This window comes from Leptolyngbya sp. ST-U4, assembly GCF_039962215.1.
In the GTDB taxonomy this organism is placed as follows: Bacteria; Cyanobacteriota; Cyanobacteriia; order Elainellales; family Elainellaceae; genus Leptolyngbya_A.
The window spans coordinates 692,060-749,730 of sequence record NZ_JAMPKZ010000001.1 but is presented as its reverse complement, the minus strand read 5'-3'; the positions used below and the strand labels follow the sequence as shown (position 1 = coordinate 749,730).

52 protein-coding genes and 1 pseudogene (2 of these 53 running past the window's edge) are annotated in these 57,671 nt (G+C 50.6%); 26 read left to right on the top strand and 27 right to left on the bottom strand.

The window, feature by feature from the left end; all coding sequences use genetic code 11:
- Nucleotides 1-595, bottom strand: partial view of an ABC transporter ATP-binding protein gene (locus tag NDA02_RS03305; protein ID WP_190793398.1) — the beginning only. 1,325 nt of this gene lie to the left of the window's left edge; 595 of the gene's 1,920 nt are visible here — the first part of the coding sequence; the start codon lies at nt 593-595; its stop codon lies off the left edge, out of view.
- Between the two features lie 114 nt (nt 596-709).
- Nucleotides 710-1,624, bottom strand: a complete 915-nt coding sequence (locus tag NDA02_RS03300; RefSeq protein WP_190793397.1) for a histone deacetylase — start codon at nt 1,622-1,624, stop codon at nt 710-712.
- A 444-nt stretch (nt 1,625-2,068) separates the two neighbouring features.
- Between NDA02_RS03300 and NDA02_RS03295 the strand changes: the two genes are divergently transcribed.
- The 5 genes from NDA02_RS03295 to NDA02_RS03275 all read left to right on the top strand — a co-directional run bounded on the left by NDA02_RS03295 (nt 2,069) and on the right by NDA02_RS03275 (nt 8,425).
- The gene (locus NDA02_RS03295; RefSeq protein ID WP_190793396.1) at nt 2,069-2,776 is read left to right on the top strand and encodes a response regulator transcription factor; all 708 of its coding nucleotides are present in this window, start codon (nt 2,069-2,071) and stop codon (nt 2,774-2,776) included.
- A 14-nt stretch (nt 2,777-2,790) separates the two neighbouring features.
- On the top strand, nt 2,791-3,432 hold the full coding sequence (locus NDA02_RS03290; protein WP_190793395.1) for an ABC transporter permease: 642 nt from the start codon (nt 2,791-2,793) through the stop codon (nt 3,430-3,432).
- A gap of 111 nt (nt 3,433-3,543) precedes the next feature.
- On the top strand, nt 3,544-5,988 hold the full coding sequence (locus NDA02_RS03285; RefSeq protein ID WP_348254399.1) for a GAF domain-containing protein: 2,445 nt from the start codon (nt 3,544-3,546) through the stop codon (nt 5,986-5,988).
- Between the two features lie 138 nt (nt 5,989-6,126).
- Nucleotides 6,127-6,885, top strand: a complete 759-nt coding sequence (locus NDA02_RS03280; protein ID WP_190793393.1) for a pentapeptide repeat-containing protein — start codon at nt 6,127-6,129, stop codon at nt 6,883-6,885.
- Nucleotides 6,886-7,624: 739 nt separating this feature from the next.
- Nucleotides 7,625-8,425, top strand: coding sequence for a circadian clock KaiB family protein (locus NDA02_RS03275; protein ID WP_190793420.1), 801 nt, complete (start codon nt 7,625-7,627; stop codon nt 8,423-8,425).
- 44 nt (nt 8,426-8,469) lie between these two features.
- On the opposite strand, the gene NDA02_RS03270 is transcribed toward NDA02_RS03275, so the two are convergent.
- A complete protein-coding gene (locus NDA02_RS03270) occupies nt 8,470-8,919 on the bottom strand; it encodes a transcriptional repressor (RefSeq protein ID WP_190793392.1) in 450 nt (149 codons plus the stop codon).
- Nucleotides 8,920-9,301: 382 nt separating this feature from the next.
- Here NDA02_RS03270 and NDA02_RS03265 point away from each other — a divergent pair, with 382 nt between their 5' ends.
- Entirely contained in the window at nt 9,302-10,027 is a 726-nt protein-coding gene (locus NDA02_RS03265) for a riboflavin synthase (RefSeq protein ID WP_190793419.1), read from the top strand.
- A 253-nt stretch (nt 10,028-10,280) separates the two neighbouring features.
- On the opposite strand, the gene NDA02_RS03260 is transcribed toward NDA02_RS03265, so the two are convergent.
- A complete protein-coding gene (locus tag NDA02_RS03260; protein ID WP_190793391.1) occupies nt 10,281-11,444 on the bottom strand; it encodes an NDP-sugar synthase in 1,164 nt (387 codons plus the stop codon).
- A 221-nt stretch (nt 11,445-11,665) separates the two neighbouring features.
- Between NDA02_RS03260 and NDA02_RS03255 the strand changes: the two genes are divergently transcribed.
- A complete protein-coding gene (locus NDA02_RS03255) occupies nt 11,666-11,812 on the top strand; it encodes a hypothetical protein (RefSeq protein ID WP_190793390.1) in 147 nt (48 codons plus the stop codon).
- Between the two features lie 15 nt (nt 11,813-11,827).
- Here the strand turns inward: NDA02_RS03255 and NDA02_RS03250 are convergent, their stop codons facing one another.
- The 4 genes from NDA02_RS03250 to NDA02_RS03235 form a co-directional block, all read right to left on the bottom strand.
- Nucleotides 11,828-12,709 carry a segregation/condensation protein A gene (locus NDA02_RS03250; RefSeq protein WP_190793389.1) on the bottom strand — a complete coding sequence of 294 codons (882 nt, stop codon included), beginning with the start codon at nt 12,707-12,709 and terminating at the stop codon, nt 11,828-11,830.
- A gap of 23 nt (nt 12,710-12,732) precedes the next feature.
- Nucleotides 12,733-12,885: a hypothetical protein gene (locus NDA02_RS03245; RefSeq protein WP_190793388.1), complete on the bottom strand. Its 153-nt coding sequence runs from the start codon at nt 12,883-12,885 to the stop codon at nt 12,733-12,735.
- 69 nt (nt 12,886-12,954) lie between these two features.
- Nucleotides 12,955-13,143, bottom strand: a complete 189-nt coding sequence (locus NDA02_RS03240) for a hypothetical protein (protein WP_190793387.1) — start codon at nt 13,141-13,143, stop codon at nt 12,955-12,957.
- A gap of 342 nt (nt 13,144-13,485) precedes the next feature.
- Nucleotides 13,486-14,358: a carbohydrate ABC transporter permease gene (locus NDA02_RS03235; RefSeq protein ID WP_190793386.1), complete on the bottom strand. Its 873-nt coding sequence runs from the start codon at nt 14,356-14,358 to the stop codon at nt 13,486-13,488.
- A gap of 168 nt (nt 14,359-14,526) precedes the next feature.
- On the opposite strand from NDA02_RS03235, the gene NDA02_RS03230 reads away from it, so the two are divergent.
- The 3 genes from NDA02_RS03230 to NDA02_RS03220 all read left to right on the top strand — a co-directional run bounded on the left by NDA02_RS03230 (nt 14,527) and on the right by NDA02_RS03220 (nt 18,437).
- Nucleotides 14,527-15,222, top strand: coding sequence for an aldehyde oxygenase (deformylating) (locus NDA02_RS03230; protein WP_348247199.1), 696 nt, complete (start codon nt 14,527-14,529; stop codon nt 15,220-15,222).
- 846 nt (nt 15,223-16,068) lie between these two features.
- A complete protein-coding gene (locus NDA02_RS03225) occupies nt 16,069-16,500 on the top strand; it encodes a hypothetical protein (protein WP_348254397.1) in 432 nt (143 codons plus the stop codon).
- A gap of 179 nt (nt 16,501-16,679) precedes the next feature.
- Entirely contained in the window at nt 16,680-18,437 is a 1,758-nt protein-coding gene (locus NDA02_RS03220; RefSeq protein WP_348254395.1) for an ABC transporter ATP-binding protein/permease, read from the top strand.
- Nucleotides 18,438-18,461: 24 nt separating this feature from the next.
- On the opposite strand, the gene NDA02_RS03215 is transcribed toward NDA02_RS03220, so the two are convergent.
- The 3 genes and pseudogenes from NDA02_RS03215 to NDA02_RS03205 form a co-directional block, all read right to left on the bottom strand.
- Complete coding sequence (locus NDA02_RS03215; RefSeq protein WP_190793951.1) at nt 18,462-19,001, bottom strand: hypothetical protein; 540 nt, start codon at nt 18,999-19,001, stop codon at nt 18,462-18,464.
- 233 nt (nt 19,002-19,234) lie between these two features.
- Entirely contained in the window at nt 19,235-20,614 is a 1,380-nt protein-coding gene (trxB, locus tag NDA02_RS03210; RefSeq protein ID WP_348254392.1) for a thioredoxin-disulfide reductase, read from the bottom strand.
- Between the two features lie 678 nt (nt 20,615-21,292).
- A pseudogene (locus NDA02_RS03205) lies at nt 21,293-21,580 on the bottom strand (hypothetical protein); the annotation flags it as partial.
- 75 nt (nt 21,581-21,655) lie between these two features.
- Here NDA02_RS03205 and NDA02_RS03200 point away from each other — a divergent pair.
- The 4 genes from NDA02_RS03200 to NDA02_RS03185 all read left to right on the top strand — a co-directional run bounded on the left by NDA02_RS03200 (nt 21,656) and on the right by NDA02_RS03185 (nt 25,056).
- Nucleotides 21,656-23,413: a glycosyltransferase family 39 protein gene (locus NDA02_RS03200; protein ID WP_348254390.1), complete on the top strand. Its 1,758-nt coding sequence runs from the start codon at nt 21,656-21,658 to the stop codon at nt 23,411-23,413.
- A 186-nt stretch (nt 23,414-23,599) separates the two neighbouring features.
- Nucleotides 23,600-23,992, top strand: a complete 393-nt coding sequence (locus NDA02_RS03195) for a DUF4346 domain-containing protein (protein WP_190793949.1) — start codon at nt 23,600-23,602, stop codon at nt 23,990-23,992.
- Between the two features lie 251 nt (nt 23,993-24,243).
- Nucleotides 24,244-24,714: a 2TM domain-containing protein gene (locus NDA02_RS03190; protein WP_348254388.1), complete on the top strand. Its 471-nt coding sequence runs from the start codon at nt 24,244-24,246 to the stop codon at nt 24,712-24,714.
- 30 nt (nt 24,715-24,744) lie between these two features.
- On the top strand, nt 24,745-25,056 hold the full coding sequence (locus NDA02_RS03185; RefSeq protein WP_348254387.1) for a (2Fe-2S) ferredoxin domain-containing protein: 312 nt from the start codon (nt 24,745-24,747) through the stop codon (nt 25,054-25,056).
- Between the two features lie 2 nt (nt 25,057-25,058).
- On the opposite strand, the gene NDA02_RS03180 is transcribed toward NDA02_RS03185, so the two are convergent.
- On the bottom strand, nt 25,059-26,384 hold the full coding sequence (locus tag NDA02_RS03180; protein WP_348254385.1) for a HetZ-related protein: 1,326 nt from the start codon (nt 26,382-26,384) through the stop codon (nt 25,059-25,061).
- A 522-nt stretch (nt 26,385-26,906) separates the two neighbouring features.
- The gene (locus NDA02_RS03175) at nt 26,907-27,566 is read right to left on the bottom strand and encodes an L-threonylcarbamoyladenylate synthase (protein ID WP_190793945.1); all 660 of its coding nucleotides are present in this window, start codon (nt 27,564-27,566) and stop codon (nt 26,907-26,909) included.
- Nucleotides 27,567-27,610: 44 nt separating this feature from the next.
- Here NDA02_RS03175 and larC point away from each other — a divergent pair, with 44 nt between their 5' ends.
- Nucleotides 27,611-29,146, top strand: a complete 1,536-nt coding sequence (gene larC, locus NDA02_RS03170; RefSeq protein ID WP_190793944.1) for a nickel pincer cofactor biosynthesis protein LarC — start codon at nt 27,611-27,613, stop codon at nt 29,144-29,146.
- 9 nt (nt 29,147-29,155) lie between these two features.
- Here larC and NDA02_RS03165 read toward each other — a convergent pair whose 3' ends face one another.
- Nucleotides 29,156-29,614 carry an ATP-binding protein gene (locus tag NDA02_RS03165; RefSeq protein ID WP_190793943.1) on the bottom strand — a complete coding sequence of 153 codons (459 nt, stop codon included), beginning with the start codon at nt 29,612-29,614 and terminating at the stop codon, nt 29,156-29,158.
- Between the two features lie 756 nt (nt 29,615-30,370).
- Between NDA02_RS03165 and NDA02_RS03160 the strand changes: the two genes are divergently transcribed.
- Both NDA02_RS03160 and NDA02_RS03155 read left to right on the top strand, forming a co-directional pair.
- On the top strand, nt 30,371-31,162 hold the full coding sequence (locus NDA02_RS03160) for a WecB/TagA/CpsF family glycosyltransferase (RefSeq protein WP_190793942.1): 792 nt from the start codon (nt 30,371-30,373) through the stop codon (nt 31,160-31,162).
- A 265-nt stretch (nt 31,163-31,427) separates the two neighbouring features.
- Complete coding sequence (locus NDA02_RS03155; RefSeq protein WP_190793941.1) at nt 31,428-32,018, top strand: TIGR04376 family protein; 591 nt, start codon at nt 31,428-31,430, stop codon at nt 32,016-32,018.
- A gap of 118 nt (nt 32,019-32,136) precedes the next feature.
- Here the strand turns inward: NDA02_RS03155 and guaA are convergent, their stop codons facing one another.
- Together guaA and cbiD are read right to left on the bottom strand one after the other, a co-directional pair.
- Entirely contained in the window at nt 32,137-33,744 is a 1,608-nt protein-coding gene (guaA, locus tag NDA02_RS03150; RefSeq protein WP_190793940.1) for a glutamine-hydrolyzing GMP synthase, read from the bottom strand.
- Between the two features lie 110 nt (nt 33,745-33,854).
- Nucleotides 33,855-34,991: a cobalt-precorrin-5B (C(1))-methyltransferase CbiD gene (gene cbiD, locus NDA02_RS03145; RefSeq protein WP_190793939.1), complete on the bottom strand. Its 1,137-nt coding sequence runs from the start codon at nt 34,989-34,991 to the stop codon at nt 33,855-33,857.
- A gap of 156 nt (nt 34,992-35,147) precedes the next feature.
- On the opposite strand from cbiD, the gene moaA reads away from it, so the two are divergent.
- Complete coding sequence (moaA, locus tag NDA02_RS03140; protein ID WP_190793938.1) at nt 35,148-36,137, top strand: GTP 3',8-cyclase MoaA; 990 nt, start codon at nt 35,148-35,150, stop codon at nt 36,135-36,137.
- Nucleotides 36,138-36,274: 137 nt separating this feature from the next.
- Here moaA and rpsD read toward each other — a convergent pair whose 3' ends face one another.
- Nucleotides 36,275-36,883: a 30S ribosomal protein S4 gene (rpsD, locus tag NDA02_RS03135; RefSeq protein ID WP_190793937.1), complete on the bottom strand. Its 609-nt coding sequence runs from the start codon at nt 36,881-36,883 to the stop codon at nt 36,275-36,277.
- Nucleotides 36,884-37,405: 522 nt separating this feature from the next.
- Here rpsD and NDA02_RS03130 point away from each other — a divergent pair.
- The gene (locus NDA02_RS03130; protein WP_190793957.1) at nt 37,406-37,627 is read left to right on the top strand and encodes a DUF4327 family protein; all 222 of its coding nucleotides are present in this window, start codon (nt 37,406-37,408) and stop codon (nt 37,625-37,627) included.
- A gap of 66 nt (nt 37,628-37,693) precedes the next feature.
- On the opposite strand, the gene NDA02_RS03125 is transcribed toward NDA02_RS03130, so the two are convergent.
- Entirely contained in the window at nt 37,694-39,685 is a 1,992-nt protein-coding gene (locus NDA02_RS03125) for a serine/threonine phosphatase (protein WP_199296779.1), read from the bottom strand.
- A 398-nt stretch (nt 39,686-40,083) separates the two neighbouring features.
- Here NDA02_RS03125 and folP point away from each other — a divergent pair, with 398 nt between their 5' ends.
- Nucleotides 40,084-40,965 (top strand): dihydropteroate synthase, encoded by an 882-nt coding sequence (gene folP / locus NDA02_RS03120; protein ID WP_190793935.1) that lies wholly within the window; start codon nt 40,084-40,086, stop codon nt 40,963-40,965.
- Between the two features lie 10 nt (nt 40,966-40,975).
- On the opposite strand, the gene NDA02_RS03115 is transcribed toward folP, so the two are convergent.
- The 4 genes from NDA02_RS03115 to NDA02_RS03100 all read right to left on the bottom strand — a co-directional run bounded on the left by NDA02_RS03115 (nt 40,976) and on the right by NDA02_RS03100 (nt 46,150).
- Nucleotides 40,976-41,827, bottom strand: coding sequence for a stomatin-like protein (locus NDA02_RS03115; protein ID WP_190793934.1), 852 nt, complete (start codon nt 41,825-41,827; stop codon nt 40,976-40,978).
- Between the two features lie 115 nt (nt 41,828-41,942).
- The gene (locus NDA02_RS03110; protein WP_190793933.1) at nt 41,943-42,404 is read right to left on the bottom strand and encodes an NfeD family protein; all 462 of its coding nucleotides are present in this window, start codon (nt 42,402-42,404) and stop codon (nt 41,943-41,945) included.
- 454 nt (nt 42,405-42,858) lie between these two features.
- Nucleotides 42,859-44,769 carry an alpha/beta hydrolase gene (locus tag NDA02_RS03105; RefSeq protein ID WP_199296778.1) on the bottom strand — a complete coding sequence of 637 codons (1,911 nt, stop codon included), beginning with the start codon at nt 44,767-44,769 and terminating at the stop codon, nt 42,859-42,861.
- Between the two features lie 250 nt (nt 44,770-45,019).
- Nucleotides 45,020-46,150 carry a glycosyltransferase gene (locus tag NDA02_RS03100; protein ID WP_190790585.1) on the bottom strand — a complete coding sequence of 377 codons (1,131 nt, stop codon included), beginning with the start codon at nt 46,148-46,150 and terminating at the stop codon, nt 45,020-45,022.
- A gap of 99 nt (nt 46,151-46,249) precedes the next feature.
- Between NDA02_RS03100 and NDA02_RS03095 the strand changes: the two genes are divergently transcribed.
- From NDA02_RS03095 to NDA02_RS03080, 4 genes are all read left to right on the top strand, one after another.
- Nucleotides 46,250-46,705 carry a TIGR00725 family protein gene (locus tag NDA02_RS03095; RefSeq protein ID WP_348254383.1) on the top strand — a complete coding sequence of 152 codons (456 nt, stop codon included), beginning with the start codon at nt 46,250-46,252 and terminating at the stop codon, nt 46,703-46,705.
- Between the two features lie 213 nt (nt 46,706-46,918).
- Nucleotides 46,919-47,230: a hypothetical protein gene (locus tag NDA02_RS03090; protein WP_190790587.1), complete on the top strand. Its 312-nt coding sequence runs from the start codon at nt 46,919-46,921 to the stop codon at nt 47,228-47,230.
- Nucleotides 47,231-47,437: 207 nt separating this feature from the next.
- On the top strand, nt 47,438-47,659 hold the full coding sequence (locus NDA02_RS03085; RefSeq protein ID WP_190790588.1) for a hypothetical protein: 222 nt from the start codon (nt 47,438-47,440) through the stop codon (nt 47,657-47,659).
- Nucleotides 47,640-47,948 (top strand): HNH endonuclease, encoded by a 309-nt coding sequence (locus tag NDA02_RS03080; RefSeq protein WP_242067180.1) that lies wholly within the window; start codon nt 47,640-47,642, stop codon nt 47,946-47,948. Before NDA02_RS03085 ends, NDA02_RS03080 begins: the two co-directional genes overlap by 20 nt.
- 90 nt (nt 47,949-48,038) lie before the next feature.
- Here the strand turns inward: NDA02_RS03080 and NDA02_RS03075 are convergent, their stop codons facing one another.
- From NDA02_RS03075 to NDA02_RS03055, 5 genes are all read right to left on the bottom strand, one after another.
- Nucleotides 48,039-50,237 carry an ATP-binding protein gene (locus tag NDA02_RS03075; protein WP_190790589.1) on the bottom strand — a complete coding sequence of 733 codons (2,199 nt, stop codon included), beginning with the start codon at nt 50,235-50,237 and terminating at the stop codon, nt 48,039-48,041.
- Between the two features lie 231 nt (nt 50,238-50,468).
- Nucleotides 50,469-52,172, bottom strand: coding sequence for a beta-carotene ketolase CrtO (gene crtO / locus NDA02_RS03070; RefSeq protein ID WP_190790598.1), 1,704 nt, complete (start codon nt 52,170-52,172; stop codon nt 50,469-50,471).
- Nucleotides 52,173-52,407: 235 nt separating this feature from the next.
- Entirely contained in the window at nt 52,408-52,596 is a 189-nt protein-coding gene (locus tag NDA02_RS03065; protein ID WP_190790590.1) for a hypothetical protein, read from the bottom strand.
- A 691-nt stretch (nt 52,597-53,287) separates the two neighbouring features.
- A complete protein-coding gene (locus NDA02_RS03060; RefSeq protein ID WP_190790591.1) occupies nt 53,288-53,776 on the bottom strand; it encodes a DUF4383 domain-containing protein in 489 nt (162 codons plus the stop codon).
- An 81-nt stretch (nt 53,777-53,857) separates the two neighbouring features.
- Nucleotides 53,858-54,205: a hypothetical protein gene (locus tag NDA02_RS03055; RefSeq protein WP_190790592.1), complete on the bottom strand. Its 348-nt coding sequence runs from the start codon at nt 54,203-54,205 to the stop codon at nt 53,858-53,860.
- A gap of 1,191 nt (nt 54,206-55,396) precedes the next feature.
- Here NDA02_RS03055 and NDA02_RS03050 point away from each other — a divergent pair.
- Together NDA02_RS03050 and NDA02_RS03045 are read left to right on the top strand one after the other, a co-directional pair.
- Nucleotides 55,397-56,773: a PAS domain-containing sensor histidine kinase gene (locus tag NDA02_RS03050; RefSeq protein WP_190790593.1), complete on the top strand. Its 1,377-nt coding sequence runs from the start codon at nt 55,397-55,399 to the stop codon at nt 56,771-56,773.
- Nucleotides 56,774-56,832: 59 nt separating this feature from the next.
- Nucleotides 56,833-57,671: the 5' portion of a metallophosphoesterase gene (locus NDA02_RS03045; protein ID WP_190790594.1), read on the top strand. Its footprint extends 736 nt past the window's final position; 839 of the gene's 1,575 nt are visible here — the first part of the coding sequence; the start codon lies at nt 56,833-56,835; its stop codon lies off the right edge, out of view.

Here is a 57,671-nt window from a genome sequence, read left to right as displayed (position 1 = left end):
GTCCCGTGACCGGAACCAAAAACACCATCAGCAACGACGCCAACTGCCACTGAAGCTGAAACGCGACCACAATCAGCACCAGAATCGAAATAAAGTCGCTGATAATCCCGATCGCCCCGGTTGAAAACACATCGCCCAGCGCGTCCACATCGCTTGTTAAGCGCGTAATCAGCCTGCCTACTGGAGTGCGATCGAAAAAGCGAGTTGCCAGCGACGTGACGTGAAAAAACAAATCGTTGCGAAGATTCGCCGTAATCCGCTGCCCTACTTTTTGAATCAAATAGCCCTGAATGCCGCTGAGGGACAACTGCACCACCAACGTCAGCACGAGCAGCCCGATCAAAATTTGTGCCCCGTCTGCCAACGATCGCCCTTGCAAAAAACCCATCACGGATTCCCGATTTGCCAACGCCACTGCCTGACCAATAATGATCGGCTGCGCCGCGTTCGCCAGTGCAAGAGGAACCATCAGCAGCAGCGCAAAGCTTAAAAGCCGCCAGTCCCGCCGTACGTAGGGAAACAAAATCTTGAATAACCCTAGATCGGTCGGTCTGGAACCGCGACGAGGATTGGCGATCGAATCAGCAGAAGTCATGCAGTCAGCAGAGAAAAACGATCTTCACTGTAGCTTAAGGCACGAATAGGCAACATGAACTAGAAGAGAGATTACTCTCCACCTCCCCATCTCCTCACTCACTCTGCCACTCCTCTACCCGTACTGCCGATACACATCCCCCGCCGCCCGATGTAGCAGCGAATGCCGATACACCAATGCATTCATGTCTTCCGCATAGCCGCCGCCGATCACACAAGCGACCGGATAGCCCAGCGATAGACAGGTGCTTAAAACCTGCATCTCGCGACAAAACACCCCTCGATCGCTCAGTGCCAGCTTCCCCAGCCGATCGCCCAGATGCACATCTACGCCCGCGTCGTAAAACACCAGATCGGGCTGCACCTGCGAGAGCAGATCGGGCAAATAGGCTGCCAGGGTTTGCAGATACTCATCGTCCTCCATGCCTTCAGGTAGGGGCACATCCAGATCACTCTGCTGCTTTGTGCCGGGGAAGTTAACACCGCAGTGCATTGAGAAAGTGAACACCCGCGGATCGTCTTGGAAGATAAAAGCCGTGCCGTCGCCCTGATGCACATCCAGATCGACAATCAGAATTTTCTGCACTAGATTTTCCCGAAGCAAGACTCGTGCGGCGATCGCCAAATCGTTAAAAATGCAAAATCCAGAGCCATAGTTGGGGAAAGCGTGATGGGTTCCGCCTGCGGTCTGGCAGGCTAATCCATGCTGCAAGGCCAGCCGCGCTGTGAGAATTGTGCCGCTGACTGCAATACAGGTGCGATTCACCAGTTCTGGACTCCAGGGCAGACCGATCCGACGCTGCGTTTTAGGGTCAAGGGTTCCCTCCCGGTAGGCCTGCACGTATTGGGGCGTGTGTACGGTTTCAATCCAGTCGATCGGCGGCAGGTTGGGCGCGTGAAATTGGGAAGGATGGGCAACGTTATCGGCTAACAGCGTCTCGTAGAGCAGCCGAAATTTTTGCATTGGGAAGCGGTGTCCGGGGGGAAGGGGGGCGACGTAGTGGGGATGGTAGACGATGGGGAGATCCATTGGGGTAAAGAAAGGGGCGGATGAGGGGCGGATGAGGGGGATAGGGGGGCTAAGTTTTGCTGGAGATCGGGGAAATGGGGGAGGAGGGATGGTTGAGAAGGTTGTTTTACATTCCAGAGCTGATAGAGCGATGATGAGCTGAACTTGCCCGAAGCGGGGGTGTCGCTGTTTATGCAGCCAGCGATTAGGATAGAAATGATTCTGGCAAGGCAAGGTCTAAAAGGCTGTTTGAGAAGTCTTAAATGCGACCCGAACCGTTTGTTTCCTTATTAAGGGGAACCTCGCTCTCTGGGGATTTTCTAAGTTCCTATGGGATGGGAAGTTTAGGGGGCGATGTCGGATTGCTGCGACTGCTCAATTGCCCTTATTAGTTAAAACGGTATTAATTAAAACGATCGCGAAACATCAGATTCACCATTTCAAACACGGGGTCGATCGGTTCCTATGGAAATCCTAATTATTGAGGATGAAGCAGAAATTGCTCAGCTGATTCAGCTCTATCTGGAAAAGGAAGGCTTTACCTGCCGGATTTGCCGGGATGGGTTGACCGCGCTTCAGGTTTTCCAGGAACAGCAGCCTGATTTGATTGTGCTGGATTTGATGCTGCCTGGGTTGGATGGGCTGGAGGTTTGCGCTCGCATTCGGCAGAAGCCTGGAAACAAAGACCCCTATATTCTGATGCTGACGGCAAAAGGGGAAGAAATCGATCGCATCATCGGACTCTCTACGGGCGCAGATGACTATCTGGTCAAGCCGTTTAGCCCCAGAGAACTGGTGGCACGAGTGCGAGCACTGCTGCGGCGTACCTTGCGGCAGGGTGGACAAACCCGCGCTTATCAAACACCTCACTTTTCTGCCGATGTGGATCAGCGGGTGGCTCACCGTCAGCTAGACGATCACAGCAGCGAAACCCTAGACCTGACAACGCTGGAGTTTGACTTGCTCACCACCTTTATGAGCCATCCCGGTCGCGTTTGGAATCGAACTCAGCTCATTGAGAAACTCTGGGGCAGTGATTTCTTTGGCGATGAGCGCGTGGTGGATACGCACGTTGCCCGTTTACGAAAGAAGATTGAGCCTGATCCGGCGAATCCCACGTTTCTGAAAACGGTAATCGGTGTGGGCTACAAGTTTGAAGATGTAACCAGCTAGCGGAATTCGGGCACATGGAGGTTTTAGGGCAGGCATGGGCCTATGCGATCGAACACGGGCAGGAATTGGTTGAGGCATTTGGGCAACATTTGCTGCTGGTGCTGGTGCCGATGGCGATCGGCTTAGGGCTGGGTTTGCCGCTGGGCTGGTGGAGTTCTCGCTCGCGTTTAGCCGCCACTGCCTTTATCAACGGTTTTAATGCCCTGCGCGTGATTCCCAGCATTGCAGTTCTGTTTCTGGCAATTCCCTATTTTGGGCTGAGTTTTCGCTCTGCAACGATCGCCCTGACGCTGCTGGCAATGCCGCCCATTTTGATTAATACAGACGTGGCGTTTCGGACGATCGATCCTCTAGTGCGGGAAGCGGCAGCAGGCATGGGCATGAGCGGTTCGCAGGTGTTGCGTCGGGTTGAAGTGCCCTTGGCGTTGCCCGGAATTGTGGCGGGAATCAAAACTGCGCTAGTTGAAGTGATTGCCAGTGCTACGCTTGCGGCATTTATTGGGGCAGGCGGACTGGGAACCTTTATTGTGCGAGGATTTTCCCTCTACGACAGTGGAATTTTGCTGGTCGGAGCCATTCCCGTTGCGCTGCTGGCTCTGCTGGCAGAAATTGGCTTTAGTGGACTTCAGCAGTGGTTACAGCCGCCCAAACCCTAGCATCATGCTCCCGTTTATTCTCTACTCTCTATCCATAGTGGGATTGCTTTTATGCGGCTTGCTGCTATAAGGAGGACCTTTAAGGTAAAGTAAGCTAAATCTGGGATCTTAATGTCTGCGGGCTGGATGACGATCGAACAATTTACTGCTCTAGAAGGCTTACTGCATCAATTTGCTAAAACTCAGAGCCAGCTTCAGTCCTTCTTCGGGCTGGGTACTTTGCTGCTGTGTGTTTTACAGCCCGATCACCCTGCAAAAGATAACTCTGCAAAAGATAACTCTGCAAAAGAAACGGCTTCCCCACACCCGATCGCCCTGCCTGATGGTCTGCGGCAGAGTGACTTGCTCAAGATTGTCCTGCTCTGTCCTGACTGGCAAGCGGTAATGGGATGGAGTGTGCAGGGGTTAAAGCAGCAGAACTGGTTCGATCTGGTTCATCCTGAGGATGTTTTTGCAACTCAGTCCCAGTTTCGATCGCTCCTGCATTCGCTGCCGCCTCAGCCCCACTGCCAGTTTGAAACTCGGATGCGCCATGCCGACGGAAGCGAGCGACGTTTTTCCTGGCGGTTTGTGCTGGGGAAAGATGGTTTGCTTTATGGCAGTGCAACCCAATTACAGCTCGAACCGCTACAGCCCCAGCCCTCGGCAAAATTGGTACAGCAGAGGCTCGAACGAGAGCGGCTCTTAACGACAATCAGCCAGCGAATTCGGCAGACGCTCGACTTGAGTAAAGTCCTGGAAACTACAGTGGAAGAGGTACGGGACTTTTTGCAAAGCGATCGGGTGGTGATTTTTCAGTTCGCTCCCGATTGGAACGGGCAGGTGGTTGTTGAGTCGGTGCGTCCGGGCTGCTCCTCAATTCTGTATCGCAAAATCTACGACCCCTGCTTTAAGCATTTATGGCATGAGCCGTATTTAGAAGGACGGATTCACCAGATTGAAGACATTGATCGGGCAGATTTGCACCCGTGCTATCGAGAATTGCTCGTTCAGCTTAACGTCCGGGCAAATCTAGTTGTCCCCATTCTGCAAAATAACCTACAACCTGATTTGCAAAATCATGCCCAGCTTCTTCCCCAGCAGAACCGTTTGTGGGGGCTTTTAATCGCCCACCAGTGTGATGCCTCGCGTCAGTGGCAGCAGGAGGATGTTTCCTTGCTCATCCAGCTTGCGTGTCAGGTTGCCGTCGCGATTCAGCAATCGGAGCTGTATCAGCAGGTTAGCCAGCTTAATACAACCCTGGAGTTCCAGGTGCAGCAGCGCACTGCTCAGCTTCAACAGGCATTTGAGTTTGAGGCAACGCTTAAGCGAATTACAGACAAAGTGCGCGATAGCCTTGATGAAGCGCAAATTTTGCAGACTGCTGTACGAGAACTGACCCTGGCAATGGGAATCTCAAGCTGCGATACGGGAATCTATAGCCATCAGCACCAGCTCTCGACGATCGCCTACGAATACATTCAAGGCACGGTTCCCGTCGCCCAGGGCAGAATTGTGTCGGTCGAAGGATTTCCAGAATACTATCAGCCGCTTTTACGCGGAGAATATCTCCAATTTTGCTGGCACAACGCCATTTATGTAATAGGTTCTCCGGTTCGGGCACTCGCTAATCAGTTTGTGGTACTGGCTTGCCCAATTATTGATGACCAGGGCGTTTTGGGAGATCTGTGGCTGTACAAAGAGAGCGATGGAGTTTACGAAGAACAGGAAATTCGACTGGTGCAGCAGGTCGCTAATCAGTGTGCGATCGCCATTCGTCAAGCCCGTCTCTACCAGGCTGCCCAAGCTCAGGTGATAGAGCTAGAACGCCTTAACTACCTGAAAGATGATTTTCTCAGCACTATTTCCCACGAGCTGCGAACGCCTGTTGCCAATATCAAAATGGCAGCCGAACTGCTAGAAATCCATTTGCACCAATTGCAGCTTTTGGGCGAAGGCACAGCGATCGATCGCCATTTTGAAATCTTGAAGCAAGAAACCCATCGAGAGATTAATCTAATTGACGATTTGCTCGACCTGTCGCGGCTAGATGCCAATACTGAACCCCTGCTGCTGACTACGATCGATCCGGGAAGCTGGATTCGCTATGTTGCTGAGCCCTTTATCGAGCGTGCCCAGAGACATCAGCAAACCCTGGAGCTACACATTCCCGACCACCCTGAGGGAAGTGCTTCGCATCGCCTGCCCCCGCTCACAACCGACCTGACTGATCTAGAACGCATCGTCACCGAACTGCTCGATAATGCCTGCAAATACACTCCCCCCCATGAGACGATCGCCCTCTCAGTGAGTCAACTGCTTGACGGACCGGCCCTTCAGATCAGCGTCTGCAATTCAGGCGTTGAAATTCCCCCCGACGAGCAAACGCGAATTTTTGACAAGTTCTACCGCATCCCCAACCATGATCCCTGGAAATATAGCGGCGTGGGGCTAGGACTGGCACTCGTCAAAAGACTGGTGCAGCGATTAGACGCAACAATTCAAATCAAAAGCGGCAATCGTCACACCACATTCCTGCTCACCGTCCCACTCGATCTACAAGTAACAAACGCTTGAATCCCCCCTTAAATTCCCCAGAAGTGCCTACCCCAACAACGCAGTGATCGATAATCTACCCTTCGCCCCTTGAGCAATGAAAATAATCACTGAAAACTAATAAAGACAAACCTTCTCTCAATAGCCCCCCATCCACGAATGACCCCCGAAGCTATCCTTCAGCAATACACCACCGGCACAAGGGACTTCCGGCGATTCACTTTGCGCGAAATAGATCTGCTGAATCTAGACCTGGCAAAGATCGACTTCAGTGAGGCGGATTTGCGACAAGCGCGTCTAGGAAAAACCAATCTGCACAATGCCAGTCTGCGGCGGGCAAACCTCAGCGAAGCCCTGCTTTGGGGAACAATTCTGACAGAAGCAAACCTGGATGAGGCGATTTTGCGAGAAGCAGATTTGAGCGGTGCAAAGCTAGAGCGGGCAAGCCTTCGATCGGCAATTTTGTGTAAAGCCAGCTTTGGGGGAGCAAGTCTGATTGCAGCAGATCTCAGGGATGCGAATTTATTTGAGGCTGATTTTCGCCCTCCTGCCGACCAAATTACCGATCTCAGTCAGGCAAGGTTAACCGAGGCAGACTTAAGCTATGCCCAGCTCAGCGGGACGATTCTGACCGGGGCAAACCTCGATCGCGCCAAACTCTGCCGTGCCCAGCTCCAGAGCCGATTAGCGCAAAGCACAATGCCGCAAGAACCGCAGCAGAGCGTTGCGGCAACGGATTTGAGTGGAGCCAGCCTGCGCTATGCCGACCTTAGCTATGCTGATTTAACCGGAGCAATTTTGCGCGATGCCGATCTAAAAGGAGCAGATTTAACCGGCGCAATCCTCACCCATGTGGATTGGACAGGCGCAATCCTACCGGATGGAACAAGACAATCCATTTCAGACTCACCCGATTAGGTAGCCCAGGGGAATGAAGCACTCTTTACCCAAGCGGTTTATGCTAAAAAACAAATCGCAAACCGCTCAACAAGTCTTTCTTAATTTGCGCTAATTGAGGTTCAGGGATCAAAATTTGAACCTGTTTTCTTCTCAAGATGAATTAGACAAATCACCGTAACGCATTGATTCTGGAAAGCTCACAAGTGATACGTTACGATTTGCTAAAAAAATCTACAGAAGGCTAAAGATTTAGTCCCAAATCTAAATCCAGAATCATTGGCGAATCCAAAAGATCTTTTCACTGAAAAGCAGGAGTCAAATGATTTGCCGGGTTTAACCAGCCCTGATCAAGAAGATGAATGTAGAAGAGACAAAGAAAAATCATTTGATTAATAATTAATCAAGTTTTGAATAAATCCTTCCCAGGAAGTGAGGAACGATTTGACCCGGTGTAACTACCGGGTTTTTGCTATTTGCTTAGATTCACCTTTCTGTCGATCGAGAAAGGGTAGCCAATTCAATATCCGGCGTATGAGGAACTGCCTCGTTATGCTGACAGCGGTTGCCCCTCTGGGCTCTGCTCAACCCTTCTCAAGACGACGATCGCCCAGAAGTCCATTAGTATTTCTTTTTAAATTAATAAAAGAAATCGTTGCAGCCTGGGATTGAGGTTCTTTCCTCTGTTATGTTGACTTCATATACGCTTTCCAGTCTCCACTGAGAAAGTCAATGTAGTTTTTCTATGGCTTTCGCCATTATGAGTGATCAAAATCGCACTCATCCGCTCCAGTCCAATTCTCTGGAAACTGCTTTATTTAAGGGCATCGCGCTTTTTACGCCAGGCGGTGATCTGGTGTATTGCATTGATACCAAAAAGCAGAGTTACTGGCATTTGCAGCTTTGTGCCGTGCTGCAAGAAATGCTAGGTCTACCGGAACCGCCTCATTTTCTCGTACCTGCCTATACCGCCACGATCGATCGCTGGTTTGATTCTCAAAGCCAAACCGTTCGCACCTTTGCAGAAGCGTCTCCGTTTGTGTTGCGGCATCGATCGCTCTTAAACGCCCTGTTTGGCGTAAACGATGTGGTTTGGGACGCTGCCCCCTGCCCTGAAGAACTGTGTGACCCGATCGTGCTGCAAACCTACCGCAAACCGTTTCCACAGCTTTGGGAAGATCACGACCTGCTGGTGCGATTTGAGAAAGCCAAGCTGCTCACGCCCCCTCAAACTGACGGACCGACCCTGTCCTGGTCACCTGCTGAGCCGATCGCCCCAACTCAAGGTTATGTCTTTCGTTTGTTTGTCTCAGGCGCCACGCTGGGAACCGAACGCATTCTCAAGGAACTGCATCAACTTTTAGACCAAATGCTTCAGCGATCGTACACGCTCAAAATTGTCGATATTCACCGTCATCCTGAACTGGCAGAAGCAGACCAAATTGCAGCAACGCCGACATTAGTGAGAGTCTGGCCCCGCCCAGTACGGCGGATTGTGGGAGATTTGGCGAGCGCAGATAAACTGCTGCAAACGCTGATCGTCACAAACTGGTCAGAATAAGTTGTGCCTAACTTGCCTAAACAGGTAACTTGCCTAAACAAGCATCAAACAGGCAGGAGCGATCGCTGGCATTCGGGACAGATGGCATGAATCGTAAGCTGACAGTCAAGCAGGTGATAGCCTTCTTTCTGAGCCGTCTTTGCCCCTGTTTTTAGAATCGAATCATTTTTAAATTCGATCGTCTTATTGCAGCGAACGCAGATGAGATGGTGGTGATGATAGGGCGAGGGCTGATTGATCTCATAGTGTTTGTGCCCTTCTGCCAGCTCAAGTTCCCGCAAAATGCCCATCCGCGACATCAGCTTCAGATTGCGGTAAATCGTAGACAGACTAATCGCTTCACCGTCGTCAAGCAGTAGGTTATGCAAATCCTCCGCGCTCAGATGTTGTCCCTTTGGGAGATTTTGAAAAATTTGCAGGATTGTTTCTCGCTGCGGGGTGAGTCGCCAGCCTCGCTCGTTTAATTCGGACTTTAGAGAGGACACGGTATACATAGCCCACTTTCCTTTCTCAACAGTGCAGCCTTAATGGGAAGGATAGCAATTGCACCTTTCAATTTGCAAGAGAAAAGGATTATTGCGAATGATCCCTAGTGAGATGAGCGGCGAATGTCCCTGGTAAAGCAGCTTCAAAATCAGGGCTAAAGGCAGTTCGGAGATCCATTTGTTCTGCAATTCTAGCAACTGGCTCTAGAGGATGTGGGGCTTCTAATAAGACTCGCTTGCAAGAAGCAGAAAAAGTTGATTTGCTGCTGGAGGAAATAAATGGGTCATAAAACGCTAGAAGTAAAGCGCAGCATACATTAACAGCGGAAAGCGATCGAATTAAAAGTTGCAGTTTGTTACGATGAAAAAGTCAGAAATCTGGGAAAAACTGGTGTTTACTGGACTTGTTCGATCGATTGGCAAACTCCGCCCCCTTGGAACCGACCTGATGCAAATCACCTGCAATTTTCCTCACGGGGGGAGTGCTTCGCAACAGGCAGGCGCAGAAGCAATTTTGCACGATTTAGAACTGGGCGATAGTGTTGCTGTTGATGGTGTTTGTCTCACCGTGATGCACCTCTTGCCCCAGGGCTTTACTGCTGCTGTTTCCCCAGAAACCCTCGATCGCACCACGCTGGGCAAAACTTCTGGTGAGATGATCGTTAATCTGGAGCCATCACTGCGGGTTGGCAGTAAGCTCGGCGGGCATTTCGTCACCGGACATATCGATGGCACAGGCTATTTAGACACGGCAGTCCGCACCGAAAACGCCTGGGAAATGAGCTTTCGCGCTGATGAACGAGTCAGCCGCTACATTGTCTCTAAAGGCAGCATCGCGGTCAATGGCGTTAGCCTCACTATTGCAGACTGCAATGCGATCGGCTCCTGGTTTAAGGTTGCGGTCATTCCGGTCACGTATGCCGAAACCAATCTGCGGTTACTGCAACCTGGCGACCCGGTCAATCTAGAAGGGGACGTACTGGGAAAGTATGTGGAAAAGTTTTTGCGGACAGACCAAAATCATCCTGCCGCAAGGTCTTCCGCCGCACCTACCGCCGCAATGTCTCCCCCTGACAGCCTCAGCCCCAGTTTTTTAGCGGAGCATGGCTATTTGTAGCTTGAGCGGCTTTGCGACTTGCAGGAAGCACAGTTTTCCAGTAGTTCCCCCGCATGAACAGCTTTGTACTTACAAGCGATGAAATGAGCCAGCGTGCTTGATGAACCGCCCCAATTCTGGAAAACCCGAAAACTGTTCAAAGTTCTCCAGAATTAAGGAATTTAGAGGGCGGCAAAGCCTGAAACGAAGCTCAGTTCAACAGGTGGATACAGGGTAGCCAGAATTGGAGGGTTAGGTGAGAGTTGAAAGAGGGTTAGCTGCCGTTGCTTAACAATTCCACGATCGCCCGATGCTCAACGGGAGGGGCAGCAGGCAACGTTTGACGAGTATCAGTAATTAGCCAGTCCAGCGCAGCCGCCTGAAGGTCGATCGACGCACCATCCTTATCCACGCAATAGCGACCGAAGACGAGCTTATTCACCAGTCGCACGTTTTCACCCAGACGCGAGTATTCAAAGATCACGCTGTTATCGACCGTTGCATTGCGGCAGATATGACAGCTTGGACCGATCATCGAAGGACCAATAATAGTTGCTCCGTCTTCGATGCGCGTCATGCCGCCAATATAAACCGGACCCTGAATATTGACCTTGTCCCAGTTGACTGCCACATTGAGTCCTGTGTAGATGCCGGGTGCGACCTCATGACCCGGAATGTCCACATTCTTCACCTTACCGGACAGCACATCGCGAATTGCCTGCCAGTAGTCGGGCACTTTGCCGATATCGACCCATTCAAAATCCATCGAGATGCCATAAAAAGGCGCGCCAACCTCGACCAGCTTGGGAAAGAGCTGACCGCCAATATCGTACTCCACGCCCGAAGGAATATAGTTGAAAATTTCTGGCTCAAAGATGTAAATGCCTGTGTTGATGTCGGTGCTCAGTGCCTCTTCAACCGATGGTTTTTCCTGGAATGCTTTGATTCGTCCGGTTTCATCAGTGACCACGACTCCGTAACTGGAGACATCTTCATGTGGAACTGACTTCATAATCACCGTGGCGATCGAGCCTTTTTCCCGATGCCACTTGACTGCCGCCGTCAGATCGAGATCGATCAGGGCATCTCCGCACAGCACAATAAAGGTGTCATCAAAAAACGGAGAAAAGTCCTGAATGCGGCGCATTCCCCCGGCAGAGCCAAGGGCTTTTCCCTTCAGCTCACCGTCAACAATACTGCCCTCAAACGAATAGGCAATCTGAACACCAAACCGCTGTCCATCGCGAAAATAGCTTTCAATCTCGTTTGCCAAATGACTGACATTTACCATGATTTCGTCAAAGCCATGCTGTCTCAGAAGTTCCAGCAGGAATTCCATCACGGGCTTTTGCAGAATCGGAATCATCGGTTTGGGAATGGTGTAAGTGATGGGGCGAACCCTTGTACCCTTTCCCGCCGCCAAAATCATGGCTTTCATATAACGTCTATCCCTCTATACCTGGGCTATAAACTGCTGGACAGAAGTGAGCAAGCATCTCTCCAGTCTTTCACAACTTATTCCCGATCAGCGGCGATCGGTTTAAGATTTGCAGAAAATCTATAGACTGATGAAATTAACGTTGACAGAATCTCGCAAGTCCCTTGAGGAAGACAGTTTTGCAAAACAATAAAGGCTCCTGAGTCGCTCAGGGGATATGTTTGCTAAAGACTGTTCAAGCCTATCGGATTGCCTTTCCCATCATCCTACTTTTTCAGGTCAGGCGAAAGGGTGGCGGAGGACGGGTCATGCAGCAGAAGGTGGATTTCACAAGGCTATGCCAGTGGTTGACCAGTCCGGCAGAATAGGATTCCAGCAGAACATCAGTCCGGCAAAACAAAGGCAGGCAGCGTTCCTTCGCTCAGCAGGGCAGGGGTAAGGCTGCGAACGTTTAGATCCTCGTAAAAGACCTGCTGCGATAGCTCCACCTTGGACTGGGCAGACAGCAGCAGCAGTGCCCAAAATACGCCAACGCGATCGCTTGTTTCAGAGTGAGCCATATGGGAAGCATTTGGAGCTGATTCTTCTGCCGATCGATCGGGCTGAACCTCGCGCCACCAGTAGAGCAACTGCTCAAAATTAAGCCATTCATCACCCTGACTGAGTTCCTGCCAGCGTTCGGTCAAAAACTGCTCCAGAATTGCCGCCACCTCAGAAAGGTTTTCCTGGTGGGCAAGCTGGGCGATCGTGCGAATTGCCTGCTTTTGGGAATGGGGCCGGGCACGGCGGGCAACCACACGACGAGTTTTTGGCTCTGCTATCGCTGCCGCGATCAAATTAAGCTGGGTGATCAGTTCAGGCAGCGTCACTCGCCGAGAAGGAATGGGTGGGGCAGTGGCTCGGCGGCGAATGCGTCGTTCCAGGTGCGGCGGCAAGCCCGGATTCACACACGGTTCAAAATCATCTGCCAGCTCTTCTTCGGGCGGTGGCTCGGCACTGGCTTCGCGGGCAAGACTGTCTGCCTTGAGCAGCAGCAGCATCGAAGCATAGAGAAACGCCTGTCCCGACTGAGACAAATCCGCTTCGTAGGGGGCGCGTCCGTTAGCTGCGATCGTTCCTGGGGAAGCCGTGCCTCCGTCAGGCTTGAGTTTGCTGAGAAAGCGATCGATCACCTCGATCACCTGCACATCCCAAGGATTGATCTCTCCCCGTTCCGCCAGCTCAATCAGGAAGGAAATTGCGTTCTGCGCCAGGGAAAGGGACATGACAAGTTAGGGAAAAAGAAAGTTTATCTAAGGCTAGCGCGAACAAAATAAATTGCAGCAACCACGATACAAATTAACAGGAGCAGCGGAACCCACAGACTCCACTTGTTAAGCGGGTCGATTAAAGCAGAAGCTTCTGTCATGTCTGTTGTTCTGGCAGGGAGCAGCAGTTCCATCGGGAGGATGACCAGAGCCACTTTAATTAGATCCTTAACGAATTAGCTCCTTAACGTGAAAATGAGCGGCTATAGCCTTTTTCTTGCCATTGCCTGCAACCGCTCCAAAGGAAACTCAGCGGTAAAATGATCCAAGGGCTTAAGCTGCCCTGCAACTGTGTAAACGTAGAGGATGCCGCCAACCATACGGCTTGATGAAATTAAATCAAGGGCTTTTGCCAGGTGAAGGCACTGAGTAACCTCATGAGGTGTGATCATTACTGCGGTTTAGTTTCCGGTGAATTAAAACAAAAAAGTAGAGTGTGGCTGCGAAATCTGGTAGCGATAACAGCCATTTCCTGCTGTAGCATGATCTGCCACACCAGGGTGAAACTTGAAGGAAGTATGCCGTAAGACAGATGCACCTATTAACAGAAGACAACTCATCCAAAGAAGTACCACAGTGGTTATGCGTTGCCCTGTGCAAGCAAGTTAACCGCTAGTTTAGTTGACAATTCTGTTGAATGTAAACGTTTTCATTCCGTTAAGTTTTAAAGTTGTAAATGAACTCTCTCTTAAGAAATAGAGACGAGAAAGAGAGGCAAGGACTACAGATTTGACTTATGCCTTTATTCCGGTTGCGGCAATCCCGCGAATAAACTGTCTCTGACAGACGAGAAACAGCAGTCCTACGGGCAGAGTGACCAGCACCACGGCTGCCATCAGCAGCGACCAGCGATCGGTAAACTGTTCTTGAAATGCGGCAAGGGCAAGCTGGACGGTTTGCAGTTCGGGACGGGTGGTAAAAACAAGCGGCTTAAACAGGTCATTCCACTCACCGATAAACGAAAACAGAAAGAGGGTGACGATCGCCGGACGTGCCAGAGGCAAGATAACGTGCCAGAGGATTTGCAGCCGCGTTGCCCCATCCAGTGCCGCTGCTTCTTCTAGCTCGATCGGAATTGTCTCAAAATATTGTTTCAGCAGCACAATGCCAAAGCCATTTACCGCAGTAGGCAAAATGAGCGCGCCGTAGGTGTTGATCAAATGCCCCCATTTCAAAATTAGAAAGACCGGAATCACCAGAATTTGAAACGGGATCACCAGCGTTGCCAGGATCAGCACCAGCATGAGCGATCGTCCTCGAAACTGAAACCGCGCCAGTCCATAGCCTGCTAGAGCCGAAGTGATACTCTGGGCAAGCGTGACACTCAACGCGACCAGCGTCGAATTGGCAAACGCTCGCAAAAAGTCGCCCTGCTGCCAAACGGCGCGATAGTTTTCCCATGTCCAGCCAATCTTCCCAGTGGGTAAAGTAGGCAGGCTTTCAGGAGGCGCAAAGGTAGCTAGCAGCACGATCGCCAGCGGCAGCAGCACCAGCGCAGCTCCAATTAGAAGCAGGAAACGATTCAGCCAGGGCAAGAGGCGAGCGGTGATTCGGGTAGCCAAAGGCAAAAACGGAAGGGCAGATTGATCTGAAACAATCGATGGCATCGGCAAAGCTTTGGGTATTCAATGCATCCATAAGCTATGCTACAAACTTAGCTGCCTTTCAGAAGAATCTTCCTATTGGCTCAACGGTCTGCTTGTAAATTGCAGCGGCAAACCAGTAGGGTGGAGGTTAGGATTGGATATCTGTTTCACCGAGGAGACGACGAACCCATGCAGCAGCTTGACTACTCCCCTGAGCTTGACTTTGAGAGTGAGTCTTATAAAGACGCGTATAGCCGCATCAATGCGATCGTCATTGAGGGTGAGCAAGAGGCATTTGACAATTACCAGAGGCTCGCCGAGCTGCTTCCAGAGTCCAAAGAGCGGCTGGTTGGTTTGGCGAAAATGGAAAGCCGTCACATGAAAGGGTTTCAGGCTTGTGGACGCAATCTACAAGTTACTCCTGACATGAAGTTTGCTCAAGAATTTTTCGCAGGTTTGCACAGCAACTTCCAGAAGGCAGCCGCTGAAGGCAAGATTGTTACCTGTTTGCTGATTCAATCTCTCATCATTGAGTGCTTTGCCATTTCTGCCTACAACATCTATATTCCGGTCGCAGATGATTTTGCCCGCAAGATCACCGAAGGCGTGGTCAAGGATGAATATACCCACCTGAACTTTGGCGAAGAGTGGCTGAAAGCAAACTTTGAAACGTCAAAAGCAGAACTTCAGGAAGCCAATCGTGAAAATCTGCCGATTGTCTGGCGAATGCTCAATCAGGTCGAAAATGATGCTCATGAACTGGGCATGGAAAAAGAGGCACTGGTAGAAGATTTCATGATTAGCTACGGAGAGGCACTAAGCAATATCGGTTTTACGACTGGCGAAATTATGCGGATGTCCGCTTATGGCTTGACTGCTGCTTAGGAATCTCAATCCCATTATTTGATCGGGGTGGGCATCTAGCTCGCCCTTTTTGTTGGGAATTTGGCTGAAGGTTTTTGCTGAGAATTTGGCTGGGAATTCGATTAGAAATTACATGGACAGACGTGCCGGGAGCAGCGTCAGCAACACGATCGCCAGAAACAGCAGGGCTGAACCCGTTTCCAGCAGGGTAACGCGCTGGATCTTAGTCGTGCAATACCAGTCTTGCTGCCCCAGAATCAGTCCATATTTCAGTAGCGCAACGGTAAAAGCGGCGATCGTAAAAGGAGAAAGGTTAGAAAGGACACGAACAGCATGACATAAACGCCATGCTCGGAAGAGAAAACGGACGATACCAAGCTTGAGGATTGCGCTAAGCAGGACTGCTTGTGGAATTTGCCTGTGGCATTGTACCCGCTCAAGTTCACTTTTTTTAGCTTGACGTATTCCCGCTAAAGCGCCTACAGCTTTCCCAAAAGCATTAATAAAAGTGCAAAGTTTGTATTCCTCTGCAAGATGTGTCGTGTGTAAATCGGTAAGGATATAAAGGCTTATAGCAAGAGAAAAAGATTGTCCTTTTCAGCGCTCCTGCTTTTGTTCTGTTAATTGTGGAATTACTGTTCCTAAAGTAATAGGGAAGTAAGAGGTTGTCTGACGAGTGTTTGGTTTCCTGTGTTGCCCCCATTACCCCCTCAAGGAGTCAACCTAGGCAAGCTTTGAATCCCAAAAAGTTCAACCAAGGAAATCTTCCCCAATCTCTGTAATTCGACAGAACGATCGCCTGATCAGGTTGTTTAGGATCGTTCGCACGATAACAATCACTCGATATATTATTCAGGAGAACGGGCTATGCCTGAAATGCAAAAACAGGGAAAACCCACAGACGCGAAGCAGGACGAATTCGATCAGGATCTGCATCCCCACACCATGGCAGGACAGAATCAGGGCTTGCGAGCGACTGGGAGCCAGAGTGGTGAATTTCCCACCGCATATGACATCAAGGATTTGCACAACGTGCTGACCAGCTTCACCGACGAAGAGCTAAAGCAAATTTCAGTCGTTCCTCACGGAATGCGCTTAGAACAGGGTGCAACCTATGTGGATCTGCTCGACCCCGATCGTGAAGAGTTCACAGCAATGGGGCATATGGAGGCGATCGAAGGAAGCTGGTACTGTCTTAAAAATGAGGTGCATTACGAGCTGTGGAACCGCCTGACTCAGGTGCAAAATCCGCAGCAGACCGGAACGGGAGTTGATCAGCCGTCGATCGGTTCGGTTTAAGCGCCTGTTCGACCCGTATCCAGGGTGTTACACAATCGCTCTACGGGCAGTATTCTGGGGGAGCTATTCCGGGTGAAATGGTTAAGGTAGAAAACTCGCTTTCAACTCATTCATAAGCTGGGTTTCTGCCTGACCAATTTGCTCTCCCCGGATTGCCCGATTGCGAGGAAACCAAGCCGATGGATCGATTCAATTTCAGCGTCTTTCAGCAGTTCTGGACGATCGCAAAGTCCTATTGGTCAAGCGATGAGAAATGGCAGGCGCGGGGATTGCTGCTGGGCGTGGTGCTGTTTTTGCTTGCTTACACCGGGCTGAGTGTTTTGCTCAACAACAAGCGGGGGGTACTCATTTCTGCCCTTTCTGCCCAGGATGAGCCGCGATTCTGGCAAACGGTGATTATTTTTATTGGTGTACTGGTAGTTTATGCGCCTTTGCTGGCAGGGTACACCTATCTGCGTGATCGCCTCAGTTTACAGTGGCGACGGTGGCTGACCCATCGGTTTGTCGATCGCTATTTTGCCAATCGCGCCTATTACAATCTGCAGGTTTTTGGCACAGAAATAGACAACCCCGATCAGCGCATTACGGAAGACGTGCGGAGCTTTACGCAGGAATCGCTTACCTTTTTGCTGGTGCTGGTGGAATCTGTTTTGTCAGTGATTGCCTTTAGCAGTGTGCTGTGGGGCATTTCCAAGCCGCTGGTGTTTTTTCTGGTGCTGTATGCCCTCGTGGGGACAGTCGTAACCACTGGGGTGTTTGGCAAACCGCTGGTGCGGTTAAATTTTGAGCAGCTTAAGAAAGAAGCCAATTTCCGCTTTAGCCTGGTGCGAATTCGAGAAAATGCCGAGTCGATCGCCTTTTATCGGGGAGAAGAGCGGGAATCCAATCAGGTGAGCGATCGGTTTCAGGCTGTGTTCGACAACGTGAAGCGGCTGCTGGTGTGGGAACTGAACCTGAATATTCTCACCAATGCCTACGAGTTCATTCCATTTATTCTGCCTGCCCTGGTTGTTGCGCCTGCAATTTTTGCGGGAGAAATGGAAGTCGGTAAAGTTTCTGAGGCACAGGGCGCATTTGTTCGCGTCTTTTTCTCGCTCAATGTGGTGGTTGCCCGCTTCCAAGCATTGACCACCTTTGGAGCCGGAATCAATCGTCTCTATACGTTTGCTGCCTTTTTAGAGCAGATTGAAGCCCAAGCAGACGACAGAACCGACCAAAAGCCCAAGATTCAGACCGTCACAGCCGATCGCCTCGCCGTTCAACACCTCACCCTGCAAACGCCCAACTATCAGCGAACACTGATTGAAGATCTGACAATCAAACTGCCCAGCGGGTCAGGATTGCTGGTCATGGGTCCAAGCGGCTGCGGCAAAAGTTCATTGCTGAGGGCGATCGCGGGACTGTGGAATTCGGGTAAGGGAACGATCGAATGTCCTGAACCGAAGGAAATTTTGTTTTTACCACAGCGTCCCTATATGGTGTTGGGAACGTTGCGCGACCAGTTGCTTTACCCCAACACCGAGCTTGAGCTAGATGACGATCGCCTGAAGCAAGTTTTAGAACAAGTCAACCTGGGTGGACTGGAGGAGCGATTTGACGGCTTTGATACTGAGCAAGATTGGGGAGATGTCCTCTCGCTGGGCGAACAGCAACGACTCACCTTTGCCCGCCTGCTGTTAAATAAACCGAGGTACGTCATTCTCGATGAAGCAACCAGTGCCCTTGACCTGGAAAACGAGGAACGACTGTATCAACACCTGAAAGCGTTACAGGGTAACTCTGCTAACGAGACGGGCACAACGTTTCTCAGCGTTGGACATCGAGCAACCCTGGCGAACTATCATCAGTCGGTTTTGCAGTTGGCGATCGATCAAACCTGGAAGATTAAGCCATCGCCCGAATTTGAGAAGCAGCCAGAACTCTCAGAACTGGCATAGTTTCTCTGGCATCGTTTCTAAGGCTCATTCCTTTGAGACCACCCAAACCAGAACTGCACTATCGACCGCATCGGTAAATTGACGAATAGTGGTGTACTGGTCAATTACGATCGTCGCTTTTCCGGTTGTGCCGATCGTGCCCAGCTGCTGAATTGCGGCTTCCTGGTTTTCAAAGCAGAACCAGACTTTGCGATCGTCATTCAAAAATCGGGGCAGTTGGGTAGCTGAGGCAGCGTCTCCATCAAAGCAAACAGACTGAACATCAGGGGATTGCGGATGGGGTCTATAAGTGCCCGTCAGCAGGACCTCCCCCTGAAAGGCAACGGTTCCAACCATCGAGCCATCAAAGGCTTTTTGCACATCAACCTGCCTGACTTCCAATCCTTGAATTCGATCGCCTACTTGCAGCGTTGTAGGGTCAAACTGATTGGAGCGGGTGGGAGTTAGCAAAGCAATCGAGGCACTCGGCGGGGTTTCCACTTGCTTTGGAAGCTGCTGATCCGCACAGCCCCATCCGGCGATCGTCAGAGTAGAGCAGAGCGCAATCAATTTGTAAGATTTCATAACCGCGAACAAAGACACAGCGAGGGTTCAAATCGATCGACACTCAGAGATATTGAGAAGTTGCTGAGTCTAAACTGCTGATTCTAAACACTGTAAAAAAACGGGTAGAAAGTCGATCACCTTCAGCTTATTTACTTCTGCCAACGATCCCGATTGCGGGAAGCGACATGAGTAAACTGGCTGTTAGGGACAAACTTCTACCCGATGTGGGATTGAGAATTGAAACTTAGAAACTAAGCCACCGGAACCGCTGAGTATTTATAAATGGTTTCGCGATACTGGCTCTTGGGCTTCACGCCTTTTAGCTCAGCTACCAGTGCCTTATCCCGGAAAAATTGCACCGTGGGCGTACCAACGACTCCGGCAGACTCTGCGATATCGGGGTCTTGCTCAATGTCAATCTCGACATAGTGAATCTGACCTTCGAACTCATCCACAATCTTGCTGAGAATTGGCTTCAGCGTGTGGCAGGGTCCGCAGGTGGGCGAAGCGTACTTCACCATGATCAGACGATCGCTTTCGTGATAGAGCTTCCGCAGGGCGTAGCCCCCTTCATGGTGCGTCCGGGCAACGTCAAATTCAACCGCTTCTTCAGCCTCTGTTTTGTGATGCGGTGCTTCGACTGCTTTTTCTTCTTCTTCAGGCTGGTGGAACTCCTGCGCCAGTCCGTTTACTGAGAGCCAGCGTTCTGCCAGCATTGCTGCCTGACAGCCTGAACCCGCAGCGGTAATCGCCTGCCGATATTCGTGATCCTGCACGTCGCCGCAGGCATACACGCCTGCGATATTGGTTTCAACATCGTTGCGCGTCACGATATAGCCAACATCATCCAGCTCAATCTGTCCCCGGAACAGAGAAGTATTGGGCGTGTGACCGATCGCATAAAATAGCCCTTTAACATGCAGGCTATCTTCTTTGCCCGTCTGAGTATTGCGGATCTTGATGCCGTTCATATGCGTTTCGTCGCCAAAGACATCGATCGCCTCTGTATTGCGGTGAACGGTAATTTTAGGATTGATCAGCACCCGATCCTGCATGGCTTTGCTGGCACGCATCGTTTCGCCGCGAATCAGCAGATGTACGTGGGAGCCATACTTTGTCAGATAAACGGCTTCTTCTGCCGCCGAGTCGCCACCGCCGATCACTGCCAGTTCCGCCTGACGGAAAATTGGGGTCGCGCCATCACAAATCGCACAGGCAGAAATTCCCCGGCTCCAGAACTCATGCTCGCAGGGTAAACCCAGCCGCTTTGCGGTGGCTCCAGTGGCAATAATGATGCTATGTGCCCGCACTTCTCTTTCTTCTGAGCGAATCACAAACGGACGCTGGCTAAAATCTACTTCGGTGACATCTTCCGTCACCAGTTCTGCGCCCCAGCGAATTGCCTGCGCCTTCATCCGATCCATAAGCTGCGGACCCGTGATTCCGTCAGGAAAGCCAGGAAAGTTTTCTACTTCCGTTGTGGTCATGAGTTGCCCACCCGGTAGCCCTCCTGCCTGATAGCCTTCGAACACAAAGGGTTTCAGGTTTGCCCGTGCTGCATAAATCGCTGCCGTATATCCTGCCGGACCAGAACCGATAATGACAACGTTTTCTACCGTAGGGTTTGCCATAGCTATTTATATGAACTCATAACGACTACGCTTAGTATAGCTTAATTTTTTGAAATGGGTATAGCAAAAGGAAAAATACGTCAAACGACTACTTCCCCTCATCCCCCAACCCTTCTTGCACCAGCGGCACAGAGGAGACGAATTGGAAGTCCTGCGATCGTTTCAGGAAAGGGATTTAGGGAAAAGTAGGGAAAAGGGATCTAGGGGGAGGGTCAATATTCCTCCCAAGCTCATGGTGCTATGAGTGCCCAGAACTCCAGTGGGTCAAGGAATGGGTCAAGGAATGAGTCAAGCTGTGCTAGTTATCGCTTTTGAATAAAACCGAATCGATCGCCTGATTAACTCTCAGTTTGCTGTGCTATTAAGCGTGGTTTAACAGCGGATTTTGCAACATTTGCAACGAAGGCGTGTCAAGGCAATGCGAAGCAGTTTCCTCTCCGGAGTCGTCAGATTATCGCTTGAAGGTAACTATTGCTGAGGTTTTGGCATCGGGATTCGCAGCGCGTGGGTCAGGTTTGTTCGCTCATTCCAATTTGTCTGCTGGCTTCATCGCCGCCACGAGCTCGTCTTCTTTTCTTTGCGATCGTCCTTCTCTTTTTTATTAAAATCCCGCTTGCCAAATCGATTCATTGAATCCTCTGGCTTTTCCTTTTCCACTGCCCATTCTTCCTCGCTGATCCAGGTAGAAACCGATCGCAGCACAGGTGGAACCTCAGTCCCTTGGGGAAATTCGAGAATCGTTTCGCTCAAGCCCAGATAGCCCGATTCGCTAAACGACATCAGCATTCGCTGCACCGCAAACCAGACTTCTGCTTCGTATTCCCAGTTTTCGCCATAAGAGCATCTGCCTGCGATCGATTTGAGTGCCCAGAAATAGCTGTTTCGCACGATCGATCCGCTCTTTTTATACTGAGGGAGATCGTCAGTGTGGATCAACAAAACTTCATTTTCAATTTTGGCTCGCACGCGCTCTGCCCCTGGATGTGACATAGAATTAGCTTTCATGGTAACAATTCCAGAATGTCATCAGAGGGATAGCGGTTGAAACGACGTTCGCTTCGAGTTGGGCTGCGGTGGCTATTGATCAGCGTACTGGTCCTGGGAATTGGCTTTCGATTTCTAAATCTCGATCGCAAGATTCTTTGGCACGACGAAGTTTATACCTCTATGCGATCGGCGGGCTATACGCGTCATGAAATTGACAGCAGCCTATTTCGCGATCGGTTTATTCCCGCGCCCAATTTGCAGTGGTATCAGCAGCCAAAGCCGGGCAGCACCTTTCCCGATACGATTTATTCTTTAGCAATCGAAGATCCGCAGCATCCCCCGCTCTACTTTGTGCTAGCCCGGTTCTGGATGAAGCTTTTCGGCAGTGGAATTGCAGAAACTCGCCTCTTTCCTGCGCTGCTGAGCCTGCCCGGAATCATCCTGATGTATTGGCTGGCGATCGAGCTATTTGGCTCCCGATTGGCGGCACTGGTGGCAGCGGCTCTGCTGGCTCTTTCCCCCTATGACATTTTGTTTGCCCAGACGAATCGGCAATACAGCCTGCTGACGACGATCGTGATTGGAAGTAGCTGGCTGCTGCTGCGGGCAATCCGGCTGCCCACCTGGTGGAACTGGGGGCTGTATATGCTGAGTCTGGCGCTGGGGCTGTATGCCCATCCATTTTTCGCCCTGACGATCGCAGCTCATGGAATTTATGTGTTGTTAGTGGGTGGACCGGAGCCGAACAAAGACAAACCAGACCCGGCTCGGCATGAATCCCTCAATCCTGAAGAAAAATCGGCGGCTCCGCGTCGGCGGCTCAAGTTTAATTTCCCGATCAGGAGGCTGGTTTCCGATCGCCCACCGTTTGGCAATTTGCGCCTTTATTTGCAGTTTGGCATCGCCGTCCTGGAAGCTCTGATTCTCTACAGTCCCTGGATTGCGGTGATGTACTTTAATCGTCAGCGGGCATTAGCAACAACAGATTGGGCGCAAGTGCCTACTGATTTTGGTTATTTGATCAAGCTGTGGCTACTCAGTTTTACGTCGCTGTTTGTCGATCTTGACTTTGGCTTTAACAATCCTGTTACCTATCTGGTGAGAATTCCTTTTCTGCTGCTGGTGATTGTGGGAATGGTGCTGCTGTATCGAACCGCTCCGCGCAAGACCTGGCTATTTGTGCTGTTGAACTTTCTGGTTCCTTTTCTGCTGCTGGTATTGGCAGATGTGCTGTTGGGCGGAAAGCGATCGGCAGTGAGTCGCTATCTGGTTTCGTGCTATCCGGCGATTCAGCTTGCGGTGGCTTATTTATTTGGCGTTGCGCTGTTTAGTCAGCCTGCTTTTTGGCAGAAGGCAATGGGGCGATCGATCCCGCTTTCTGCTCGTTTGGCGCAAGGGTTGGGAAAGCAATCAATCTGGTTTGGCATTTTAACGGCTGTGTTTACGGCAAGCCTGATCTCTTGCAGCCTGAGCGCGGCAGCACAAACCTGGTGGAGCAAAGATTTGAGCTATTCAAACGCCGAAGTTGCCCGAATTATGAATCGAGAAGCAGAAACGAGCAATCCGGTTCTGGTCAGCGATATCGGCGACGATTACACCAACACAGGTGATCTGATTTCACTGAGCTTTCGACTGACCGACAAAGTGAGGCTTTACACCGTTAGCGAAACGCCCAATCTCGATCCACTCGCCCCTGAATCCAACGTGATTTTCTTTCGTCCCTCCCAAAAACTGCGATCGGAGATCGAGCAAAAAGGCTGGGCGTTGCAGTCTTTCTATCGAGAAGGTCGGCTCTGGCAGCTCAAGCGGTAAACCCGATCGGTCAACCCGATCAAAGAATCGATTCGGCATTCCCTACTCCGTCAACGAGAATCGATCGCACTACACTAGATCAAGGCTTGCTCATTGTGCTCATTCGATCGAAAGAATTGTTCATTCTTTTCCCTACTTCCGTTTCCTGAACTATTTTTTGAACTTTTCCTGAACCTTTTCTGAACTATGTATACCGTTCCAACCTCGGCTGAAAATTTAGCAGCACTCGATAATAAACTTTCTAATCGTTACATTGAACTCGATCCGGCAGGATACTTTGTCATTTATGTTGATCGCGAAGCCGGGTTAATCTGCGCTAAGCACTACACCAATACGATTAACGACAAAGGTTTAGCCTGCGATCCCGAAACAGGTGAACCCCTGCCTTGCAATGTAAAGGTCGAGCGCACCCCTACAGTTTTGTTTACAGGCAGAACGGCAAAAGAACTCTGCATCAAAATCTTTGAGGAAACGAAACCTGCACCCATTACCTACCTGGATCACGCTGCCTATTTGGGACGCGAGTTTGTCCGAGCAGAAGCCGCGCTGATCAGCGGACAGGACTATATTCAGGACTAAATTCAGGACGAAGAGGCTTTTGGAGAAGTCGCGCTGTTGCCCGAACTGCCCCCTCACGAGTCAATTTGGGGAGGAACCCTACTCTCTTGAAGGTTTTCAAAGTTACTCGGCATTGGGGAATTTGGGGCAATGTCGAATCTCTGACACTTTTCAAACACCCCACCAATACGTTTCCCTTCTGTCTCGCCCAAATCTGTCTCGCCCAAAATTGTCTAGCATTAACTCAGAGCTAATTTTCAGGACAAACCGCCATGTCTAGCCCACTCTATAGTCCGGAAGACGCGCAGCAAATTCTACATCTGGCGATCGTTCGTCAGGTGGAAGCCGGAGACGTAACCCGCGATCAGTTGCTTGAGATTGCGGCAGAGCTGAATATCGCTCCGGGAGAACTGGCGGCAGCAGAGCGGGAATGGATGACCCAGCGCGGAGAGGCGATCGATCGAGTGGCATTCGATCGGCATCGGCAGCAGCAATTTCGGCATCGACTGGGGCGGTTCTTGATTGTGAGTTCGTTTCTGGTTGCGCTCAATGCTCTGACCGGAGGTGCGGCGGGCTGGTTGCTCTACATTCTGTTTCCCTGGGGTTTAGTAGTTACGCTGGATGGATGGAAAACTTTTCAGCTTCAGGGGGAATCCTACGAAGGCGCGTTCAAACGGTGGCAGCAAAAACGCAGGCTTAAAACTTCTGTCACTCGCTTGCTCGATCGCTGGCTCAGCGCGTAACTCCAGGAAAACTCTCGTCTCCATTCTCTCGTGCAGCATTCCTCTCTGCCTGCTAAACGTCGCTGTGTGCTGATTTGTCAGCATCGTTCCTGTACGCGCCAAGGTTCTGCCGAGGTGCTGGCTGCGTTTCAAGCCGCGGTTCCCGCAGGGGTCATGGCAACAGCAAGCGACTGCATGGGGCAGTGTGCCTCTGGTCCCACCGTGCGAATCATGCCTGACGGCGAGTGGTACTGCCGCATTCAGCGATCGGACGTAGAAACCATTGTGAAGGAACACCTGGAAGGCGATCGACCCGTCAGAAATTTGCTTCACCCCCGCTTTCACCCCCTAGAGGAAGCATAAGCCTAGCTGGTTGTGCTGTTGCGTGTTTGCCAGGCTAGCTCGAGCAGGGCAACCCACCGCTTCTGAACTTGTTTCAGCGTACAGCGTAGGGCTTTGGCAATTTCCTGGTCGCTGCGCTTCTGAGTTTTAAGCCGCAAAAGCTGGTGCTGGTCTGGGGTCAACTGCTGAAGAAATGCTTCCCACTGCTGGAGCGGCATTCCAAGATTTTGATCAAGGTCTGCGCCGAGCCACTGATGCACCAACTGCCAGCGATGCGATCGAGCAAACTTCTCGACATGATATTTAAATCGCTGTTGCAGATAGTCGCGCTGCCGGGGCGAAAGATTGAGAATCTCATCGATTTCCGGGGCGGAGAGATCCTGAAGCTTAAGGGTGAGATAGTCGACACAGTCGGGCTGTCCCTGTGCTTCGAGGTAGCTGATCAACTCAGTGATGACGCGATCGCGCAACACAAAATCGGTTGGATCAGTCATTTCCGCCATCATTTGTTCCCGCACCTGCTGCACCAGAGGCGATCGGCTGTGCTGTTCAGCTTCTTCGCTTTTTGCGCTCTCAATCGCCATTTCTAAGTCGATCGCGGTTTCGGGAGGCTGACGGTGAGCAAATCCCTGAGCGCGGAGGACAATGAGCTGCTGGGTGCGCCGTCCGGGAAGAGCAATTCTGCGCTTGGCATAGTGTTCGGTAAAGGCCATGTATTCTGCCAGTTCCAGTCGTGTGCGCGGCGAGTAATCCTCCGGCAGGGTGTTCTCGCGCCGAAACGCCTTGAGCACTTCGATGTAAAATCCCTGCAAAAAGTCTTCAATCAGCCCATAGCGGGCACTAAAGCCCATCTGGGTCTGGGTTGCCACAATGTGACGGTAAACCATCGTGCTGAGATGGCTATGCAGTTCGACCCGACCTCGCTTTGAGCCTAGCTTGTAGTAGCTCAGGCACTTTTTCAGCCGATGCTGTGCCAGCGTCATTAACCAGGTTTGCTGCTGCCCAGAACTACGGATGCGATCGCTTTTGTCGCAGATACGTTCTACTTCAATAAGGATGCGATCGATCAGGATACGGATCGAGGGAAGGTGAGATATTGCTTCAGTTTCAAGCTCACTCAGTAATTTCGCTGTCAATTCTTCCCGAAGCTGCAAGTCTGCCGCTGAATATTCAGAAGTATGGTTGACTGGGGCAGCATTGACCCCGACAGGAGAATGAGGAGTGGAGGAATTGGTCTGGATGGGGGCATCCGGTAGATCACCGACAGATGAAAAGGGGTTGGGAATCACGCAAGGAAACTCACTCGCCACAGAAAGGAAACAGGAGGAATTCACAGGTTCAGAGTTCATAAATGAATTGCAGGGTGATGCACAACGACAACAGCGCAGAACGGGAGTTCCAGAATTTTGAGCTTCACGACTCAGGTTCTTAGAACTCAAAACCGTCTGAGATGTTTCTGCCCGATTGCCGATGTCTACATCTAAAGTTTGGGAAACTCCGGCTCTTGCCCGTTTTTAGCAGCCACTTTTTTTTGTGGTTTCCGGATGGGAACAAATTCAATTGATATACCGCAGGCTTGAGCAACCCAAAATGTTGGATTCACCCTAGGCGCAAACAAGGCTGGAGTGCTGCTCCTGCTGATTTTTACCTGCCGCTCGTCCTGTGAGGCTACAATCTGGGAGATCGGTCCTTCCGCTCCACCTTAGGAGGACAATTCTGCAACTGGATCGCCCGCAGCAATCAGGAAATTTTTGTCGTTGTTGGTGAACTGCCTTTCCGCGATTGTCCAGATAAATCGTCCAGATAAAGGGATAAGTGCTGCGAATCTAGCTTCTGTTCCGCTCCCCTCGCGAGTCAATTTCAGTATCCCCTCAGCGTGCTTCCCGCGATGAGAGAGTGACTTTCAGATCTGCAACCGCTTCCCAGCCCAATCCTTTGCGAAGGACGATCGGTTCTGCCTGGGTCAGGTCGAGGATGGTAGACACTTGAGTACGAATCGGAGACTGATCATCAATAATGATGTCAACCCGCTGATCAAGCTGATCAAACAGTTCAGCCGAATCAATGAACTGATCTTCCGCATGAACCACCGTCGGCGCAGACGTAGAGATGATCGGATTTCCCAAACTCTGCAAAAGTGCCTGACAAATCGCATGATTAGGAACCCGAATTCCGGTCGTTTTGCGCTTCGGATCTTGCACCAGTCGCGGCACAAGCTTGGTTGCCGGAAGCAAAAACGTATAGGGTCCGGGGATCAGGTGACGAATTAGCCGATAGGAAGCATCACTCACGATCGCATACTGAGCAATATTTGACAGCGAAGGACACAAGAAGGTCAGCGGCTTATCGTTTGAGAGCTGCTTTAGTTTTCGGACGCGCTCGATCGCCGATTTTGCATTGAGGTCGCAGCCGATCGCATACACTGTATCAGTGGGATATAGGACGACCGCCCCATCGCGTAACGCATCGCGAATCTTTTCAATCCGTCGCATCTGGGGTGTTTCTGAATGCAATTTATAAACGATCGCCATCGGAACTCCTGATTCTCCTCACACTGCTTGCTTCATTTTGCCTTATGACGAAACTAGCTTATCTGGATTGCCCCACGGGTCTGTCTGGGGATATGTGCCTGGGTGCACTGGTTGATGCCGGCGTTCCCCTGACTTATCTGATTGAGACGTTAGAAAAGTTGGGCATCTCGGACGAATACAAACTCTGGGCAGATCGGGTACAGCGCAACGGACAGCAGGCAACCAAGGTTTTTGTCGAACTGGTTTCAAACTCCGATCGAACACATAGAGATCATGCCGGGCAGGCAGCAGCCCCTTCAGCGCATCAACCCGAAGCACACCTTCATAGAGACGATCGCGATCCTCCTCGTCGCTCCACTCACGCCGAAGATCACCGTCATTCCGATCATCCCGCTCCTCACAATCATCCCCTGCATCATCATGCCGAGCGAAACTTACCCGAAATCGAAGCGTTGATTCGATCGGCTCAGTTGGCCCCCCGCACCGAAGCCTGGAGCCTGGCAGTCTTTCGTCGGCTAGCTGAAGCAGAAGCAGCAGTGCATGGCATTCCGCCAGAGTCAGTTCACTTTCACGAAGTGGGCGCAACGGATGCGATCGTTGATATTGTGGGAACCTGTGCCGGGCTGGACTGGCTGGGGGTCGATCAAATTTACTGTTCTGCTTTACCGATCGGTGGAGGAACAGTTCGCGCAGCCCACGGTCGTCTACCCGTTCCGGCTCCGGCAGTTCTGAAGCTGTGGGAAATGCGTCAGGTTCCTATCTACAGCAACGGGATCGATCGCGAACTCGTAACGCCCACAGGTGCAGCTCTGGTGACAACGCTGGCAGATCAATTTGGTGCACCGCCACCGATGACGCTTCAAAAAGTAGGGCTGGGCGCGGGATCAATTCATCTACCGCTCCCCAACATTCTGCGGCTGTGGATTGGTACTGCTGAAGCTGGGCCAGCCAAGAAACTGCATCAAGCCAATTCCCCTTCAAAGCAAACTGTTCTTCATTGCAACGCAGCCCCGCTTGCAACAAGCCATCTGCTTCCTTCAGAGAAAAAACCGCTTCAGAGGATTCATTCTGCCCATCACTCATCTGAAGCTGCGGGGATCAAGGAAACGGTCGGTCAGCAGGAAACTGTCACGGTGTTAGAAACGCAAATTGATGATCTCAATCCCCAGGCGATTGGCTACGTAATGGATGCGCTGCTTCGGGCAGGGGCACTGGATGTCTTTACCCAGCCCATCGGTATGAAGAAATCGCGGCCGGGGCTATTGTTAACGGTAATTTGTCGTCCAGAGCAGATCGAAATCTGTGAAGCGATTATGTTTCGGGAAACAACTACCCTGGGCATCCGGCGAGCCCAGCAGGCAAGAACCGTGCTCTACCGGGAAATTGAAACGGTGCAAACGGTTTACGGAGCAATTCGCGTCAAGGTTGCGCGGCAATCAAAATTGGGTGCAGTGGTGAATGTGCAGCCAGAGTATGAAGATTGTGCTGAAATTGCCCGAAAAACTCAACAACCCTGGCGTGAAGCTCATCGAGTTGCGATCGCAGCGTGGTATCATCAATTCCGTGAATCTAACCAATAAACTGAAAAACTATAAGCTACAGAGGGAGAGCAGCCGGGAGCGGCTCTTTACCTGCTTACAAAGCCGTAACTCTGTGCCGGACTGGTTCCAGTTCACCTGGTCGAAAATCTGGTGAAGAATATACAGCCCACGACCGCACTCATCAAAGTCACTGATGTTGTACTGGTTAAAATCTGAGCTACCGCAACAGCAGTCCGGCACAAAACCTGTTCCCTGATCGGAAATGACCCACCAGTACTGATCTTCTAAAACAAAAAACTCGACCAGAATAATCTTACTGGGATCAAGGTTATTTCCATGTTTCGCAGCATTAACCAAAGCTTCCTGCAAACCCAAACGTAGCTCTGGCTGCCATTTGGGAGGAATATCTGCCAATAGCAGATCCAAAATAGGGCATAAGTGAAGAGTCGAGGCAAAACTGACTGTGCCCCACTTGCGACCGCTTGGACGCGGTGAGATGGAAATCACCGAAGAACCCTCTCAGCTTTCAAGTGGATGACTTGCACCGCTTTTGAGTTCACAAATATCTTGCGACTCAAAAACCTATCAGACTCAGCCATTGCATATCCTAAAAGAATCATTGAAGACACACAACAGCACTTGAGATTTGACTTGATACTTAGCTATCCAACCGCGTATGACGGCATAGACACTTCCATCGGACTAAGTTCATCCTAGCATAGCCCTACCACCTTTATAGAACCCTCTCAGTATCCGACTGCGACGGATAGATAAACCGATAGCTTAAGTGAGGCGATCGGGTGAAGCTTGAGGAAAACACAGTTTACTTTACCCTGAAGCTTGCCCTTAATTCGTTGCATTGATCGCCTTATCAGCCTAGGGAGAGGTGGTATACAGAGGTAAATTTGTTTTACTACAGGGGCTTCACATCAGTTTTACTATAGGTGCTTCAGACTCTATCTTTACATAAGGAAAATACGGTACGGAGTTGCAGGCTCAGTTGCAGACAGGGATGTAATGTTTCAATGAACTCTCAGTGAAAGCACTAGCCTTCAGTAAAAAAAGATGGCAAGCTAGTGTTCACCACGAGGGTTTCAACTTAAACCGATATACGAATAGATGCGTTAGCCCCCAGATAGGAAGATTCGATTGTTAGTAAAAGTTTCAATCTGACTTCTTAACTGCATCAATCCGGCGAACAAAAATTTTCTCTCTATTTTTGAGTAACAGAATGGTGAGCGTGATGTGGAGGAGAAGCTCCAGATGAGCCAGGTAAAACTACTGAATGTTGATATTGATAATCTCTCAATGACGGAGCTGCTTGAGAAGCTGAATCGCGGCACGGTATTTACGCCGAATGTCGATCATCTTGTAAAGCTGCAAGCCGATCGCGAATTCTTTGAGGCTTACCAGGACGCAGACTTCAGAACTTGCGATAGTAAAATTTTATACTATATAGCAAAGCTGCTGGGTTGCCCGGTTAAGGAAAAAGTTTCCGGGTCGGATCTATTCCCTGCCTTCTGCGAATACCATAAGCGCAGCGAAGACATCTCTATCTTTCTGCTTGGAGCGCGAGAAGGAGTTGCGGCTGAGGCTCAGCGTCGGATTAATGCAAGAATTGGCAGAGCCATTGTCACCGCTGTGCATTCTCCCTCCTTCGGGTTTGAGCGGAGCGAAGAGGAATGCGAACAAATTATTGACCTAGTCAATCAATCTGGAGCAACAGTCCTCGCGGTGGGAGTTGGTGCACCAAAACAGGAAAAGTTTATCCATAAGTACAAGCACCGCTTTAAGCACGTCAAGATCTTTATGGCGGTCGGTGCAACGATCGACTTTGAGGCAGGAAACGTGCTGCGTGCACCCAAATGGGTTAGCGAAACGGGTCTAGAATGGCTTTACCGCCTGCTTTCGGAGCCACGTCGTCTCTGGCGACGCTATTTAGTCGAGGGACCATCTTTCTTTTGGCTAACCTTTTTGCAAATGTGCAATCTCTACCGAGATCCGTTTAAGGAAAAAGGCTCTGAAGCATCCACGGCAACCCGGATTACCGCCTGAGCAAAATATTGCAATTGTTCAGTAATCGAAGACGGAGGCAGGACTTTTACCCTGCCCCATTTTTTTGCCTTAATTTTTTGCCTTAATATAAAATACCTTAGGAAAATCCCTTAGAGGGATGTCTGAGCAAACTGCCAGCAAACTGCCAAAAGCAGCATGAAACTGGCTGAAAGTGCTGCTACGATAGGGGCACATTCGGGAAGCCTGACGACAACCGATCGATCCAGCAGTCGTCATTGAGTCGTCGTTGAAGGGAGAGTCTGCAATGGGATTGTTTGAGGATTTAAGCGGCTTTTTGGAAAGCAGACTGGAGGAATTTCTGCGAAATAACCCTCATCTCGAATTGCAGGCACTTGCTGACAAGCTTGCGGAACAGGAGGAAGAAGCCATTCGCCTGCTGGGAAACTTGCGCCTGCGCGAAAAACAGCTTCAGGACGAAATCCTGAATACGGCTCAGGAAATTCAACGCTGGCATGTGCGAATCGAAAAGGCAAAGAATGCTAATCGGCTCGATCTCGTAAAGCCTGCCGAAGAACGAGAAGCTGCACTGCTGCGCCAAGGCAATCAGCTTTGGGGGCAAATGGAACTTGTCAAGGAGCGTGTCAAGCAGGCGATCGAGCTTCAGAGCCAAATTAAGGTGCGCCGTCAGGAAATCAAGGTTAAATTAACCGAAGCAGAGGCGGCTGCTCGTGCCACCGCACAGTCAGAGCAGTTTCAAACTGACCAGCAGTGGCAAACAATCGGCTGGAACCAGGGCTTTAGTTCCAACACTGCCGCCGATCCGCTTGAGCAGTCCTTCCGGCGCTGGGAGATGGATGAGGAGCTAGAAAATCTAAAGCGGCAGATGGGTCGCTAACCGAAACGGGAGGGAATTAAAAAATCGTTCCCCTGGCGTTTTCCACAGGAGTGGCGAAGTTTTCCACAGACTTTGCGGGGGTTTTCCACAGGCTTGGGGATTTTCTGGACTGCTGAACCTATTCCCACTCGATCGTCCCAGGTGGCTTTGAGGTAATGTCATAAACAATGCGATTCACCCCACGTACTTCATTCACAATCCGGTTAGAAATGGTTTCCAGCAGATCGTAAGGCACTCTTGCCCAATCTGCTGTCATGCCATCCTCACTGCGAACAAACCGGAGCACGATCGGGTAGGCATAGGTGCGCTGGTCGCCCATCACGCCTACACTGCGGATCGGCAGCAGCACGGCAAACGCCTGCCACAGCTCATGATACATACCGGCACGGTTGATTTCCTGCCGCACAATCAGATCAGCATCGCGGAGAATGTTGAGCCGCTCGGCGGTTACTTCGCCCAGAATCCGAATTGCCAGTCCGGGACCGGGGAACGGCTGCCGCTGCACAATTTCTTCGGGTAGCCCGATCGATCGTCCCACTTTTCGCACTTCGTCTTTAAACAGCTTGCGAAGCGGCTCGATCAGCTTGAACTGCAAATCTTTGGGCAATCCGCCGACGTTGTGGTGGCTCTTGATTTTGACTGCTACTCGTTCGCCCGTTTGAGGATCAACGTTGGTGTCTGCCGATTCGATCACATCCGGGTAAAGCGTACCCTGTGCCAAATAGTCAAACGGACCCAGCCGCCGCGATTCTTCTTCAAATACATGAATGAACTCATGTCCGATCCGCTTGCGCTTTTCTTCGGGATCGGTCACGCCTTCCATTTGCGCCAGGAATCGATCGCGAGCGTTGATATATTCCACCGGAATGTGAAACTGCTCCTGGAAGAGTTTGAGTAGCCGCTCTGGTTCTCCCTTTCGCATAAAGCCCTGATCGATAAACATACAGGTCAACTGTTCACCGATCGCCTTATAGAGCAAAAACGCCAGTGTCGAGGAATCCACTCCACCGGAAAGTGCCAGCAGCACTCGTCTATCGCCAACTCTGGCACGGATCTCGCGAATCGATTCTTCCACAAAAGCCGCTGTCGTCCACGTGGGTTCACAGTCGCAGATGTGATAGACGAAGTTGCGAATCAGCGCGATCCCACCGATCGAATGCACCACTTCGGGATGGAACTGCACGCCGTACAGCTTTTTATCGTGGTGGGCGATCGCCGCGCAGGAGGTATTTTCGGTGTGGGCAAGCGTTTCAAACCCAGTGGGCAGATGAGTGACTGAATCCCCATGGCTCATCCACATCGTGGTGCCGTCTTCCACGTTGGTCAACAGGTCAGTTGGGTCATCAATATACAGCGACGCTTTGCCATATTCTCCTCGCTCTGCTCGCTCGACCCCGCCGCCCAACTGCTGCACCATAAGCTGCATTCCATAGCACACGCCCAGGATGGGAACGCCCAAATTCCAAATTTCGGGATCGCAGTGGGGCGCGTAGTCGTCGTAGACCGAGCTGGGTCCGCCAGAAAGAATAATGCCTTTGGGGTTAAGCTGGCGCAGTTGTTCGATCGTAGTGCGGTACGACAGCACTTCAGAGTAAACCTGGGTTTCCCGAATACGTCGGGCAATGAGCTCAGAGTATTGTGAACCGAAGTCTAGAATCACAATGATCTGGCGATTGAGCTTTTCCGCAGACGATGCGGTTGGGGGTTGTTCGGTTTGAAGAGTCACCGCTTAATCCTGCTGTTACATCCTTAATTGATTAACCAAGATAACTTGCTAAACCGCTCTGAAGAGCGCGAAGTAAAACCCTTTCGTTAAACGTAATAATTTTTGAATATTTAATCCAGATTAACAAACCTGTGCAGCAATGTTGCGCCAATTTTGCTCTGTACTAGAATTTGCCGATCGCGATCGAACAGGACTGATCCCACCTGTACTAGCTGACTGCAGTGGATCTGGATATAGGCAGTAGCGCGGCGATCGATTTGCTCTGCGATCGAACCATAAACCTGATTAACCCAGTGACTTCCCTCCACCGCATCCAGCTTTCGCAGATATTGTAAAGCAGCCTCAGTCGTTGGACTGGAAAACACTGCCTGCACATCGAGAGTCGGCAGTCCCGAATTGGCACAGTGCGCTGCTAAGATTTCCTGCCGTCCGTCAGCGACATGATGATGCGTGTGAAAAATGCCGCCTGCCAGTTTAATCAGCTTGCCGTGATAGCCAAACAGCAGCACCGATCGCACCCCCTGTAAGCCTGCTTCCACCAGCATCGATCCCAGCCAGTTTGCCGTTTTAATTAGCCGATCGGCACTGATGCCCTGCTGCTCTGCCAGATCCAGCCCATTCTCACCAATACAAAAGACCAGCCCGTCATTTCGGTTGGCTCGCTGCTGAAGCTCCTGCCGAAACAGTTCAAGTTGTCCAGGTGCGCTGAGCGGTTGAGCGATCCCCGATGTTCCCAGCAGCGATAAACCCTCAACAACGCCAAAAGCCGCATTAGAAGTTCGCGTTGCCAGCGACCGACCCTGCGGCAAAATGATCGTCACTTGAATAGCGGTTTCTGGGGGTAGCCATGCTGCCAGATTGTAGTGCAGTAATCGCTGAGCATAGTCATAAATGGCAGGCTGATGGTTAGCGTAGATTTGTTTGCCGATTCCTTCGCCGCCTCGAATCACGATTAAATCTGATCCTTCGGGCATCAGCTCAACCAGTGCCCAGACGGGTGTATCTCGTGTCAGATCCAGATTGTCTCCGGGATCACTGCGGCTAATTGCTAAAGCAGCAGTGTCAGACAAAAGGGCAATTTGCTCGATCGCAATCTCAGCCGTTTCATCGGGTTCGATTAAATCGATCGATACTGAAGTCAGCGGAAATCGATCCTCTTCAAGCCATCGCAGAGCTGCAACTGCCGCAGCACAGGCAAAGACGGGTAGAGTATAGCCTGATTGAGGGGGAGAAACAGGGTCAAACAAGGGAGAGTAACAGATATTAATCAAGTAAAGTTGGGGGCACAGAATTAGGAAGACTAGGGATGCTCCCCACCTAGCTCAGCAAAAACAAGGGTTGCCATTCGTTAAGATAGGTCTATCTTCCCGTTTCATTTCTAAACATTAACTCAAGTTGCGCCTGTGAATCCTGTTGTTGATTACCTTCGCATTAGTCTGATCGATCGCTGTAATTTTCAGTGTCAGTACTGTATGCCGGAAGGAGCGGAACTGGAGTACATCCGCAAGCAGGAAGTTTTAACCGATGCAGAACTGCTGACACTGCTGCGCGAAGTGTTTATTCCCTGCGGCTTTAGCCGATTTCGCCTGACCGGGGGTGAGCCGTTGCTGCGTCCGCAGGTGGTGAGCCTGGTGCAGCAAATTGCCGCGCTGCCAGAAACTCAGGATCTCTCGATGACCACAAATGGCTTTTTGTTAGCAGACCTTGCACAAGGACTTTATGATGCTGGACTGCGCCGCATCAACATCAGCCTCGACTCCCTGGAACCTGAAGTATTCGATCGAATCATTGGCAACCGGGGCAGAACCCGCTGGCAGCAGGTCTGGAGCGGTATTCAGGCGGCGCATCGAGTTGGCTTTGATCCGCTCAAGCTGAATGTGGTGGTGATTCCAGGCGTGAATGACCATGAAGTGCTGGACTTAGCGGCACTGACGATCGATCGCCACTGGCACGTTCGCTTTATCGAGTTTATGCCGATCGGCAATGGGAATCTGTTTGGGGACAAAGGTTGGATTGATTCTGAAACCCTCCGGCAGCAGATTCACCAGCGGTGGGGCCTGGTTGAGGCACGGGTGCGGGGCAACGGTCCTGCGGATGTGTTTCAGATTCCAGGCGCAAAAGGAACGCTCGGCTTTATTAGTCAAATGTCAGAATGCTTTTGCGATCGCTGTAACCGGATGCGGCTCTCAGCGGATGGCTGGTTGCGCCCCTGCCTGCTAAATGAAACCGGACAAATTGATTTGAAAACTGCTTTGCGATCGGGGGTTTCCACCCGTGAGCTTTGTGCTCAGGTGCAGGTACTGCTTGACCTTAAGCCTGCAATTAACTTCAAACAGCGGGAGTCGGGCACAGTCGGAACCTATACCCGCACCATGTCCCAAATCGGCGGCTAAACGGCTAAAAATCAAACAAGCCCCCGGACTGACGGTGTCCAGAGGGCTTGCAGAAAACTTGTCTCGATGAACCGACTCCGCAGCCGCACGGAGACGATCGCTGACGACAATTTCGCCAAGAATTGCGATGGGAGAATTTAAGCCTGACGCGAGTAGTACTCAACCACCAGCAGTTCGTTGACCTGAAGCGCAACCCATTCGCGCTCTACGACGCCATTGACTTTACCTGTTATCTTGCCTTTATCAAATTCCAGGTGGCTGGGCAAGTGCGCCAAGCCAGGGAACTGTAAATTTGCCTCAACGAGCTTGCGAGAACGCTCTGTATCGCGCACTGCAATCACTTCACCCGGTCTGCACTGATAGCTGGCAATATTGACCACGCGACCGTTAACCGTGACGTGACCGTGATTCACCAGCTGACGCGCACTAGGAATCGTCGGAGCCATGCCCAACCGAAAAACGGTATTATCCAGCCGCATTTCCAGCAGTTGCAGCAGCACCAAACCTGTTGAACCCGCCGCACGACGTGCCTTACGCACATAGCGAAGGAGCTGTCGCTCAGAAACACCGTAGTTAAAGCGGAGTTTTTGCTTTTCTTCCAGTCGTACCGCGTATTCAGAACGCTTCTTGCGTGCTTGCCCGTGCTGTCCGGGGGGATATGCTCGTCGGGCACTCTTGCGGGTTAAACCGGGTAACTCGCCCAAACGACGCACAACTCTGAGGCGCGGACCTCGATATCGTGACATCTAGCTTCCTCTCTGTGTAAAACTTACCCAAAAGTATTATTCTAGCGGCTTTATGCAAAAGAGAACAGATCTGTTTGTAATTAATTCAGTCAACTTTGATTTGGTCTCGTTAATTTTGGACGGCTTCTCGCAGAATCAACTTGCTCAGGGCAGGCTACAGGCGTTAGTTCTTGGTGTTAGTTCTTAAAGATTGCTTTTATCTCAAATATCGCTTTTAAGCGATCGCCTCTTTGCGCTTTGCGCGATTGTTCCAATCTAGCTTCTTTGGTTGCTTCTTGATGATTAGTCTCGCTTACTGCTGACGGTCGCTTTCATTGTAATAAGCAATAATTCGCGAAAAATGCAGTGTGCGCCATCACAAAAATAGATTTGTGCTAGTATATGGAACTGGATAGAGGCTCCTGCTCTCACAAGACTGTGCGGCATGACACGCTCAACCGGAGCGGCACTGAGTTAATCAGCAGGGGCATAGACAGAAAAAATTAGAACATTTCCATAACAATAACCATGACAAAAGGTGTTATGAACCAGCAGGTTGCTCACCCGATGGAGAAATTGCAGCGACACGTTCGCTCGCTCGTTCAGTCAAACGTGCTGAAATCGACCGATCGCATCTGGAAAATTGCTTTTCTTTATGGCGACGATTGGGCGTTCTGGAAGCGCGAGCTAGAGGACTTTGACTTTTTAATGCAGGATACGATCGAATCCCTGCTTGCCGTTGAAACTTGGGAAGACGACGAATAAAACGCCCGGTTTTCTCTGGTTTTTCGCAATGTGCAGCTTCAGCTTCTGAACGCCCAGATAGACCTGTTAGGGCTGAGGTGAGTGGGCTTGCTCCAGCTTTTGCCCGAATAGCTCAACGTCGGGACGAACTTTAGCGCGAATCACCAGCGCAGTTACGTTATCGTGCCCGTTTTGCTCATTTGCTAGATTAATCAGTTGCGTCACCCCCTCTTCGAGCGAAGCCTGGGTTCGCAGCATTGGCTCCAGACAAGTTTGCCATTGCCGTTCGAGCAAATTGTTATCGGATAAGCCGTCAGAGCAAAGCAGCAATAGCAGGTCTTCTGTTAGTTCGAGGAACTTGACATCTGGATTAATAAAGTTCTCGTCTCGGGGACCAAGTGCCTGAGTAAGCTGATAAGCATCGGGACGGGCATAGGCGATCGACGGTTCAACGCCGCGCTGGATCTCACGCTGCCCGACTTCGTGATCGGTTGTAAGCTGCTCTAGTCCACGCGATCGACTGAGGCGATAAAGGCGACTGTCTCCCACATGGGCAATCGCCATCTCGGTGTTTTGGATCAGCACCAGCACCAGGGTCGTTCCCATGCGTCCGCTGCCCGATCGCTCGTCCTCTTGATTACGCTCGTAAATTGCCCGATTGGCTTGCATAATACCTTCCCGAATGCAGGCTTCGCTGGGGAGGTTATCCTGCCATTGGGCTGCAAAATATTGACTAAGCGTTTCAACCGCCAGTGCACTTGCCACTTCTCCGCCTGCATGACCGCCCATTCCGTCACAGAGAATGTAGAGTCCTTTTGCGTCCAGACTGCGACCCTGAGGCGTTTCGACTTTGCGGAACTCTGTCTGGATATTAAAGCAGTCTTCGTTGTGGTTCCGCTGCCGCCCGACATCAGTACTCGCTGCGTCTTCTAGACTAATTAGCTGCATTGGAAGGATGATCGTGGGCAATTCATCGTTTTCTGACTCCCCTTCCTCTTGTAGTGAAAGGTCAAATTGTGCTGCGCCTGGGACAGAGTTCAGGGCAGGCAGGCTAAACGGAACTGTGCTGTCTTCTGCGTCTGGCATGGCATTGGCGGGGAACGGTGGAGCCGTGTCATCCTCAGGGGAACTGTAGGAATCGAGCGGTTCAGTTCGGTCAGAGCTACTGGTCATATTGTCGTTGGTTTGCAGCAGAATGGCGATCGCTTCGATACGGGTACGTAACGCCTCAGCAGACGTGATTTTGCCGAGCATCAGCTCATGGTGTAACAGTGCCAGTTCTGTCCGATAGGTGTGCTGCGACTCCTGGAACAGCTGCTGCCACAGGTCTGCCAGCATTTTGATCTCAGTGGTTTGGTGAGATGGATCAAAATAAAGCCGTTGCAGACAAAGCAAATAGTCTTCGTCTACATACAGGTTTGCTAGTTCTAGAAGACTGCGGCAAGCTTGATGAGGTTCCAGCAAAGACCAGAGGGTCGCCATTTCGTGCAGCCAGTGCAGTATTTGCAGCGGCAAAACGGTTTCTTCTGCCCAGACTGCCTGGAGCTGAGGCAGGTGCGATCGATCGGCAAGCAGAATCACCGAAACCCCATTGGTTTGCCAGGCATCGTGAATATCAGGCAGTGCCAGAGAATGATAGTCGGTCTGCAGTTCCAGATAAGCGTTAACTTCAGGCGTAATGTGATCGCGTTGCAGCAGTTGGAGCGGGGTGGGTTGCAGGGGCTGACAGTCTAACACCCGCATGGTGAACTCTTGGGGCACGATTTGAGCCGCGATTGCTAAATCAGAGCATTTTTCGAGAATGCGATAGCGCTGCTGTTGATCCAGGTACTCGGCGGTTAGGTTTGGGGCGATCGAGGCAGTGGCAGTTTCCTCTGCGAATGCTTCCCGCGTACAAACGGCATACCAAGTCGTGCCTGTGAAGGTTTGACAGACAGGACATCGTTCAAGCTGAACCGAAACAAGCGTGCCACAGCCAGGACAGGACTGCTCAGCCAGCAAATGCCCACAAGCCTGGCAGAACCGATGCGTGTCTGGGTTTTCGGAAGAACAATTGGGACAAATCAGCATCAGAGCCATTCCTCTAATCCTGCGACGGTTGCTGAAAGAAGTTGCCTGTTGCGCCAGATGCTTCTCTAGAACGGAAACTGGAAAAGCATGACGAGAAAAAGCGCAACTTGATCCAGGTGATGCGATCGATGACCTGTGCCAGAGAGCTGATCGCCCTTCAGAATAGGTTTCCCGCCGGGACGGCTTCAGTTACTGCTTGCTGCACCGACTTATTGCACATTCTGCTGATTGCACATTCTGCACATGTTGATCGGTTGCAGGGCTGTAATTCCTGTCAACCATCAGCTTAACTTGCCATCGGCTCCACATTCGTTTAACTTCAACATTACAGCAATTGCCGCCATCGTCTCCGGTTCCGCCTGCCTTTGCTGTGATCTGAGGCGAGTCAGCCCAATTTTAGAGAATTTATGCCTGCCGCATGGACGTTGAGAGGTCAGCCCTGGGTATGGGGCGATCGAACCTATCTTATGGGAATTTTGAACGTCACACCCGATAGCTTTAGCGATGGGGGACAGTTTAACGCGCTCGATCATGCCCTGAAACAAGCAGATCATCTCGCTCGATCGGGGGCAGATATTTTGGATATTGGCGGACAGTCTACCCGTCCCCAGGCAGAAATCGTTTCGCTTCAGGAAGAACTCGATCGCGTCATTCCCGTGGTTCGCGCCATCCGCACCATTCAACCCACTTCTGCTGATTTAGCATCACCTGTTTTGAAGGAGATTCCAATTTCAGTCGATACAACGCGAGCGGAAGTTGCCCGGTCTGCCGTTGAAGCGGGAGCCGATTTGATTAACGATGTTTCTGGCGCAACTTATGATCCTGCTATGCTGCCGACCGTAGCTGAATTGGGTGTTCCAATCGTGCTGATGCACCTGCGCGGTACGCCGAAAACGATGCAGCAGTTAACCGAATATCATGACCTGCTGGGAGAAATCTACGAGTTTTTAGCCCACCGGATCGAGGCTGCGGTCAGTGCAGGAATTTTGCCCGATCGCATCATGATTGATCCGGGTATTGGGTTTGCAAAGACTTATGCTCAGAATCTAGAGCTGTTACGCGGTCTACCTCACCTTCGGTCGCTGGGCTGCCCAATGCTGGTTGGGACTTCTCGCAAAAGTTTTATCGGACATCTGCTGAACCAACCCGATCCGCAGCAGCGCGTTTGGGGAACTGCCGCGACCTGCTGTGCCGCGATCGAAGGCGGAGCCGATGTGTTGCGGGTGCATGATGTTCGCGAGATCCATGATGTCTGTCGCGTCGCAGATGCCATTTGGCGATCGAATTAAGCGATTCCGATCATGCGCCCTTGCCGGAGTCACCATTGTTGGAACGCTGTTCTGGCGTAGAAATGAGTTCAGATACCCCTTCGCTCAGGTCTCTGGGATTCATAAAGACCACTTTTGCGTTTGCACTTTGACCTAACTGAAGGTTGGCATCGACATATCTTTGAGCAACCAGGTAGCGCAGAATCTCTTCTCCTCTGGGCGTTCCTTGGACTGCCTCTGAAATGCGCTGCACTGACTCTGCGATCGCCGTTGCATTTTCGATCGCCGCCTTTTTGCGTCCGGCTGCCTCCGCTTCCATTGCCCGCTGTTCACTCTGGGATGCCCGCTCTCGCTCCAGCGCAGTTTTGATACTTTCGGGAAGCTGAATATCTTGCACTTCTACCCGCGTCACCTTCACGCCCCAGGGGTCAGTGGCTTCGTCCAGGCTTTCAGACAAAGAACGGTTGATGGACGCTCGCGAGGAATAAATCTCTTGCAGATCCATGCTGCCAATCTGCGATCGCAGGGTGGTGACGACCAGATTTTTCAGGGCTTCTTCAATATCTGTAATTTTGTAGTATGCCTGACGCAGCTCAAGAATTTGCCAGAAGATCACCGCATCAATCTTAATCGTTACGTTGTCTTTGGTGATAACGTTGCTGGGATCGATGTCGAGAATTTGCTCACGCATCGAAGCTTCGATCACCAGCTCATCAACGATCGGCAGCACCCAGAAGTTTAATCCTGCCGTCAGTGTGCGGTGATAGCGTCCCAGCCGTTCGACCAATGCCTGATTGCCTTCGTTAACACGCTTGACCGAACCAACCGTTGCCCCCAACACTGTCAGCACAACGGCAAAAACCCAAATCAAAGGAGAATACATAACCCTATTGGCGATTGAGCCAGCTACAACATTGTGCCTTCTAGTTCAAATATACCGTTAGCGATCGGTTTTAGTCCTGATTTTCGTCCTTCAGAGGGCTCTGTCCTGAGGCAATCTAGCTTTTGATTCGGGGACGATTGGAAAAGTCTTCAATCTCCTCTAGAAACGTGGTTGGAAGCACCATGAGCGTAAGTCCCTGCCGCCCCACCACATAAACCATTTGCCCTGGCGCAATGCTGATGTCAGAAATCTGGCAGCGCGCCCGCCACAGTGCCCCTTCATAAGACACTAGCCCAATGCCGCTTGGGGGAATCGTTTCCGTCACCGTTGCTTCCTGCGCCGGACTCAAATCAATCGATGCCTTTGGAACCATACCGCGCAGCACCACAATAAGGGCGATCGAGAGGATTCCCCAGAGGATGACTTGTACTGTTGCCGAAGCGAGGGAGAGTGCAGCAATGCCCGTGATTAACGCTGCAATTCCTATTGCCGCTGCGCTCGGTTCACCTGCCAGCGTCCCTGCCATCAGACACAGAAAGCCGACAAATAGCCATAGAGTAGAGGGAGGCAGGCTCATGATAAGAAATGAAGCGAGAAGACCTATTCGCTCACCTGGAAATGATTCTCTTGGAAATGATTTTCCAAGGCGATCGAACTTTTAGATCTCTGTAGAATGCTTCAAATTTAGCTGAAACTAAGGGCAATCGGGGGAAAAGTACGGTGATACTTAATTATTCAGAAAATCATGCCAAAAAGATCATTCACGAAGATATGAGTCTTTAGAGAGCTTGTCAGAGGAGGGTCGATCGGCATTTCACACGGCTACCTTTCACCCCTGGTTTCCCCTATTTAGGAAAAACTGAGCCTGGTTCAGTCAAACTCCTCCAAAATTGGGGAATTGAGGCGGCTGAAAAGAATAGAACGAGGCTGATTCGACAGGTGTACCCCGTAGCCCACTCTGGGGAAAGGGCAATTCGAGTCACAAATATGCCTTTTCAAGATGCCTTTTCAAACCTACTTTTCAGACTTGCTTAGGCTTCTGAAGTTTCTTTGGTCATCGGCGGCTTCCGGCGTTGTCTGCGTCTGAGCAGTTGCGTGGCTGCAAGCGGTAAGCCTCCGGGCAGGATAAACATGACGAGCGGCAGGTTATTCAGCAAGCAGTCGGGGTTCAGGTCGCACAGGTTTTGCTGCGCCGCCTGCTGACGCTGAGCTAGGGTGCCTGAGACGAGCTGCTCCATTGGCAGGGCAGCCACTTTCAGCCAGTTTGTAAAGTTTGGCGGCAGCGTAGCGTTTAGCCGCAGCTTCAGGTTTGCGGTCGAAAAAGATTGGGCATAGGCAGACGAGAGAAACGGCTTGTAGCGTTCTGCTTCGGGCGTGAGCTGTTTGATAAACGCGAGGCTGACCCCCTGCAAAAGCTGCCGCAGTGCCTTGGTTTCTTCATCGGGGCGTTCACGAACAAAAATGCTTTGGGTCAGAGAGTGGTTGAGATTTGCCGGATCGCCTACGCTAAGATGGGTTGCGCCGATCGCCGTCAACAGATACTTCTTGTCCGTCTTCAACTCGGTAAACGGCAAAAACTGCTGACTCACCGCAGGCGTAATCGCATCGTCTGTGCTGGCAAGCATCAGCGTTGGAACTGCCACCTGTGCCAAGCTTTTTGCATCAAACAATCGCCCGATCACCGGATTCAGCAAAATGGTTTGAGCAATTCTGCTATCGCGGAGCTTGCCGACCTGTTCGGGTAAATCTGCTGCATTGCACTGAAGCAGATCCGCAGGCGAAAAGGCGACTGGGTTTGGGTCATTGCAGAACTCGCGCAGGTGCTTGAGGTTAGGCTGTGCCCCTGCCAGTGCTAATGCCGTATAGCCGCCCAGCGAATGACCAATAATTGTGACCTGCTCGGTGTTGAGCTTGTCTCGGAGCCGACTGGAAAAGCGATTCATCTGCTGCAAGCGATCGAGCACAAAGCTGACATCCTTAGGACGATCGACAAACTCCGAGGCAGGCAGGATGGTACTCATCGCATTTACCCCAGCGTTATCCAGTGAGCTGCTGGTGAGCCAGGCAACGTTGCTGCCCGGATGCTCGACTGCGACAACCGTGATGCCATTCGATGCGAGATGATATGCCAGATAGCTGAGAAACCGCCGATCGGCTCCAAACCCGTGGGACAGCACGACCAATGGGCCCTGAGTGCGGCGACTCCAGTAGAGGTCAATGGGAATTGATCGATCGCGTTGATAGTCGCGCAGCGTCAGCGATTGCTTCCAGACCCACTGCTGCCCCATCTGAGCCGGATCAAGTTGTGAGCGGAAGGGCGAACTTTTCACCGTCAGCTCCCGTTCCAGCATTGAACTCAGGGTTTGGCTTTGCCAGTAGGGTAAGTTGACCTGCGAAGCAAGTGCCACCGCTGAAGCCGCATCCACCGTAACGGTCTTTTCCGGGAACGATCGCAGCAGCCCCAGGAGACTCATGCCATCCCGATGGCGAGCCGCTTGCATCAAAGTCGATCGAAGCTGCGCCGGATTCGCGCTGGGAATTGCCACTTGGAGGGTGTTGAGAAACCGCTCGCCCGAAGAGGAATACAGCAGGTCTTCCACGAGCTTATCGCCCACGTTTCGGTCTAGCTGCAGCCGACTGCGAAGGGCATAGCGCACCTGATCCGTCAGTAGCGGCGCGTAAAGGCGCAGGGTGGGGGGAACCTGTCCGGTTTGGGAAAACTGCTCTAGGTCAGAGATTTGAATTGACTGCTGAAAAGGACCAATCCGAATGGCAAGCTGTTCGGCGGCAAGTACGGGAGTTGTCATTCCACAGCCTAGCCCTAATCCTAAACCCCAGACCAGTCCTTTCATTCGCTGCCAGAAACGATAGCGGCGAGGGGCAACACAAGGCTGGAGCAGCGATGGGCACGGTCTAAATGGGAGGGGCTGATAGTCGGTCATGTTGGGGCAATGGAAAACAGCACGCGCTTTGAAAACTCAAACTGTTTAGAGTTGGAGCAAATAGAACAAGCCGCCCAGCCATTGGGAATTTTGAGCGCAGACCCCCTTGCAAAGGGATGGCTGGTGTGAGGCAGACCACCGACATCGACTTCTAGTATTTCTTGATCCTGCCGACCTCATCTCTATCTGTAACATTTTTGTAACAGGCTTTTTGATATTTTGATAACTGCGTCAGTTTTTCCTAAAGGTTTTAAAGGTTCTGTACGGTGGCAGTTTGAGGAAACCACTCGACCTGACAGGCGGCTTCAGGAAGGGCAGACTCCTGCTGTCCGATCGTGCGCCAGTGGCGGCACAGCAAGCCGATCGGTGTATCCATCACCGCATCAATCCAGGATTCTCCCTGCGATCGCTTCAGGCTTGAAAAACCCTGCTCAGTTACCGTCTGCCGCAGGACGATCGGAATCTCCTTGAGCAGCCATCGACTGAGTCGGTAAAAGGTTTCGCGCCGGGTTAAAGGCTGAGCCAGAGCTACACCGTGCAGCTCGTGCAAATAGCAATTCGATCGCCCGTAGCGCGTCCACTGATGCCGCAGCTCGCGCCAGGTTGAACGATGACGATGCTGGACGATCGCCTGTTCCGCAAACTGAAGCTGCCAAAAGCCCTGCTGCTGAATTCGCCAGCACAGATCCGCATCCCCCCCTGTGGTGAGCCAGGGACGGAATAATCCTGCTTGTTCTAAAGCTTGCCGCCGGACAGCTAAATTTGCCGTCTGCCCATAGGAATAAAACGAATGGGAGAGGGTATGACACTGAGACAGAATTTGATGGCGATCGGCGTACCGCTCAAGTAAGGAAGTTCCAGGAAGCGGTAAAATCTCGCCTGCGACAATGCCAATTTTTTCACTGCCAGCTTGTTGAAAAGGCTGAACCAGATGCAGCAGCCAATCCGGCTGAGGACGACAATCAGCATCGGTAAAGGCAAGAATTTCTCCGATCGCTGCCCGAATGCCGCAGTTGCGTGCCGCGTAGGAGCTTTGAATTTGAGTTTCAGATAGCACCCGGAGTTGAATCCGGCGATGCCAAGCAGGTTCCTCTATGGGATGAGCGGGATGATCGGTTTGGGAATCGATCGCGGGTACGGCGGGCGCGATTTCTGTCTGAGAAAACTGCGAAGCTGCTAATTCAAGTAGTTCCAGGGTGCGATCGCTGCTGCCGTTGTCAACCAGCAAATATTCGACGCGAGCGGCTGGATAAGTTTGTGCCTGTAGGCACTGGAGCAATCCGGGCAAATCTGCCTCGCCGTTGTAGATGGGCACAATCACGGAGACGAGCGGGAGCCGAGCTAGGGAAGTGTCAGGCAGCTTTGCATTCGCCAGAGCCATAACGTATAGCAGGATTGCGATAGGGTTGAATTCTGAATTCTCACAGAATGCCCAGATCGATTGGGCCTAGGATCAAATGAAGTAGAAATCTGTTGCGTAATGCGAAGAACAATCGTTGGAGTGATGGGACCAGGCGAAACGGCAACCGATCGCGATTGCCAGACTGCCTTTACCTTAGGTGAGCAGATTGCCCAGCGAGGCTGGATTTTGCTGACAGGCGGACGCGCGGTGGGCGTGATGGAAGCTGCCAGCCGTGGGGCGAAGCAAGCAGGCGGACTGACGATCGGCATTTTACCGGGAACCACTGATTATGGGATGTCTGAAGCGATCGATATCCCGATTGTGACTGGCATGGGCAGTGCCCGCAATCACATCAACATTCTCACCAGCAACGTGATTATTGCCTGTGGCATGGGAGCCGGAACGGCTTCAGAAGTTGCGCTGGCTCTGAAAGCCCAAAAGCCTGTGATTCTGATGAATGTCGATCGCCTCACAGCTCAGTTTTTTCGGCAGCTTTCAAGCAATGATCCAGCAGGAGGAACGACTCCCCATTGAATTTGGGTGGCAGAGCGTGTGGAAGAGGCGATCGAGCAAGTAGCAGCCATTCTAAAGAATCGAATCTAAAGAAATGTATCGAGTTATCTAGAACAAACCTAAAGAAATATATCAACTCGTTAAAAACAACCTTTAAAAACAATGAGTTATCTCCCATTTCGCCCGTCTGCACTCTACCCTAAGAGGTTATAGACACATTGCTAGGGTAGCTTTATGGAAGCGCAGAAGTACCGTTTGGTTTGCACCCTTACCTTTGGCGACATTTATGGTCAGATTATTGTGTGGTTACTGGTGCTATTTATTAGTCTGGCAGCAGCAATGGCATTAATGGGAGCGAGCCGTCCTGTTTACGCCCTTGCAACCGTGGGCTTAATTTTGGTGTTATCGCTGCCGTTCTTACTCTTTGCGTTTGTCACAACTTTGTTAAACCACATTGAGTTTTACCCGTTCGATGCATTAGCAGATTCGCGTCGCGGTCGCTCAAACACAGTGCAGAGCCAAAAACCCGTTCAAGCTGCAAGTTAATCTAATTCCGATCGCAGTTTTATTCACTAGCCCTTTTCGATTTTTCATAACACATCTGAATTCAATACTACGTTCTGTAACGTGTTCAACGGCGTAGACTAACCCTCCTGGTAGAAGGCATTCCACGGGTAGTCTGCGCTATTGTTTAGGAACTGTTGGGGCTTTGTTTCCCTGCATCATTTTCTGATCGTCCATCTTGGCTGCTTTATGCTTACGGTTGAAGGTACAATCTGGCGTTCCCATCTCGATCGCTGGACGCTGGTTTCTCGCCAGGGAAAAGATTACGAAATTCACAAAGGCGCACCGCAAGGATTGCTTCAAATGGGGCTGAAGGTGCGAATCAAGGGGCAGGTGCGAGACGATGTGTTTTCTTTAGCCGGAATTGGTCCAGTGCTGGAGGTTCAAAGCTTTGAGCTACTCGAACCGTGACAAAACGGCAGAATTGCGCTGCGAATTGTGCGATCGGGCTGTTCCTGCGCTGACGGCACATCACCTTACCCCACGGCAAAACACCAAGCGCAAAAAACTAGATTCCGGTCCAACGATTCAGATTTGTTCTGCCTGTCATCGACAGATTCATGCCTTTTACAACAATGCCCATCTTGCAAAAGAACTCAATTCTTTAGAGAAATTGCAGCAAGACCCGAAAATGCAAAATTTTATTGCCTGGGTTAAAAAGCAATATCCGGGTAAGCGGGTTCAGGTCGATCGTCGCTAATGTCTGAGTTTCAACGCTGTAATGATGCGGCAGAAGGCATCTGCTTTAGTGCGAGATCTGCTTTAGCGCGAGAGCTTTAGTACAAGAGCTTTAGTGCGCCATGGGTTGCCGAATTGGAATTCGGATTATGAACTCGGTTCCTGCGCCAGGCTTGGAGAAGCATTCTAATTTGCCGCTGTGTCTCTCAGTGATGATCTGGTAACTAATCGACATCCCCATTCCAGTGCCCTTTCCGAGCGGTTTGGTGGTGAAGAATGGATCAAAGATGTGCTGTTGAATTGCTTCGGGAATGCCGCTTCCGTTATCAGCGATCGTGACTTCGATCCATCCTGCATCCATTACTGAAGTGCGAATTGTGATTCGACCTGGATGATTCAAAAGCTCCTGATAAGTGTGCTTCGTCCGATTCTCTTCGATCGCATCAATCGAATTCACCAGGATATTCATAAAGACCTGATTAAGCTGTCCGGCATAGCATTCGATGAGCGGTAGCGCGTCATAGTCCTTGATAATCTCAATTTCGGGTCGCTCTGGTGTAGCTTTGAGCCGGTGTTGCAGAATTAACAGAGTGCTGTCAATGCCTTCGTGAATATCAACTGCTTTGCATTCTGCTTCATCCATGCGGGAGAAGGTTCGCAGCGACAAAATGATCTGACGAATGCGATCGGTTCCCATTTTCATTGAAGTCAGCATTTTGGGCAGATCGTCCTGCAAAAACTCCAGATCGATCTTTTCGGCAGCCGTTTGAATTTCAGAGGCAGGATGGGGATAGTGCTGTTGATACAACTGCAAAAAACCTAATAAATCCTTAGAGTATTCCTGCACATGGGCAAGATTGCCGTGAATAAAGTTAACCGGGTTATTGATCTCATGAGCAATTCCGGCAACCAATTGTCCCAAACTCGACATTTTTTCGCTTTGAACCACTTGAGCCTGAGTTCGCTGCAACTCTGTTAACGTATTTTTGAGTTCAGCCGTGCGTTCTTCGACTCGTTCCTCTAATTCTTCTTTGCTTTGCTCCAGTGCAGTAAACGATCGGCGCATTTGCCCTGCCATGTGGTTAAAGGAGTGAGACAGGGTGTTGAGTTCTTGAATACTGCTGGTTTCTACGCTTTGATCTAGATCGCCCGATGCCATTGCTTCACTCGCTTGATTCAGGCGAAGAACGGGACGAGTAATCCATTGCGAGGTGAGTACGCCCAGCATTGAGGCAACGGCGAATGCACCAAAACAAAGCGCGATCGTGGTGCGTGTGTTCTGATTGATTTGCGCCATAAATGTGTTTTCAGGCACGCTCACGATTAGAAGCCAGTCTAATCCATACTCGTCGCGCCAAGGTGCAACATTAACAAAGTGCTGGTTTCCCTGGATTTCAAGTTGAAACTCCGCGTCCTGATTTTGAGCGATCGACTGAAAACCGCTGGAGATTTGAATGTGTCTGGCAATCGTCTGAATAATCGGGTTGGGGCTATCGACAGCGTGCAATCGCTGAACTTTTTGATTGACGAGCGTAAAGGGATTTTCTTGACCAGATGTTGCAATCAAATTGCCATCCCGCTCGACCAGAAACACTTGTCCCGATTCGCTAATACTCAGATTTTGTAAGAAGTTGTTGAGTCTCAGCAAGTGGATATCTATCCCAATCATGCCTAACAGATGATTTTGTGAATCGTAGATCGGGCGGCTAGCAGAAGCAGCAATGTAAGGGCCAGAAGGCAAGCTTGTTGTGATAATTTTTGCCCAAATCGGTTTACCAGCAGCGATCGGTTCGGTGTACCAGGGTTCGGCAAAATTGCTCCAGGTTGCTTGGAAATTAACTTTAGTTCGATTGCCCAGGGCGTCTGTCGCATAGTTGGTGTTGTTATTTTGCTGTTCCGCAGTCCAATCCTCGATTGTGGTGTTTTTACCATCAAAACGAGCGGCTCCGATTCCCTCCCCTGTCGTTAGCCCAATTCCAAGATATGTCAGGTCATACGCCTGTAGCTGATCCCAAAAGTACTTGCCTAAGGCTTGCCGATCGCTCACATCCAGTACTCCTCGACGGATTGCATCTGCGTTGATCTGGTTCAGCTTTTGAGGGACGGCAAGATATGCCTCTAAATGTTCCTGAACAACATCGCTTGTGCGATCGATCAACTGCTCTGCCAGATCATTGACTGCTTGCTGCCCATTTTTAAAGGACAAATAACCGACTAAACCAACGGCTCCAAAAATCTGGAGCACGAACGGGACAATCAGGACAATTTGTAATGGAAACGCCTTATTTCTAAGGAATTGCTGGGCTTTCATGATGGGAAGAGGGGAGGGATAGTGATTCTATTGCTGTAAGATTCCCACGATGCCCACATAGGTAACTTCTGAAGGCTGCAAGGCTCAATCGATTATCCCAGAAGGATTGCTGAAGCGTTACGGAAGCATCACGATCGTTATTTGCTACCCACTAATAGAAATCAAAAAAAAGGTGAGCAATTGCCCACCCTGCGAAACTGCTACAAATACAAAATGTACAAAACGACCAAACTATTTGAACAAACGATTGGACAGCGAATAGACGACTTCCTTAAGAGATTCCCCTGCCTCATTAAGGCTTTGCCCGATCGACCATTGTTGCTGTTGCAGGAAAATGCGAGCGGCGTTGCGCCCGGGCATTCCAGAGATAGAGCCGCCGGGGTGTGTGCCTGCGCCTGTAAGGTAGAGTCCTTCAATCGGGGTGGTGTAGTTTGCCAGTTCCGGTAAGGGACGGAAGAAAATCATTTGCTCGAAGGTCATATCCAGATGATAGTAGTTGCCCTTCATCACCCCAATTCGCTCGGTGAGTTCGGGCGGGGACTCGATATGGCGATCGATAATGGCATTTTTGAGATTAGGGGCGTAGTCTGCCAGCTTATCGAGCACACGATCGGCAACCCGACCTTTCAGCTCATCCGTCCAGCCTGTGCCTTTGTAGCCGATTCCTTCAGCCCCCGCAATTTGGTAAGGCACAAAGTATTCGATCCAGAGCGTGTGCTTGCCTTCGGGAGCCAGCGATGGATCGCGCACTGACGGAATCGCCAGATACATGGAGGGATCTTCGAGCGGAATTTTGCCCACCATTGGGTCGGTATGCGCTACTTCCACCTGATTCACCGAATCAGCAATCAGCACCGATCCCATGAGAAATTCGTCTTGATGATTGTGGTTTTCAAATCGGGGCAGTTCTGAAAGGGCACAGTCAATTTTGAGAATCGCTTCGTTGTGCATCACAATCCGGCGATCGACCCGTTCCCGCAGTTCTGGATCTGCCCGATCGACATCGCCTGGATCCATATGGTGCAGGAATAATCGCTTCGCATCGAGACTGGAAATCACGCCCCGTTTTGCCCGATATTCCGTGCCGTTTTGCGTCCGCACGCCCGCTGCCCGACCGTTATCGACTAAAACGCGATCGACAGGCTGTTCGGTTAGAATCTTGCCGCCTTTACTACGAACCAGCCGCACGAGTGCATCGACCAGCGCCCCAGTTCCGCCTTTGGGTCTTGCCATTCCCGGATCATGGCGCATCGTCATCATCATTGCCCCAACCGCCATGGTTTTCTGGGAAGGTGGCGTACTCAGCTCAGCCGCTAGTCGTGCCAGGGGAGCTTTGAGAAATTCGCTGTCAAAAAACTCGTCGAGCTGGTCACGTGGGCTGCTGAACATGGTGCGGAACAAATCCAGCGTTTTATCCGGTGTGCCCAGCAGCGAAAGCGACTTGCGGATCTGATCCAGGTCAAAATTTCCGGCAATATCTCCGATCGATTTAGGCGGCGCATTAAATATGGGCGTGAGCATCGCGACCACTCGCTGCCAGAAGTCCACATACTCTGCATATTTTTCGGCATCACGTGGGCTGTAGCGGGCAATTTCGGCACAGGTTTTTTCAACTGATTTATGCGCCAGAAAATATTTGCCGTCAGGATGGGGACAGAAGATGACCGGGTCGCAAACGAGATACTCTAAACCATACTTTTGCAGTTCCAGTTCATCCACCACCGGACCCAGATGGATAAAGATATGATCGATCGCGCAAGGATTGAACTTGAAGCCCGGAGCGGTTTCGGGCAGCAGTTCCTCAGTGGTGCAAGCTCCGCCGGGAAATTCGCCTTTTTCCAGTAAAAGGACGCTGTAGCCTGCTTTCAATAAATAAGCAGCACAAACAAGGGCATTGTGACCTGCCCCGATCAGAATTACGTCGTAGGTTTCCACTTCGGTCACTCCAGATTCATTAACCGTATGCCACTAACCGCATAAATAACGTTCCTCCGATTGCATAGGAGGGTGACAATTCCTATGTTTTACGCGTTGTTTTTGCTTTGTATTGGTGCAATTAAGACCTTTTTTCAATCTAAAAGGGCGAACGATCGTCCGCCCCTGTCTAATGGTCTATTTTTGTTATCAACTCAGTTTTTGCCAGGAAGTAGTCGGAGTTTTGTTCAGACTGTTATTCAGATTGTTCCGAGTTCTGTTCTTCGGTTGGAGTTTCGCCGCGCTCCAGTGCAGCCGGATTAACGCTCTCTTCACCGTGATCGTTGTAGGGGTATCCGGTTTCAGTCGGAATTTGCTCCTGGTCTACGTTCAACTCTTCTACCGAATTTTTATTGCCTGTACCTTTGTGACTTGCCTTTGCCATTGTCGTATCCTCAGAATAGTTGGGTTATGGTGTCAGATTTGGGAGGTGAAATTTGAAGACCCTGCATGGGAGAGGGGGTTGAAGGGGCTTCGCTTTGATTTAATGCTGGTTGCTTTAATCTTGACTGCTTTGATGCTGGCAGTTTTGATGTTGGCCATTAACCTGATATTGATAACCTAATACTGACCTAATGTCCCCGAGTTGAGTTCTCGTGAAGCTTCGATCGATTCATTCGAGAGGATCGAATTTTGAGAATAAGGTTCGCTCATCGAATCGTTCCAAACAGGTCGCTGTAGCAATTTGAATTGAGAAGATTGGAATTGAGAAGCGATTTGATTCAGTGTTATGGGTTCTACATCGTCCCCTAAATCTCTCAATATTGAAAGACAATATTGGGTGACTTTGAGCGTAAGCATGATTGGCTCGGTTCCCCCTAAAATTGGAGGGTAGGGGGGCGAGCCCGATCACAATCGGAACTTTTCAAATCGTCTTTATCTCTCTATTCTTTATCTCTTTAAGAGATGTGTCAGTGCGAAACTTGGTTCCGGCACTGCCGCAAAACCTTTTCAATCTGTTTTCAATTTGCTTTCAACCTTTATTTTCAATCTGTCGTGCGAACGTTCTACTCAATTCCATTCAAATTGGTTATCCCGCCCGCACGGTAGGATAAATTGGATCGATGGAAATTACTTTAGACCGAAGGAGAATTGGTGATATCCATCGCTTTTGCAGGCTTGATGAAGCCATAGTAGTAAGCGATCGCACCCGTCAGCGCATTAAACCAAACGTTGTTGCCCCAGATTGGCATCAAACCAAACGTATTGTTGGTAAAAGGCAGAATTCCCATCAGCGCGATCACGATGTAGGAAATTGCAAACAGGCGGTTATAAGTCAAAGAACCACCAAAGCTCGTTGCAGCAGCGATGCCAAGAATACCAACGACAATGTGGACGGCATTGTGTACAAAGTTTGTGGGAAACAGACCCAGCACATAGCCGTAGCCATCATCGAAGAACAGGCGAGGAGCATCTACCGCAACGTCAGGTGCACCCACAGGCAGCGATACAAACCCGGGCAAAAAGCCCGCAATTCCAACAAACAAGAAAATGATTCCCAGAGCTAGCGCGAGGATGCGCTCGATCGATTCCAGACTCTTAAAAGAATTGGATTGGCTTTGCATATTGAAACCTCTGCTGAATATATCGAGATACGGTTAGAACTCTACTTTCTATTCAAGCGAGGTCGCTATAAGTTCACTCTGTCAAAAGGTGGTACTATGCAAGGTTTTGCTCCTTACCTGGGAAGGATCGTGTCGCCGATCGCTGCTTACACTGCTGCTGATAGGACTGTTAACGCTCTTGCTTTCTTCCAGCCTGTAGGGATGTCGGGACTTGATGCAATGTGAAAGCGTAAGCTGCTGCACAAGACGCTCAAACTCATGATTGAGCCAGTGAATACCCTGGCTAATGCAGTCAGGACAGACCTCGCCGTATCTATCGCCCTGATCATCACATAGAATCACCCGTCCTTCTTTCATCTCAAACGACTGTTCACAGAGTGAGCAGGGCTGAGCAAGACCAGGGAAACCACACTCAACTTGCAGTTGCATATTAACCTCCTTAACGTGATGAGTACAGCGATGGATAAAGCATAAGGGTGAACGCAAGCAGGACAGGGAAAGCAAGGCGGGAGATAAGCTACTCGGTTCCCCTATTGCAAAATTCCCCAAGGCAGCGTGAAAACAAAAGCTAACCTTACTCCTTGGGAAGAAAACTGCTTCCGCCTATCAATTCTGTGCTAACACCGCTTCTAAGTCTGTATAAAAGGCGATCGTGCGATAATCCAGAGTGCTTCACTTCTCACCTATGCTTAAAGATACAGACCTAGCCTGATTAAGCTTTATTTACGAAAGTATAAATTTGTTATAGTGCTCATTCTTCTACCGAGAGAAGGAAATTAAATCTACTCTAGATGGGTTTGCTTTCTTTAAGCTCCGTCTAAAGGCGTTTTCATTAGAAACATAAACAGTTATTTTGGATACAAACTAGTAGGATCGTTAATCTAAAAAATGCAAAAAAAACCCCTGAACTCGATCAGGGGCAGGATTACAATTAGGGGAAAGTTTTTTAGCTTGTCCCTTAAACATACATTAGTTGAACTCGAAATCTCCTCGCTCGTAGGACAGAGAAGCATGAATAAAAGAACCAATTTAGAATTTGTACAAGACATATAAATACAAAGCATAGGAATACAAAGCATGAAGATAAAAGCATAGAAATACAAGCATAAAAGCAGAAAAAGTATCGCTTGAATGAGTTCTAGAAAAAAGACTTCTAGAAAAAACAGAGCAAACTTCTAGTATTTTTCCTGAAGAAATTATTTGATAAATCTATAAATAGACAATATGTACTAGTCAAGCTATCTCGTTAGCTTTCTTTGTTTCGCTTTTATTTTTTAATTATTTTTTAAGGAAAGTAAGCATTATTCTGGTTTCAAAGTTCTTCACAATCGGAAAGTGAATGCCAGCTTTAAGCAGGGCCATATCTTACCGTGGGTGATAAAAGGAATTGCTCCTCCGCATCCTCTCTTACTCCTCCGTAAGAGACAGCAAAAGCCTAATGCCTAAAGTAGAGTGCTGAAACGGCTCGAATCCGCCTGTAGAAGCGAGATCTCTCAATCTTTGAGAAGAGTACAACAGCTCGTTGTTGCACGAGTATTAAAGAATATTGTGAGCTGTGCTACTGCTCTTAAAGTCTTTTTGAAATTCACTGTGAAAAAAATGGGAACGCAGCTAACGCTTATGGAAAGCCAACGGGGGGAGGACAACTTAAGCCAGCATCTAGACATCGTGCATCAGCAAGCCGATCGTCTCTATAGCACTGCTAGCAAGCTTCCCAATGCTCAAGATCAGCAGTTTGGGAAACAACTGGTCGAGCTGCGTCAGGTGTTGAGCGAACTTCGGAGTACGGAAGAGCGGCTCATTCAAGAGCATCAGGCTTTAAGTTCAGCTTACGAGTCGGTGCAGGATCTTTGTAAGCAGTATCAGGAGACCTTTGACCTGGCTCCGGACGCTTATTTGATCACAGACTGTAGCGGCACGATCGAAGCGGCAAATCCTACGGCAACCGCAGTTTTTCGCTGTCATCGAAATGACTTAGTAGGTCGGTCGCTAAGCAGCTTGATCGCCCCTCATCACCAGCCATTCTTTCGAACCAAGCTGAACCAGGTCAATCCTATGCGGCGGGAGCGGGAGTGGGAGGTGTGCTTGCAGCGTCCGACCGGAGAATGGTTTGATGCCGCAGTGACGATCGCCGCAAACCAGGATGGGGCGGGGCAGGTCAATCGGCTGTATTGGCTCGTGCGCGATATCACAGTGCGGAAAGAAGCCGAAGAACACATGCGACAGGTGCAAGTTCAAAACGTGGAGCTGGTCGAATCCGATCGCATTAAACAGCAGTTTATGGCAACGGTTTCCCATGAGCTTCGCACCCCGATGAACGCAATCTTAGGATTTTCTGATTTGCTGCTGCGCCGATTTCATCAGCAGTATGATCCACAGCAGATCAACATGATTGAGCGGATTTTTAACAACGGTAAACACCTGCTTTCCCTGATTGAAAACCTGCTGGATGTTTCAAAACTGCGGGAAAACAATCTCCAGCTTCGCAATCAGGAATTTGATCTGGTTGAGCTGGTTTTAGAAGCAGGAAAAGAAATTCGTCCGCTGGCAACGCGCAAAAACCTGGATCTTCAGGTTGAAGTTGGGCAGGTTCCCATTCCGGTAACAAACGATCGCGTTCGGCTGCGTCAAGTAGTGATGAACCTGCTCTCGAATGCCGTGAAGTTCTCCGATCAAGGCGTGATTCGGATTGAAGTACAGCAGGTTGCAGACGATCGCATTTCGATTACCGTAAGTGATACTGGGATCGGCATTGATCCCGCACATCATTCGCAAGTTTTTCGAGAGTTTTGGCAGGTTGAACAATCGCTGAATCGAGCGTACGGCGGCACAGGGCTGGGGCTGGCAATTTCCGCCGGACTGGTGAAATTGATGGATGGCACGATTACCGTTGAAAGTGATTTGGGTCAGGGGGCGGTCTTTCGGGTAGAGCTACCCGCTCAGCTACAATCTCCGCAATCTCCCCAATCTCCCCAAACTAAAGTAGAAGTCCTCTGAAAAGGTCATTACAATCAACGTGAGAGGGAAGTGCAATCGATCGCGCCTGTTAACTCACTATGAAATTTGTTACCGACCCGTCCATTCCAAGCAAGATTGAAAAAATGAAGCAGCGCGTTCGCTGGCGTGAATCAGCAATCGTGCAGCGCAAAATTGATCAAACGCGACTGGTGCTGGAAGACGGACAGGACGATCGATCGGAGTTTTCGTTTTTGGTGCTGGGTGATAGCGGAACTGGGGCACATCGGGGCTACGATCCCCAGCGTCGCATTGCTGAAATGATGGCTGAGCAGCGAGAAGACTGCCGCTTTGTGCTGCATACCGGGGATGTCGTCTATCTGGTGGGTTCTAGCGAGTATTACCCGCAGAATTTCGTACTGCCTTATCGAGAGTTTTTAGTGGACGGCGATCGAGCAGAAAAAATTCGCTACGATCAGATGCGCTTTAACCTGCCGTTTCTGCCTGTGCTGGGCAACCATGATTATTACGATTTGCCGATTCTGTTTGGAGCGTTAGCGCAATCGTTCTATCCAGTGCGGCGGCTCCTGCGATCGAGGATTGATTTTGATATTGGCTGGCACGGTTCCTATCAGGGTGGAGCCTATGCGAAAGCGTTTATCGACTGTTTGAGCGACCTCAGATCCGGGCAGACCCTAGCTCAGCACCTCGATCAACACTACACGGCTCAGTGGGGCAGCGATCGCTGTTTGTCTTATCAGCCTAAGCTATTTACCCGTTTGCCCAATCGCTACTATCGTTTTCGGGTGAGCGGCATTGATTTTTTTGCGCTGGATTCCAATACGTTTAACGCTCCGGCTCCTTTACCCGATACCCCAGCAGGACAAGCCTATCGTGAGGTTTTGGAGCAGCGACGCAAAGAAGTCAATGCCGAACAGCA

What these genes read in the sequence shown, in the direction of transcription:
- NDA02_RS03175 (WP_190793945.1), bottom strand. Translation starts at nt 27,566, where the DNA reads ATGGCGATCGTTTATAAATTGCATTCAGAAACACCCCAGATGCGACGG.
- NDA02_RS03285 (WP_348254399.1), top strand. Translation starts at nt 3,544, where the DNA reads ATGTCTGCGGGCTGGATGACGATCGAACAATTTACTGCTCTAGAAGGC.
- NDA02_RS03060 (WP_190790591.1), bottom strand. Translation starts at nt 53,776, where the DNA reads ATGCAAAGCCAATCCAATTCTTTTAAGAGTCTGGAATCGATCGAGCGC.
- NDA02_RS03160 (WP_190793942.1), top strand. Translation starts at nt 30,371, where the DNA reads ATGAGCCAGGTAAAACTACTGAATGTTGATATTGATAATCTCTCAATG.
- NDA02_RS03280 (WP_190793393.1), top strand. Translation starts at nt 6,127, where the DNA reads ATGACCCCCGAAGCTATCCTTCAGCAATACACCACCGGCACAAGGGAC.
- NDA02_RS03065 (WP_190790590.1), bottom strand. Translation starts at nt 52,596, where the DNA reads ATGGCAAAGGCAAGTCACAAAGGTACAGGCAATAAAAATTCGGTAGAA.
- NDA02_RS03130 (WP_190793957.1), top strand. Translation starts at nt 37,406, where the DNA reads ATGAACCAGCAGGTTGCTCACCCGATGGAGAAATTGCAGCGACACGTT.
- NDA02_RS03300 (WP_190793397.1), bottom strand. Translation starts at nt 1,624, where the DNA reads ATGGATCTCCCCATCGTCTACCATCCCCACTACGTCGCCCCCCTTCCC.
- rpsD (WP_190793937.1), bottom strand. Translation starts at nt 36,883, where the DNA reads ATGTCACGATATCGAGGTCCGCGCCTCAGAGTTGTGCGTCGTTTGGGC.
- NDA02_RS03290 (WP_190793395.1), top strand. Translation starts at nt 2,791, where the DNA reads ATGGAGGTTTTAGGGCAGGCATGGGCCTATGCGATCGAACACGGGCAG.
- NDA02_RS03095 (WP_348254383.1), top strand. Translation starts at nt 46,250, where the DNA reads ATGCGAAGAACAATCGTTGGAGTGATGGGACCAGGCGAAACGGCAACC.
- NDA02_RS03225 (WP_348254397.1), top strand. Translation starts at nt 16,069, where the DNA reads ATGCCTGAAATGCAAAAACAGGGAAAACCCACAGACGCGAAGCAGGAC.
- NDA02_RS03230 (WP_348247199.1), top strand. Translation starts at nt 14,527, where the DNA reads ATGCAGCAGCTTGACTACTCCCCTGAGCTTGACTTTGAGAGTGAGTCT.
- NDA02_RS03250 (WP_190793389.1), bottom strand. Translation starts at nt 12,709, where the DNA reads ATGTCCCTTTCCCTGGCGCAGAACGCAATTTCCTTCCTGATTGAGCTG.
- NDA02_RS03125 (WP_199296779.1), bottom strand. Translation starts at nt 39,685, where the DNA reads ATGGCTCTGATGCTGATTTGTCCCAATTGTTCTTCCGAAAACCCAGAC.
- folP (WP_190793935.1), top strand. Translation starts at nt 40,084, where the DNA reads ATGCCTGCCGCATGGACGTTGAGAGGTCAGCCCTGGGTATGGGGCGAT.
- trxB (WP_348254392.1), bottom strand. Translation starts at nt 20,614, where the DNA reads ATGGCAAACCCTACGGTAGAAAACGTTGTCATTATCGGTTCTGGTCCG.
- NDA02_RS03215 (WP_190793951.1), bottom strand. Translation starts at nt 19,001, where the DNA reads ATGAAATCTTACAAATTGATTGCGCTCTGCTCTACTCTGACGATCGCC.
- NDA02_RS03090 (WP_190790587.1), top strand. Translation starts at nt 46,919, where the DNA reads ATGGAAGCGCAGAAGTACCGTTTGGTTTGCACCCTTACCTTTGGCGAC.
- NDA02_RS03105 (WP_199296778.1), bottom strand. Translation starts at nt 44,769, where the DNA reads ATGACCGACTATCAGCCCCTCCCATTTAGACCGTGCCCATCGCTGCTC.
- NDA02_RS03115 (WP_190793934.1), bottom strand. Translation starts at nt 41,827, where the DNA reads ATGTATTCTCCTTTGATTTGGGTTTTTGCCGTTGTGCTGACAGTGTTG.
- NDA02_RS03190 (WP_348254388.1), top strand. Translation starts at nt 24,244, where the DNA reads ATGTCTAGCCCACTCTATAGTCCGGAAGACGCGCAGCAAATTCTACAT.
- NDA02_RS03155 (WP_190793941.1), top strand. Translation starts at nt 31,428, where the DNA reads ATGGGATTGTTTGAGGATTTAAGCGGCTTTTTGGAAAGCAGACTGGAG.
- NDA02_RS03240 (WP_190793387.1), bottom strand. Translation starts at nt 13,143, where the DNA reads ATGATCACACCTCATGAGGTTACTCAGTGCCTTCACCTGGCAAAAGCC.
- larC (WP_190793944.1), top strand. Translation starts at nt 27,611, where the DNA reads ATGACGAAACTAGCTTATCTGGATTGCCCCACGGGTCTGTCTGGGGAT.
- NDA02_RS03235 (WP_190793386.1), bottom strand. Translation starts at nt 14,358, where the DNA reads ATGCCATCGATTGTTTCAGATCAATCTGCCCTTCCGTTTTTGCCTTTG.
- NDA02_RS03295 (WP_190793396.1), top strand. Translation starts at nt 2,069, where the DNA reads ATGGAAATCCTAATTATTGAGGATGAAGCAGAAATTGCTCAGCTGATT.
- NDA02_RS03275 (WP_190793420.1), top strand. Translation starts at nt 7,625, where the DNA reads ATGAGTGATCAAAATCGCACTCATCCGCTCCAGTCCAATTCTCTGGAA.
- NDA02_RS03050 (WP_190790593.1), top strand. Translation starts at nt 55,397, where the DNA reads ATGGAAAGCCAACGGGGGGAGGACAACTTAAGCCAGCATCTAGACATC.
- NDA02_RS03075 (WP_190790589.1), bottom strand. Translation starts at nt 50,237, where the DNA reads ATGAAAGCCCAGCAATTCCTTAGAAATAAGGCGTTTCCATTACAAATT.
- NDA02_RS03270 (WP_190793392.1), bottom strand. Translation starts at nt 8,919, where the DNA reads ATGTATACCGTGTCCTCTCTAAAGTCCGAATTAAACGAGCGAGGCTGG.
- NDA02_RS03220 (WP_348254395.1), top strand. Translation starts at nt 16,680, where the DNA reads ATGGATCGATTCAATTTCAGCGTCTTTCAGCAGTTCTGGACGATCGCA.
- NDA02_RS03085 (WP_190790588.1), top strand. Translation starts at nt 47,438, where the DNA reads ATGCTTACGGTTGAAGGTACAATCTGGCGTTCCCATCTCGATCGCTGG.
- NDA02_RS03245 (WP_190793388.1), bottom strand. Translation starts at nt 12,885, where the DNA reads ATGGAACTGCTGCTCCCTGCCAGAACAACAGACATGACAGAAGCTTCT.
- NDA02_RS03110 (WP_190793933.1), bottom strand. Translation starts at nt 42,404, where the DNA reads ATGAGCCTGCCTCCCTCTACTCTATGGCTATTTGTCGGCTTTCTGTGT.
- NDA02_RS03260 (WP_190793391.1), bottom strand. Translation starts at nt 11,444, where the DNA reads ATGAAAGCCATGATTTTGGCGGCGGGAAAGGGTACAAGGGTTCGCCCC.
- NDA02_RS03100 (WP_190790585.1), bottom strand. Translation starts at nt 46,150, where the DNA reads ATGGCTCTGGCGAATGCAAAGCTGCCTGACACTTCCCTAGCTCGGCTC.
- NDA02_RS03180 (WP_348254385.1), bottom strand. Translation starts at nt 26,384, where the DNA reads ATGAACTCTGAACCTGTGAATTCCTCCTGTTTCCTTTCTGTGGCGAGT.
- NDA02_RS03195 (WP_190793949.1), top strand. Translation starts at nt 23,600, where the DNA reads ATGTATACCGTTCCAACCTCGGCTGAAAATTTAGCAGCACTCGATAAT.
- NDA02_RS03055 (WP_190790592.1), bottom strand. Translation starts at nt 54,205, where the DNA reads ATGCAACTGCAAGTTGAGTGTGGTTTCCCTGGTCTTGCTCAGCCCTGC.